The organism is Brevibacillus fortis, from assembly GCF_003013395.1.
Lineage (GTDB): Bacteria > Bacillota > Bacilli > Brevibacillales > Brevibacillaceae > Brevibacillus > Brevibacillus fortis.
On sequence record NZ_PXZM01000050.1, the window covers coordinates 1 to 57,671 of the forward strand.

A 57,671-nucleotide genomic window follows, 5' to 3' on the forward strand; every position below is an offset into this window, starting at 1 on the left:
TTCCCTTTTTCCACGGAGCCGTGCAGGAATGCCCCCCATGCAGGGGGCCCAAGAAGCTCGAGCGTTTTCTCCTTTTTCCGCTGCCACCGACAGCAACGGTCAAGGGTGTTTTATAAGCCCACGAATTGACAGGCAAAGAAATCCAACTTATCATCTAATTAGAATATTATCTAATCAGATCGATTCATCAAAGAAAGGAGTGCCTCATTTTGCAATTAGACCAGCTCGTCACCTTTTACAAAGCACTCGGAGACCCGACGCGCGTACGCATTCTCGCGATTTTGGCAAATGGTCCCCTGCATGGACAGGCGTTGGCAGGCAAGCTCGGCGTGACACCTCCGACCATTACCCACCATATGGCAAAGCTTCGAGAGGCAGGTGTCGTTTACGAACGTCGTGATAAAAATACCATTTACTTTTATGTGCACGAAGCTAATGTAATACGCCAGTCGCAAGCGATCGTGAACGTCATGGAAAAAGCAAAGGATTCGCCAGTTGAGGACATTTTTACGCAAGACAACTTACATGTTCAGAGGAGGCACCAGATGGCAGCGGAAAAAACGCAGGTCATTCGCAGTTTCATTACTCCAGATGGCAAGCTGAAACAAATCCCGTCCCAGCGTAAGAAAAAGCTGATCGTCTTTGAATACATGGTGCGAGGGTTAGAAAAAAGCCGCAAATACAAGGAACAAGAGATCAACGAATACATTCGCCAATTCCATGAGGATTATGCTACGATTCGCCGGGAATTCATCATGAATCATTATATGTATCGAGAAGAGGGCATCTATGAGCTGAACCCGGAGGAAATGTGGGCAAAAGCCGAAGACCTGCAATAGCAGGAAATCGTTTCCTTCTGAATGGAATAGAAAAAAGGACAACCTTCGGCACTGCCGCTCAGGTTGTCGAAGCAATAGAATGTCACACAAATTCATTATAGCGAGAGCCCTATAAGGTTTGCCATGATAAACAGCTGGGAATAGAGGAAAAGTATTTCCAGCCATCGTTCTTCAAAAATGAAGAAGGCATGTGGAACGTAAAGCTGTTCCCATGCCTTTTTTGCTTTTAGAGGCTTTTGAATACTTATACCCCTTTTTTCAGTTCTGCCTGCCAAGCTGTACGATAACGGAAATAATTGCGAGTTCCCAAAAATAAATTCATTGCCCCTACAATCAGCATGATCAATGCAACGACAATGCGGATCGTATCGAGAGAATCAAACGTAAACTGATTAATGCCGAATAAAGAAACGAGTATCCCCAATGACACATTCATTTTCCCCAGCAACATACGCGATTCAAGCGGATGGATGCCTCGTCTGCGCGCATGGATACTATAGTAGACGCTGGCTACCAGGGAAGCGAGAACACCGGTCATGTAAAAGGCAAACCACATAGATGGATTCATCCTTTCTAGCCATTCTGGTATTACCCATCCTACCAAAATCAGGGGAGAACGGTCAAATACGAGCAGGAACATTTGTTCTTAACGTCCGTATGCGCTATACTTCCGGTATAATGTAAGGGAGATAGTTTCAATCGTGAAAAGTGAGAGGGGTAATATCATGACCTCCTTTGTCCATTTGCATGTTCATACGGAGTACAGTCTGCTGGACGGAGCAGCACGTATCGATGCGCTAGTCAAACGAGCCTGCGAATTGGGCATGCATGCACTGGCCATGACAGACCATACCAATCTGTACGGGGCAATCCCGTTTTATAAAGCTTGTCTGGAAGCAGGCATCCAACCGATTATCGGGATGGAAATATACGTAATAGAGGGAAATCTTCAAGATCGCGTACGAAATGCACCGCCGCCTAGTCATCTGATCGTTCTTGCTGAAAGTGAAACGGGCTACCGGAATCTCCTGAAGCTAGCGACAATCGCGAATACAGACGGCAACTACATCCTTCCGCGTCTCAACAAAGAGGTCTTGGCAAAGCATACAGACGGTATCATTGCACTGAGTGGTTGCCAGCAAGGGGAAGTAGCCAAGCTGCTACTGGCTGGAGACGCAGATGCTGCAAAAGAAGCAGCCCGCAAGTATCAGCGAATGTTTGGTGAACAGCATTTTTATTTGGAACTGGCTGATCACGGACTGGAAGTGGAGCGCAGGTTGAATACTCGTCTCGTGAAACTGAGTCAGGAGACGGGGATTCCGCTGATTGCGACAAACAACGTTCACTACATCCACAGGGAGGATCACCAGCAGCATGATATATTGCTGGCGATCAAAGAAGGCAAGACGATTGGCGAAGAAAACCGTTTCCGTTACGAGACGGATCAGTACTATTTGAAAAGTGCCGAAGAGATGGCGACGCTCTTTGCTTTTGCTCCTCAGGCGATAGCCAATACGGTAGCCGTTGCAGACAGGTGCAAGCTGGACCTTACCTTTGGCGCGCATATTTTGCCGGAATTTCCTTTGGCAGAGGGACAAGATTCGACGCAGTATTTGCGTGAACTGTGTGAAAAGGGCTGCCGGGAGCGATACGGTGAGATTACACCAGAGGTGCAAGCGCGTCTGGATCGCGAGCTGGCGATTATTACAGGGACGGGCTTTACTGATTACTTCCTGATTGTATGGGATTTCATGCGGTACGCTCACGAAAACGGGATACCGACTGGACCTGGCCGGGGATCTGCGGCAGGTAGCCTGGTTGCGTATGTTTTGAAAATCACGAATGTCGATCCGCTCCGCTTTCAGTTGCTCTTTGAACGCTTTCTCAACCCGGAGCGGGTGACGATGCCCGATATTGATATCGATTTTTCCGTAGAGCGCCGTGACGAAGTGATTCACTATGTTGCGAGCAAGTACGGTCATGATCGTGTCGCCCAGATCATTACCTTTGGAACAATGGCGGCTCGTGCAGCAGTACGTGACGTTGGACGGGCGTTAGGCTTGTCTTTGGGCATCGTGGATTGCGTCGCCAAAATGATTCCGCAATCGCCAGGCATGACGATTGCACGGGCGATGCAGATCAACCCGGATATCGGCAAGCTGTGCGCGGAGAACAAACAGGCAGCGCAACTGATCGAAACGGCAATGGGAGTAGAAGGCTTGCCTCGCCACGCCTCCACGCATGCAGCGGGTGTCGTCATTTCGCGTGAACCGCTGACGAATTACGTACCATTACAGACGGGCAACGAAGGCTTGGCGCTCACGCAGTATCCGATGGAAATTCTCGAAGAAGTCGGTCTGTTGAAGATGGACTTCCTCGGCTTGCGCAATTTGACCATCATTCAGGAGACGCTGCGTCATTTGCAGGAGCAGGGGATATCGCTTGATCTGGATCAGCTGCCGACAGACGATGAGAAAACGTTTCGCATGCTCTCTCGTGGGGAGACAACGGGTATATTCCAACTGGAGTCTTCGGGGATGCGCAATGTGCTGCGAGATTTGAAGCCGAGCAGCCTCGATGACATCATTGCAGTTCTGGCACTGTATCGCCCGGGGCCGATGGAGATCATCCCGCAGTACATCGCCGCCAAGCACGGACAGAGTAAAGTACAGTACGCTCATCCTGTTCTGGAGCCAATTTTGCAGGAGACGCACGGTTTTATGATATATCAGGAGCAAATCATGCAGATTTCCTCGACGCTCGCAGGCTTCAGCCTTGGTGAGGCAGATATTTTGCGCCGAGCAGTCGGGAAAAAGAAACGGGAGCTATTGGCGGAGCAGCGGGAGAAGTTCGTGGCTGGTTGTGTACGACAAGGATATGGAGACGAGCTGGGCAATCAAGTCTACGATTTGATCGTGCGCTTTGCCGATTACGGTTTTAACAAAGCCCACTCGGTTGCTTACGCGGTCATCGCTTACCAGATGGCTTATTTGAAAGCAACTTATCCGCTTGCGTTTATGGCAGCACTGCTCTCCTTATCGATTGGCAGTCAGACTAGAATTGCCGAGTACACGGAAGAAGCGCGGCGGTTGCGGCTTACCGTGCTCGGCCCAGACGTGAATAAGAGCCTGGCCTACTTTACAGTGGAGCAGGATGCGATTCGCTTCGGTCTGGCCGCAGTGAAAAACGTTGGCTACGGTGCCATTGAATCAATCGTAAAAGAGCGCAAAGGTAGACCGTATCGCGACGTCTTTGATTTTTGTGCCCGCGTAGATGCGCGGTTAGTTAACCGAAGAGTGGTAGAGTCGCTCACCTTGTGCGGCGCACTGGATTCGTTGCCAGGACATCGCAGTCAGCTTTTGCTATTGCTGGATGAAGCGGTAGGGAAGGCAAATAGCAAGCGTATAGAACGAGACGCTAACCAGCTCAATTTATTTGCGGGTGAAGAGGACACGGCACCATTGCGTGAGCCGACAGAATATCCCGAGGTACCGCCGCTCTCACATACACAGCAACTAAAAGAAGAACGGGACTTGATCGGGGTATACATCTCCGGTCATCCACTTGATCAGTTTGCTCATGTCGCCAGTCGCCCGGAAGTAGCGGTCATCTCTTCATTGGGGGATGTGCCGCGCGACAAAACGGTTAAAGTGTTTGGAATGATAACGGAAGCCAGACGCATCCAGACGAAAAAAGGGGACCCAATGGCATTTATTACGCTAGAGGACAAAACGGCGCCAGTAGAGCTGGTCGTCTTCCCGCAGGTGTATACGAAGTATGCGTCACTGCTCGAGCGCGAACAAATCGTCGTGGCAGAAGCCCGAGTCGATCATCAGGACGACATGGTCAAGCTCTTAGCTTCCCGTTTCTGGGATGCACAAACGTTGCCACAGCCGAAGTCCGAGACCGTTTTATTTGTCAAAATTTCGGCAGAGCAAGAGCACGATTCGACGCTGCAAAGGCTTTCACGCTTGTTTGTCGAAAAAAAAGGAACGATTCCTGTAATCCTTTTCTACGAAGGAAAAAGACAGACAATTCGCCTCCCGGAAGCAAATTGGGTAGACGTAGATGAGTCATTTTTGGAGCAAGCGCGAGAAATTGTGGGTCCTGACAGCGTAATTCGGAAAGAAATGCCTATAAATTGGGGAGGATGAGGAATGTCCTCCCTTTTTCGCCGTTTTCGGCAGGTTTACAGGAGAACAGTTTTTTATTATATTGAGATCATAACTCAATAAGTGGTCAGACCACTTGGGATAACCCAGGCATTTTTACTGCCTACAAGCAATCATAGAAACTATTATCGTGAAATGGAGTGGGATCTCATGTCCAACCTGAGAGAGGAAGCACTGGAGCTTCACAGAAAACATCAAGGAAAATTGGAGGCAGTGACCAAGGTACCCGTTCGCAATGCTTACGATCTGAGTCTTGCTTATTCTCCTGGGGTTGCTGAACCTTGCAAAGATATTTTTGATGACAAGTCCAAAGTGTACGATTACACGATGAAAGGCAATCTGGTTGCAGTAGTCAGCGACGGTACTGCTGTACTGGGTCTCGGAAACATCGGACCAGAAGCAGCAATGCCGGTTATGGAAGGAAAAGCAGTTCTGTTCAAATCCTTCGCAGGCGTAGATGCATTCCCGATCTGCTTGAATACAACGGATGTAGATAAAATCGTAGAGACAGTAAAACTGCTCGAGCCTACTTTTGGTGGCGTTAACTTGGAAGATATCGCAGCTCCTGCATGCTTCGAAATCGAAGAGCGTCTGAAGCGCGAAACAAATATCCCGATTTTCCACGATGACCAGCACGGTACAGCAATTGTTACAGCAGCAGGTCTGATCAATGCTCTGCGCGTAGTTGATAAAAAGCTGGAAGATATCCGCGTAGTAGCGAACGGTGCAGGTGCAGCTGGTATCGCGATCATGAAGCTTTTGATTTCCATGGGCGTTAAAGAAGTGATCATGGTTGATACAAAAGGAATCGTGTACGAAGGCCGTCCATTCGGTATGAACCCAGTGAAGGAACAAATGGCGAAAATCACGAACCGCAGCATGCTGCAAGGTGACCTGTCTGATGCGATGAAGGGCGCTGACGTATTCATCGGTGTATCCGTAGCTGGCGCTGTTACACAGGACATGGTTCGTTCGATGAACCGCGATCCGATCATTTTCGCAATGGCAAACCCAGTACCAGAAATCATGCCGCAAGAAGCAAAAGAAGCAGGTGCGGCAGTAATCGGTACAGGTCGTTCCGACTTCCCAAACCAAGTAAACAACGTACTGGCATTCCCGGGAATTTTCCGTGGCGCGTTGGATGTACGTGCGACTGAAATCAACGAAGAAATGAAGCTGGCTGCTGTTTATGCCATCGCAGACCTGATTACAGCAGAAGAGTTGAATGCAGATAAAGTGATCCCTTCCGCTTTCGATCCACGTGTAGCACCAAACGTTGCTGCGGCAGTAGCAAAAGCAGCGATGGAGACTGGTGTTGCTCGCATCACAGTAGATCCAGAAGAAGTAAAACAAAAGACAACGAAATTGACAGCTATTTCTTATCAAGAAGCCTAAACGAAGTGCCGACACCCTCCGCGAAAAACCAGTAGGCTTTTTACAAACGTGGAGGGTGCTTCTTGTTACAGCTACGAGTAAGGAGGATAATCGTGCTCGACTCTTCCCAAGATCGAAAGGTTTACGAAGGAATTCTCCTGCAACTTCATGAAATCATACAGGAGCAAAACTTGCGGCCCGGCGACAAGCTGCCGTCTGAGCGAGAGCTGTCCGAACAACTGGGAGCAGGTCGTTCCTCTGTACGCGAGGCTCTTCGGGCTTTGGAGCTGCTCGGACTCATTGAGACGCGTCGCGGGGAAGGCACCTTCCTCAAGCATTACCGACACAATCGGCTGATCGATATTCTTGGCTTTTTTATCCTACGTGATACCAAAACCAAGAAGGACTTGATCGAAATGCGACGAATGCTTGAGCTGGATGCTGTCCGCTTAGCCTGTAGACGGGCGACTGACAAGCATTTTGATGAAATGGAACGCATTCTGGCCATCGCAGAGGAAAGAGTAGCAAGAGGCGAGGTTCCTGCGGAGGAAGACTATCAGTTTCATCGCGTCATATGTCGCTCCAGTCGCAACTCGATTTTGCACCGGATCTGGACGCCTTTGGTTGAGTACAGCAACGGTATCCGAGTTGAATCATTGTCACGCGAAGGCAGAGCGAGTGCAGCACTCGTAGAGCATCGACAAATTATGGAAGCCATTCGCGAAGGCGATGTGAACGTCGCATTAGAGAGAATGAAGCAGCATTTAGAGAACAGCAAGCTTTAGTTTTCCCCAATTTGCGAGGGGCGCTGGCGCTGTGATATGATGATGCAGACCTGTATTGGACGATTGAGGAGGAAGCCAGCATGTGGACGGTCATCTACATCGCTCCTAGCGCTAGAATTGCAGAACGGATACAGCAACGTTTGACAGATGAAGGGTTTTTGGTAAAGGTTCGCGAGGGTAAGGTCTCGAAGCAATACGAGATTCTCGTGCCTGAGAGCGAACTAAATGAAGTCCGGGATGTACTCGGCACGATCCTTCACTGATGAGAAAGGTGGGTGTACCTGTGCTTAAAGATCTTTTTGGGAAAAAGCGCAAATTCGCTACAGTTCCTTCAGAGACACTAGCACGTGTCCCTGCTTCCACCGACACTAGCAAGGAAGCGGGTACGAAAGAAAAGGAAGTCCCTGAGGGATTGATGAATAAATGCCCACATTGTGGGACGATTCACTACTCGAAGGATTTGGAGAAGAACTTGCGCGTCTGCAAAGGCTGCCAGTTCCACTACTCCATGTCCGCTCCAGAGCGTCTGCAAGCGCTTCTGGATGATGGGGTTCTGACCGAAGAATTTGATGCCAATTTGATTACAGCCAATCCACTCGGTTTTCCTGGTTATTTGGAAAAACTGGAAAAAGATATGGCCAACACCAATTTGAACGAGGCGATCATTACAGGGGAAGGTATCCTGGGTGGGAACCGCATCGTGATTGGGGTCATGGATTCTCGTTTCCGTATGGCGAGTATGGGATCGGTCGTCGGGGAAAAAATCACGCGCGCAATCGAGCAAGCGATCGAACGGCGTTTGCCTTTCATTCTGTTCAGTGCATCTGGTGGAGCACGCATGCAAGAAGGTGTATTGAGCCTGATGCAAATGGCGAAAACCAGCGCAGCGTTGTCTCGATTGGACCGCGAACGCTTGCTGTTCGTCTCGATCATGACGAATCCTACATATGGTGGCGTATCGGCCAGCTTTTCTTCGTTGGGAGATTATAATATTGCAGAACCAGGAGCTATGATCGGTTTTGCCGGGCGTCGAGTCATTGAGCAAACGATCCGTCAGGATTTGCCAAAAGACTTCCAAACAGCGGAATTCTTGTTAAAAAATGGGCAGCTCGACATGGTGGTACACCGTAAGGATATGCGAAATACGCTGTCCAAACTGGTAGAGATGCACACGTCTCGGGAAGGAGTAGAAACATGGCAGGCGAGCTCTCCTTTGAAAAGCCATTAGTAGAATTACAAGACAAGATTAAGGAATTGCGCCGTTTTACTGAGGAAAAGGGAATTGATTTCTCTGACGAAATACAGCGTCTCGAACAAAAATCAAAAGAGCTTGCTGCGCAAATTTATGGCAACTTGACTCCATGGCAGCGCGTACAGCTGGCTCGTCATCCGGAACGGCCAACGACTTTGGACTATATACAACTACTTTTTACTGATTTTATCGAGGTTCATGGAGACCGTTTGTTCGGAGATGACCATTCGATTGTGGGTGGAATTGCCAAGCTAGACGGACATCCGGTTACGGTCATCGGTCACCAAAAAGGGAAAGATACAAAGGACAACATCAAGCGCAATTTCGGAATGGCTCATCCAGAAGGCTACCGGAAGGCATTGCGCATTATGCAGCAGGCGGATAAGTTCGGTCGCCCGATTATTTGCTTTATCAATACATCTGGGGCATATCCTGGGAAAGCGGCAGAAGAGCGCGGTCAGAGTGAAGCGATTGCCCGCAATCTGCGTGAAATGGCAACGTTTCGCGTGCCAATTATTTGTATTGTCATCGGGGAAGGTGGAAGCGGTGGAGCCTTGGCGATCAGTGTAGGCAACCGCATCTATATGTTGGAGAATTCCTATTACTCCGTGATTGCACCAGAGAGTGCAGCCGCGATCCTCTGGAGAGACTCCAGCTTGGGTATGCGTGCAGCGGAGACGATGAAAATTACGGCTCCTGACTTGTTGGAATTAGGAGTCATTGACGGAATTATTGATGAACCATTCGGAGGAGCCCATCGTGATTTGATCGCGCAGGCAGGGATGGTCAAGGCGGTCATCACGGAACAACTAGAACAGTTGGGCCGTTTAACTCCAGATGAATTGATACAGGACCGTTACGATAAGTTTAAACAGATCGGAGAATTCGCCTCCCTGTAAGAATCAGGGGGCGTTTTTTTCTTGTTTTCCGTGAAGAAAATCTGCTACAATCGAAGTCGAATGAAAGAGTTATCAGAGCTTTCAAAAAGTATGGCACATATCTATCGACTGTATAACAGATATGTTGATTTGAGTGATACAGCATGTTTCATACAAAGTATGGTACATACTGTTTCCGTTAAATGACATGCTAAAGACGATATGATTGGAGAGGTGGATTCCATGCGAAAACTTGCAGTTCTCACCAGCGGTGGAGATTCTCCTGGAATGAATGCTGCAGTCCGGGCGGCTGTACGTCGTGCTCATTTTCACGAGGTACAAATGTTTGGGGTTTACCACGGATACGAAGGGCTGATGCGGGGAGATATCAAGGAGATGTCTCTGGGTTCTGTTGGGGATATTATCCAACGGGGAGGAACCATTCTCTACTCCGCCCGCAGTGAGGCATTCAAGACGGAAGCCGGACAGCAAAGAGCGGTGGAGCAATTACGTGATCATGGAATTGAAGGTCTGATTGTGATTGGGGGAGACGGTTCGTTTCGCGGTGCGCAGAAGCTGACCGAAAAAGGCTTCCCGACCATTGGCGTACCGGGCACGATTGATAATGATATTCCGTGCACCGATTTCACGATCGGGTTTGATACGGCATTGAATACCGTTGTGGAAGCGATCGATAAAATCCGCGATACGGCCACTTCGCATGAACGCACCTACATTATTGAAGTGATGGGGCGAGATGCTGGCGACCTGGCATTGTGGGCAGGGCTTGCAGCTGGTGCCGAGTCGATCATTATCCCGGAAGCGTCGCAGGAGTTGGACGACATTATTGAGCGTCTGCATGCTGGACAACGCCGTGGTAAAAAGCATTCCATCATCATTGTGGCGGAAGGGGTAGGAAGCGCAGCTTCGTATGCCGAAGCCATCACGAAAGAGACAGGCTGGGAGACTCGCGTGACGGTACTGGGTCACATTCAGCGTGGTGGTTCCCCTACTGCGATGGACCGAATGCTGGCGAGCCGAATGGGTGCCGCAGCCGTCGATTTATTACTGGAAGGCAAGCAGGATCGAATGGTTGGGATTCAGAACAACGAGATCGTTGATGTTGATTTTCAAGAAGCATTGGCGAAAAAGCATCAATTGGATTTATCCATTTATCAATTGGCGCGCACGCTATCTATATAATACTGACAGTTTTTACGAGTGTAGAGGAGGCTTACATCCTATGTTAAGGAAAGCAAAAATCGTGTGTACCATTGGACCGGCGAGTGAATCGGTTGAAACACTGAAAAAACTCATTGAAGCAGGAATGAACGTAGCGCGTTTGAATTTTTCGCACGGTTCCCATGAGGAGCATGCTGCTCGTATTGTGAACATTCGTCAGGCATCGAAAGAAACGGGGAAGCCTGTTGCGATCCTGTTGGATACAAAAGGTCCTGAAATCCGCACGGGTACGCTTGCAGTAGATGCAGTTGAGCTCGTAGAAGGAAATACGCTGATCCTCACCATTGAGGAAGTAGCGGGTACCGCTGAGCGTGTCTCCATTACGTATCCGGAATTGCCACGTGATGTAAAAATCGACGATACGATCTTGATCGACGACGGCCTGATCGGGTTGACAGTACAAGAAGTGCGTGACACCGAAATCGTCTGCTTGATCAAAAACGGTGGAACACTGAAGAGCAAGAAAGGCGTCAATGTTCCTGGTGTCAAAATCAACTTGCCAGGTATCACAGAAAAGGATGCGCAGGATATCGAATTTGGTGTTGAACAAGGTGTCGATTTCATTGCGGCTTCCTTCGTCCGAAAAGCATCGGATATCTTGGAGATTCGCAAAATCCTGGAGCGCAATAATGTGCGAATCGATATTATCGCCAAAATCGAAAACCAGGAAGGCGTCGATAACGTAGACGATATTCTGGTAGTAACAGATGGAATCATGGTTGCGCGCGGTGATTTGGGCGTAGAGATTCCGGCCGAAGAAGTACCACTTGTTCAGAAGAAGCTGATCAAGAAGTGTAACGAACTCGCGAAGCCAGTCATTACGGCGACACAAATGCTCGATTCTATGCAGCGCAACCCACGCCCGACACGTGCAGAAGCGAGTGACGTTGCGAACGCCATTTTCGATGGTACAGATGCCATCATGCTCTCCGGAGAGACGGCTGCGGGTAAATATCCGGTTGAATCTGTCGAAACCATGGTGCGAATCGCTGTACGTGCAGAGCAAGAGCTGAATTATCGCGAGATCTTGTATGCACAAGCACAGCTCAAACAAGTGACGATTACTGATGCCATCAGCCAAGCTGTATCCAATGCAGCACTGGATCTGGACGCAGCTGCAATCATTACAGCGACCGAAAGCGGACACACAGCTCGCATGGTATCGAAGTTCCGTCCAAAAGCACCAATCGTGGCTGTAACACCGCATGAAGCGATTATTCGCCGACTTGCACTCGTAAATGGCGTGTATCCGGTGAAGGGCGAAATGGCGAATACAACCGACGAAATGCTGGAGATGTCTGTTCAGGAGGCACTCGATGCAGGCTTCGTTCGTCATGGCGATCTCGTCGTGATCACAGCAGGCGTACCTGTGCGTGAAGTTGGGACAACGAACCTGATGAAAATCCACGTCATTGGCGATGTGGTAGCAAAAGGACAGGGAATCGGTCGAAAAGTTGTCACGAACAAGGTAGTAATTGCTAGATCCGCTGAAGAGGCGCTGGCAAAGGTAGAAGAAGGAGCGATCCTGGTAACCATCGGTACCGACTCCGATATGATTGAAGCGTTTGGCAAGGCTGGAGCGGTGATTTGCGAAGAGGGCGGACTTACCTCTCACGCAGCCATCGTAGGCCTGAATCTCGGCGTTCCAGTCATCGTAGGAGTGCAATTTGCTACGGATGTATTGAAGGAAGGGCAAATTGTAACGGTGGATTCTGAGCGTGGGCATATTTACTCAGGTCATGCGCGGATTTTGTAGGTAAAACTATTCATCTTTAACATAGAATGCCTCTGAAGGGTGACCAAGCGTCACCCTTTTTTGGCGTGCTGTAAAAAGGATTAGCCGACGAACTACCTGATAAGTTTTACCAGATAACGGCGATTATTAGGTGGTGCAAAGCGAGTGGGAATCTGTTAAAATCGGTCGGTGGCTTTGTATCGGGACGGGTAAAATCCATACGTTCGGAATTTCCAAACCATGACAGAATGTTCGTTTTGTCCCCATGGCGAAAACAAGGCTGAGGATAAAAGTCTCTGTTTTCTCGTCCAATGTTCGGGATTTTGTGTCAAGTGTTTTTTTGAGAAAAACACAACATCTAGTATTGTCGAAAATTATTTCGCACAATATATAGGTAAAACTATTGAGTTTTATAGATGAAGATAGGTAAACTAGAGAGGAAAGATTCGAAGGAGGAACGATATGCTGGCGACCGTAACCGTATCCCGAACCCAATTTTTGCGGGATGAATTCTTAGATCAATATCCTGATTTTCCGATCCATATGAGTCCTCTGGGACAATTTGTTTACTACCGTACTTATTCTCGCTTTGTACCGGAAAAAGGAAGACGGGAAACGTGGAAAGAAACGTGCCGCCGCTCGGTGGATTACAATATTAAGCTGGCTTATCAGCATTTGAACAAAATCGGAATGTACGCCGATTCACGCGCGATGGAAAAAGAGGCAGAAGGTCTGTTTGACAACATGTTTAACCTTCGCCAGTTTTTGTCTGGTCGTACCTTGTGGGTTGGCGGTGCGGACAACGGTGTAGCGGATTTGTATCCGTTGGCGAACTTCAACTGCTCCTTCCTGAATATCAAGTCTTGGGATGACTTGGGCGATCTGTTCTATCTTCTCTTGGTAGGAACGGGCGTAGGCTTCAAATGCACGAAGGAAATGGCTGCTGGACTGGGCCCGATTCGTACGAATGTTTCGCTGCTTTCTTCTGAATACAGACCGCTGCCAAAGCATCAACGCCTGGAGCGTTCTGAGCTGAATGTATTGGATAACGGTTTTGCCAAAATTTATGTGGGCGACAGTAAAGAAGGCTGGGTAGAATCCCTCCGTCTCTACCTGCAAATTTTGACAGATGCTACTTACGAACACATTCACACTGTGAAAATCTCTTATAACAGCGTGCGCCCGAAAGGCGAGCGACTGAAGCGTTTTGGTGGCACAGCTAGTGGTCATGAACCGCTTCGCGAAATGTTTGAAGGTATCGACAAAGTGTTGAAAAACCAAATCGACCAACATTTGGCACAAATCGAGAGTGATGAAAAAGGATACGGCAAAATCCGTCCGATACATATTCTCGACATTGGAAATCTCATCGGAGCAAACGTCGTTGTAGGTGGCGTGCGCCGTACAGCGGAAATTTTCCTGTTCGATCACGATGATTACGAGTGCATGCTGGCTAAATACGGTATCAACGGCTTCTGGACAGAGGATCAGCTGAACCATCACCGTCGTGTGGGCGAGCTGTTGGGAGAGCACAAGCCTGTATGGTTTGACAGCATCCAAAATGTCGGAGACGGACGCTTCGGTCTTGATCACCGCCGCATGTCCAACAACTCCATCGCATTTACCAAACAACCGACCAAGCCATTCTTGAACCTCGTGTTCACATTGATGCAATTGGAAGGCGAACCAGGCTTCATCAACCTGGAAGAAGCGAACCGTCGCCGTCCAAATGCAGAGGGCTTGAACCCTTGTGCAGAAATCCTGCTCGATTCTTATGGTGTCTGCAACCTGACGACAGTCAATTTGGTGGAATTCGTGAAGGATCGTGAGGATGGCTCCAAGTATCTGGATCTCGATGGCTTGCTGGAAGCACAGCGCAAATCTGCTCGTGCTGGTCTGCGCATGACGCTGGTTACGTTGGAGCTGCCGCATTGGGATACCGTTCAACAGCGTGACCGTCTGCTCGGAACCTCCCTTACTGGTGTGAAGGATGCGTTGGCATCCCTTGGCTATACAGAAGAGCAAGAGCTCGAACTGCTGCGCCAGCTGGGCGATGCTGCTCGTGATGAGGCGAATCGTTATGCGTATGAGCTGCGTGTGAACTCTCCACTCTTGGTAACGACCGTGAAGCCGGAAGGTACGCTGTCTCAGGTAGCTGGTGGTGTGTCCAGCGGTCTGCACTGGTCACATTCGCCGTACTACATCCGCCGCATCCGTATCAATGCCGAGGACCCATTGGCAAAAGCGGTACAAGCTCTTGGCTGGACAGTCAACCCAGAGGTAGGATCGCCAGGAGATACGTATGAAGAACGCATGGCAAACGCACGTACACTCGTGATCGATTTCCCTGTAGCATCAGGTGCAGAGGAAACGAAGAACGAAGTAAGTGCAAAACGCCAATTCGATACGTACTTCCGTTTCCAGAAAGAATATACGGAGCACAACTCTTCCAACACCATTACGGTACGCAAGGAAGAGTGGGTAGAAGTAGAAGAGATCGTTTACGACAACTGGGACAATTTCGTAGGTGTATCCTTCTTGCAATTGGATGGCGGAAACTACCAATTGGCTCCTTATGAAGAGTGCACCAAAGAACAGTACGAGGCATTGAAGCAGTCTATGAAGCCGTTTGATTCTGCGATTTTGCAGCAGTATGAAACCGGCGGAGAGGCTGATCTGTCCACGGCCGAATCTTGCGAAGGCGGAGCTTGCCCGATTCGTTAAGCGAACCGAATAATAAGAGATAGGGGGAGACTGCTAAAATCAGTCTGCCCCTGTTTTTTTATGTGGCTGTAGTGGAGAGAAGAATATTTCCAGTCTAGGCTCCAGGCTCCGTCCCGCTGGGGGCTAAAACTGCCCGCTCCGAAGGGATTCGCGGGGAAACGCAAAAGTGGTAGCCGCTCCGTCGTAGGGGCACGTTGCGTTTCTTTTGCCCGCAAATCCCTTCTCCGCTCGGTAGGACTCCACAAGTCGCTACGTCTGGAAATATTCTTCTCTGTCGCGACATATGCGATTCTTCAATCTTTTAAGGCATTTAAAACCCGTCTAACACGGAAAGCTCGTAGAGGAAACAGGAGAAAAAAGCGAAGATCTTTGGTACACCGACCGAGACGTAATGCAAAAAGCGAAACACGCTCTTAAGCGTCCACCTCTGAAATACACCCTGAGTGGACCACTTTGGACGCGGTTTCGTTTTTTGCATGGAGGCGGGCAGTGAATCCCTCAGCGGGTGGGACAAGAAGCTGAGCGTTTTCTCCTGTTTCCTCCCCACCACTACAGCCACGTAGGGGGACTATGGTACAATCATTCTATAGAGAAAGGAGCGATCCAAATGACTCCCATTATTCATTCCCATCGATTGCGCGTCCGCTATGGCGAAACCGATCAGATGGGTGTGGTCTACCATACGAATTATTTGAATTGGTTTGAAGTAGGAAGAACAGAATTGATTCGCCATGCGGGGATCACCTATCGAGAGCTGGAGGAAAAAGGCGTACTTTTGCCCGTCACAGATGCCAACATCTCTTACAAACAGCCCGCCCGCTATGACGATGAGGTAGAGATACGGACGAGAGTAAAAGAGTTCAGCCCTGTCCGTCTCACTTTTGCCTATGAGATTGTTAGATTGTCTGACCAACAGCTGTTGGTGTCAGGAGAGACGATGCACGTATTTACCAACACAGCTCTGAGACCGATTCGCTTGTCGAGAGCGGAGCCTGACATATATGATTGGTTGGACTCCCAGCATAAAGGAGGGGAATAGATATGTTCCGCTTTTTTGCCATTCTGTTTGTCGTTGCGTTTGGATTAGAGCTTTGGGGGCTTATTACCATTGGTTCGTGGATCGGTGGATGGAATACAGTCGTATTAGTCATTCTCACGGGGATCTTGGGAGCTTGGCTCGCGAGGCAGCAGGGGATGCAAGTATTCCGGATGGTCCAAAACCAGCTGGCGCGTGGGCAAATGCCTACGGATTCGCTCATCGATGGTGTTTTGATTTTGGTCGGTGGCATTTTGCTCTTACTGCCTGGTTTTGTCACGGATGTGATCGGACTGGTTTTCCTCATCCCGTACACACGGATGATTATCCGTCATCTGTTGAAGCGCTGGTTGTGGAACCTCATCTCGTCCGGTCGTGTTCAATTGTTTTTTCGCCGTTAATACAGATATTCCATATAAAAAAGAACCGCTTCGAGCTGTGTGACAAGCTGCTCGCAAGCGGTTCTTTTTACGTTGGGTCAGGTTTTCTTCCCACGGATATAGCCCCATACATCGCCGAAGACATTGGCTTTTACCAGAGCATTGATCATGACGAGGGAAACAGGTCCGATGATCAAGCCCAGGAATCCGAACAGCTGGAGGCCGACAAACAACGCAACCAGCGTGAGGAGCGGGTCGAGGCCGACGTTTTCCGCAACGACTTTTGGCTCGATAATTTGACGGAAAATCAAGACGATCCCGTACAAAATGGACAAGCCGATGACCATCGTGTAATTGCCTTTGAAAAACATGTAGATGATCCAAGGGACAAAGACGGTTCCTGTGCCAAGATAAGGCAAGAGATCGACCAAGCCCGTGATCAAGCCAATCGTAATCGCGTATTCGACACGCATGAACAACAGACCAATGATCACGATGGCAGCGGTTAAGGAGATGAGAGTCAGCTGCGCCTTGACAAAACCGAACAACGCATTGCGCAAATCGATAAAAATCTGATCGAGACGGCTGTTTACTCCTTTTGGCAAAAGTCGGCGAGCTCGTGCTTCCCAAAGAGCAAAATCTTTGGAGATAAAGAAGGCACCCATGATGGAGATGACGGAAACTGTCGCCATATTCGGGAGTGAGACAAGCAGGTTTTTCAATCCATCCAGGAATTTAACGATCAAGTCCTGTCCGACATTCGTGATGGTCGAGATCGCGCTGCCTACCGTACTGGCAAGCTTATCCTTATAACCTGGGTCAAGCTGATCGTAAAACCACTGAATCTGATTGTAGATGCCCATCAAGAAGTCTTGAGAAATCGTATTTTGCAAATAATGGGCCAGCTCCTGTGAAACGACTGGCAAGCGTTTGGCCAGCTCTCCGATTTCCACGACCGTTTCCGTGATGATCAGTGTGACCACTCCGCCAGCGAGCAACATCAAAACCAAGAGAGCGATGATGACGGAAAGCCAGCGTGGAATCCTGAACTTTCTAGTCATGAACGTAACGGGCTTGTTGATGATGAGCGCAATGACTAAAGCGATTATAAATGGGTACAGTAAGGGTGTTGCATGTTGGAATACCCAAATCCCTACATAGACAAGCAGGCAAACCCATATCAAGCGAATGATCTGAAAGAGGCGCTCTACCCAGTTTTCCTGATTCAAACGATTTCTCCTTTCCGCCGCGAAGGTGCGAACAAAATACTGATGTTTCTATTATGCAGCATGCTTGATAGGTGGAGCAAGAATCGTGAAAAAACAAAACTCCGTTTCACCCTTCGAAACATTTTTTCGCCAACCTTATTCACAAAATCGCAATAATCTTTTATAATTGGGTCGTCTTAGTGGATTCTTTTCTCTCGCCTCTCCCCTTACACGAGCGTCATTTTCAGGTATGACCTTGTGAGGATTTGCGTGGATACATTCCCTGTCAAGAGTGGTGGATGAAAGAAACCGCTGCTTACAATTTCATAGATAGGATGTTCAAAAAGTCGTCTTTTTGAACTTGATCAGGGCGTTTATCAGTCATGGCGAACAAGCGAAGACTTGATAAGCACTACTACTTGAGTGGAAAAGGAGAGGGAGTTCTATGACAACTACTCGTGGACTTGAAGGCGTTGTTGCCGCTCAATCATCCATCTGTTCGATCGTCGATGGGGTTCTTTGCTATGGCGGGATCAACATCGATGAGCTAGCAGAACATGCAACTTTTGAAGAGGTTGTATATTTGCTCTGGCATGGAGCGTTACCGAAGCGTGATCAGCTAGACGCTTTGAAAAAACAATTGGGTGAAAATGCAGCAGTGGCCCAAGAAGTGCTGGAAAGCATTCGCCACTATCCAAAAGGCGTGCACCCAATGGCGGCGTTGCGCACAGCTGTCTCTTCGCTAGCGCTCTACGACACAGAAGCGCAAGATATGTCTCCTGAAGCCAACTATCGGAAATCCATCCGTTTGATGGCGCAAACTCCTACCTTGATCGCAGCTTACGAGCGCATGCGCAAAGGTCTGGAGCCAGTAGCTCCACGTGCAGATTTCACGATTGCACAAAACTTCCTCTACATGCTCACAGGCCAAGAGCCAACAGAAACGGCAGTAAAAGCGTTTGACGTTGCTCTGATCCTGCATGCTGACCATGAGTTTAATGCATCTACATTCTCTGCTCGTGTATCTGTTGCGACCCTGACTGATATTTATTCCGGTATCGTGTCTGCAATCGGTACGCTCAAAGGCCCTCTGCATGGCGGCGCTAATGAAGCAGTAGCGAAAATGCTGAACGAAATCGGCGGCATGGCCAACGTAGAATCCTACATCCGCACCAAGCTGGATAACAAGGAAAAAATCATGGGCTTCGGACACCGTGTATACAAAGACGGTGACCCACGTGCGAAATGGCTGAAAGAAATGTCCAAAGCACTGACCGCGCAAATCGGTCGCCCTGAGCTGTATGAGATGTCTGTCAAAATCGATGAGATGATTTCCGGTGAAAAAGGATTGAAGCCAAACGTTGACTTCTACTCCGCATCTGTTTACATTTCACTCGGTCTTGAAACGGACCTGTTCACACCGATCTTTGCCATCAGCCGTATGTCCGGTTGGACGGCACACATCATGGAACAGTATGAAAATAATCGCCTGATCCGTCCTCGCGCGGATTACACCGGTCCGGTCAACCAACACTACGTTCCAATTGACCGCCGCTAAGAACTCGCTATTTTCGAGCGTGGAGGGCAGGTGGTCAGCCAGGCTGATCGCTCCTGAGCGCAAGCTTGAGAACTACCACGAGTGAGTGGTAGTTCTCCTACGTCTGGAAATATTCATAATCACCGAATATATATAACACTGGAGGGATTTTTGTGTTTAAAAACCTGACGCAACCAACTGCTGGCGAAAAAATTACTGTGGATAACGGTAAACTGGTAGTTCCAAACAATCCGATCATTCCTTTCATCGAGGGTGACGGTACTGGCCCTGATATCTGGAATGCTTCTGTTCGTGTTCTGGATGCAGCAGTAGAAAAAGCATACAACGGCGAGAAAAAAATCGCTTGGTTCGAAGTATTCGCAGGAGAAAAATCCTTCAACCAATACAGCGAGTGGCTGCCAGAAGATACATTGACTGCTGTTCGTGAATACCTGATCGCAATCAAAGGTCCTCTGACTACACCAGTAGGCGGCGGTATCCGTTCTATCAACGTAGCACTGCGCCAAGAGCTGGATCTGTACGCTTGCGTACGTCCTGTTCAATACTTCGATGGCGTTCCATCCCCAGTGAAACATCCTGAATTGACTGACATGGTAATCTTCCGTGAGAACACTGAAGACATCTACGCTGGCGTAGAGTGGGCTGAAGGTACTCCAGAAGTGAAAAAAGTAATCGACTTCCTGCAAAACGAAATGGGCGTGAAGAAAATCCGCTTCCCAGAAACTTCTGGTATCGGTATCAAGCCTGTTTCCAAAGATGGTACTGAGCGTCTGGTTCGTGCAGCGATCGACTATGCTATCGATAACAACCGCAAATCCGTTACCCTCGTACACAAGGGTAACATCATGAAGTTCACAGAAGGCGCGTTCAAAAGCTGGGGATATGCACTGGCTGAAGCAGAATACGGCGACAAAGTGTTCACATGGGCACAATACGATCGTATCAAAGCTGAAGGCGGCGACGCTGACAAAGCACAAAAAGAAGCAGAAGCAGCTGGCAAAATCATCGTAAAAGACGTGATTGCTGACGCGTTCCTGCAACAAATCCTGACTCGTCCAGCTGAGTATGATGTAGTAGCAACACTCAACCTGAACGGTGACTACGTATCCGACGCTCTGGCTGCACAAGTAGGCGGTATCGGTATCGCTCCAGGTGCAAACATCAACTACCTGACTGGTCATGCGATCTTCGAAGCAACTCATGGTACAGCTCCGAAATACGCTGGTCTGGACAAAGTAAACCCATCCTCCGTGATCCTGTCCGGAGAAATGATGCTGCGTCACCTGGGCTGGAACGAAGCAGCTGATCTGATCATCAACTCCATGGAAAAAACCATCTCTGCGAAAACAGTAACATACGATTTCGCACGTCTGATGGAAGGTGCACAAGAACTGAAATGCTCCGAGTTTGCTGACGCTCTGATTCAAAACATGTAAGATAGATTTGGGTACAAATTTTACACTTACATTTTGGAGGGGAATCGTTCATGGCATTCAACCGTAAAAAAATCGCTGTTATCGGTAGTGGCTTCACTGGTGCAACAACTGCATTCATTTTGGGGCAAAAAGAGCTGGGCGACGTAGTATTGGTTGACATTCCGCAACTGGAGAACCCAACAAAAGGTAAAGCGCTGGACATGATGGAATCCTCGCCAGTATTAGGCTTTGATGCGAACATCACAGGTACTGCGAACTACGAAGATATCAAAGATGCTGACCTGGTCATCATCACAGCAGGTATTGCCCGCAAGCCTGGCATGTCCCGCGATGACCTGGTTAACACCAATGCTGGCATTATGAAATCTGTTGCAGAGCAAGTAAAAACATATGCACCTAACTCTATCGTGCTCGTACTGTCCAACCCAGTTGACGCGATGACGTACACCTTCTTCAAAACGTCTGGCTTCCCGAAAGAGCGCGTAATCGGTCAATCCGGCGTTTTGGATACGGCTCGTTTCCGTACCTTCGTGGCTATGGAATTGAACGTTTCTGTAGAAGACGTAACGGGCTTCGTTTTGGGCGGTCACGGTGATGACATGGTTCCATTGGTTCGATACTCCTATGCTGGCGGTATCCCATTGGAAAAATTGATCCCGAAAGACCGTCTGGATGCGATCGTAGAGCGTACCCGCAAAGGCGGCGGTGAGATCGTAAACCTGTTGGGGAACGGTTCCGCATACTATGCACCTGCGGCTTCCTTGGTACAAATGGCTGAAGCCATCATCAAGGACAAAAAACGCATTCTGCCATCCATTGCTCTTCTGCAAGGAGAGTACGGCTACAACGATCTCTACCTGGGTGTACCGACTCTGCTCGGCGCAAACGGTATCGAGAAAATTATCGAATTGGATTTGACTGCCGAAGAGCAAGCAGCGCTCGACAAATCTGCTGACTCCGTACGCAGCGTCATGGCTGTTTTGAAATAAGCTCCATACATGTAAGACGCCTTTCTTTGGGAAGGCGTCTTTTTTTGAATTAGTTAAAGTTGCTGTGATGGGGGAAGAAGCGAATTTCCAGTCTACGCTTCGACCTCCGCCCCGCAAGGGGGGATTGACTGTCCGCTTCGGAATAAATGGCGGGAGCGCTTCAAACGTAGAAGTTTCGAAGAAGGATTCCATAAGTGAAGCTTAAATTCCCCGCCATTTATTCCGAAGCTGGGATGGGCTCCAGAAGCGCTTTGACTGGAAATTCGCTTCTTCTACGCAGCTTTTGGTTACTTTTAAAAAAATTCTCAAGGATTAAAGTACAGTGGTTACTACGTTTAATCTCTGGAAAACTTCGTTAGGCTAACTTGCCAAACCCTTTAAAACACAAATGCATCAACAGCTGGACGGAAGCACTGTCACATGTTTGGAAGGAGACCGCCCGAACGAAGAGAGGATATAGGCGACTGGAAAACATGTGGCAGGGCTTCTCCCGACCACTACAGCAAGAAGACAACAAGGATTTTTCAAGTAGATACCTTTACCTAAAAGAGGAATACTACTGCCAAGCAGGTAAGTTCTATGTGTCCATTCAGTATGTCTTTACAAAAAAATTACTTGTTTTCCGCAATGAGCATTGGCAGACTGAATATGTAGAGAGAAGCATTTTTCAGGGGACGTAGGTTAGAAAATCGAGCGCAAGCATTGCAACGCTAGGGGGAAACAGACAGATGATTAAAGTATTGGTAGTAGATGACGAACCTTCCATTGTTAAGCTATTGCAATTTAATCTTGAAAAATCAGGATTTCAAGTCGTAACTGCTTTTGACGGTAAACAGGCCTTGGAAATGGTTAAAAGCGAGCAGCCTGATTTTATCATTCTCGATTTGATGCTTCCCAAGATGGATGGAATGGACGTATGCAAAACCTTGCGACAAGAACGCAATAATACACCGATCTTGATGCTTACAGCTAAAGATGATGAGCTCGACAAGATTTTGGGGCTTGAGCTTGGTGCCGATGATTATTTGACAAAGCCGTTTAGCCCGAGAGAAGTCATTGCTCGCGTGAAAGCCATTCTTCGGCGATTTCAGAACACGCCAGAGGCGACTACAGCGCCTCAAGAGGTGTTGCTCCAATTTGGGGATATTCGTATTTACCCAGAGAAGTACGAGGTGTTCTGTAAAGACGTGAAGGTCGAGCTGACGCCAAAGGAATTCGAGCTGCTTAACTATTTAGCGAGCCACCAAGGGCGTGTACTGACACGCGATCAATTGTTGAATGCTGTTTGGAACTACGATTTCATCGGGGACTCTCGAATCGTGGACGTGCATGTCAGCCATTTGCGTGAAAAACTTGAAGATGACACGAAGAACCCTAAATACATCAAAACCGTTCGCGGATTAGGATACAAACTGGAAGGATAACGGAGGATTTACCTTGACTCGCTTTCGAATCAAACTCACTTTGACTATTTTGGGTTTAATCTCCCTCGTCTTGTTAGTGATGGGGATGTATTTTGCCAAAGTGCTGGAGAATTCCTACCTCCAATCACTGAATGAACTATTGTCTCGCGAGTCAAAGCTCATCGCTCAGGCGGTCCGTTTCCCGAACGTCTTTACGGATGAGGCGACGTTAGCCGAGCGGGTCAAACAAGTAGCGCCTACGGATGAAGTGCGGATTACCATTATCAACAAAGAGGGTCAGGTGATGTACGACAACTCCTCCCACCCGGAAGAGATGGAAAACCACCAAGACCGACCGGAGATGATGGCAGCGCTAAAAGGAGAAACAGGGATTTCCCGCCGTTTCAGTGAGACACTCGGCTATGACATGATGTACGTAGCAGTACCCGTTGAACTGAACAGCGAAATATTCGGTGTCGTTCGTTCAGCGATGTCGATGAAAGATATTACAGATACGATTCACAAAATGTGGTACAGCTTGCTCACCGGATTATTGGTTACTTTGGTAGTCGGATCGATTGTCGTTTCCCGCATTTCCTTTTCTATTATTCGTCCGATCGAGGAGATCACCCGGGTAGCCCGCAACATTACACAGCGCCAATATGAGAGCCGTGTGAGAATCAAAGCCAAGGATGAGATCGGTCAGCTTGCAGGCGCGATCAACTTCATGGCCTCGAGTCTGGAGCAGCAGATGTACGAAATCTCGGAGAATCAGCAGCGACTAGCAGGTGTGCTGACCAATATGACGAGTGGCGTGATCTTCATTTCAGAGCAACGCCGGATCATGCTGGTCAATCCAGCCGTTGAAAAGCTGTTGGGGACCGCTGGACATGAGATCGTAGGGAAGCTGCATATCGAGGCAGGCAAGAGCTTTGGGCTCAGCCAATACATCGACAGGTGCCTCGACAGAAGTGAGAAGTTCCGCCAAGAGGTACACATCTATTACCCGCAGGAACGCATTCTTGACGTGAATTTTGCTCCCTATATTAACTTCAAAGGGGAGTCAAGAGGCGTGGTCGTGGTGCTGCATGACATCACCGACATTCGCCGTCTGGAGAAGATGCGCAGTGACTTCGTAGCAAACGTATCGCATGAGCTACGCACGCCGATTACCTCGATCAAGGGCTTCACGGAGACCTTGCTTGAAGGGGCGATGCAGGACGAGGAAACATGTCGCAACTTCTTACAAATTATCTCGGATGAGAGTGAGCGACTCTACCGGATGATCCGCGATATTTTGGACCTGTCCAAAATCGAGCAGAAACGCATCCCGTTGCAGCTGAGTCAGGTTCATTTGCAGGATCTGGTCAGTTCGGCAGTTGCTATCATGCACGAGCAGGCACAGCGCAAGGAATTGACGATCGAGCTCCCTTCACCGAAGCCTGATATTTGGTTGATGACGGATAAGGATTGCTTGCAGCAAATCATCTTGAATCTGTTGACGAATGCGATCGTCTACACGCCAGAAGGTGGAAAAATCAACGTCAAGACACACGCAGACAGCGAAAACATCACCATTCAAGTCATGGATACAGGGATCGGCATTCCAGAAAAGGATCTCACACGTATCTTTGAGCGGTTTTATCGCGTAGACAAGGCACGTAGCCGCGATTCAGGTGGAACAGGTCTGGGCCTCGCCATTGTGAAACATCTTGTGGAAAATTTGCACGGACATATCAGTGTGGAGAGCACGGAAGGAAGAGGAACAACCTTCACAGTTACACTCCCCCTTACCTAAAAAACAACTGCTGAAACATTTACACAAACAAAATAGTAGCTTTACTTCTACGCTACAATCGCCTTGTACCATTTGACATGTCAGACAAAAGAAGGGGGAAGAGGGAAATGTCACGGCACGCTTTTGAAGAACAGCAGGATGTACTGCACCGTAAGCTCATGACGATGGGCACATTGGTGGAAGAAGCCATTCATAAATCGATTAAGAGTCTGGTTGAGCGGGATGCTGAACTGGCTGAACAGGTTATCGCAAGCGATCCTGTGATCAATGAGTTGGAGCAAGAAATACAGAGCGATTGCTTCCGTCTCATTGCACTGCAGCAGCCAGTCGGAGGTGACTTGCGACGCCTGGGAACAATGTTGAAGCTGGTGACGGATTTGGAGCGAATGGGTGATCATGCCGTTTCCATTGCCAAGACGACCCGACGCTTGATGGCGGATCCGTATGTGAAACCGCTCATCGATATTCCGATGATGGCTGATCACGTCAAGGCTATGGTGCGTGATTGCTTAAATGCGTATATTGCACGCAACAAAGACGCGGCAGAAGAGATTGCCGCACGCGACGACATTGTTGATAAGCTGTACTCCACGATTTTCCATGACCTGATTGAATTGATGACGAAAAACAGTCAGGCCATTTCACAAGGAACGCATTTGCTCTTGGTCGCGCAATATTTGGAACGGATTGCCGATCATGTCACGAACATTTGCGAGTGGATTATTTATATGTCTACTGGTAAAATGACGGATTTGAATAAATAATACCCGATTGACAAAAAGCCGCTGTGAGCTATGAATAATAGCTTGCAGCGGTTTTTCTATCCTTGTAGACAGACGCCTATTTCTCTGGTTGTGCATACAATACATCGTTCCAATTGCAGCGAGAAGATGTACAGGAGGGAAAGGCAATGACGAAAAAAGTGCGCCATATATATGCCGCAGGGAATACTGCGCGAGGATACAAAACGTTTTATGACTCCGTATTGGAAGGCTTGGAGCGCGTTTATATTTTGACAGGGACAGTGGAAGGAATTACATCACCATTGATCGAGTCGATTGGCAATCAAATGGCACGAAAAACAAACGAAGTGGAGTGGATTCATTCCCCTTTTGTGAACGGACAGTTTGATGGTGTCATATTTCCTCAATATAAAGTAGCAATCATGGATGGCAGCTATCCGCGCATGTGGAGGCCGGCTTCTCCTGGCGTAACTGAAATTCAGGTCAATTTGCAGGCGATGGTAGATGTTGATCAGCTCGTGGATTACAAAGACCGGATAGCTGCCTGGTACGAAGAGATTTTTAGCAAGAGCGAAGAGGCTTATCAAGCTTTTGGCGAAGCACTCCACATCCATGATGAGTGGGAAGCCCCTTATATTGAAAACCTGAACAGGGAAGAAGCCAATCGCGTCACCGAAGAAGTCGTCGCGTTATTCTTCGGGGAGGAGCAGTTAGAGAAGAAAGCAAAGGTTCGGCGCATGTACTTGGGGGCAGCCACTCCACAAGGACCTGTCGATCATATTATGAAGCTGACAGACCAATTGGAGAAGCGCTACTTCATCAAGGGCAGACCAGGCTCTGGCAAGTCGACTATGCTGAAAAAGCTGGTAAAGGAGGCCCAAACACGTGGTTTTGATGTGGAAGTGTACCACTGTGGGTTGGACCCGCACAGCCTCGATATGGTAATTGTACCCGAGAAGAGCCTCGCTATTTTTGACAGCACCGCTCCGCATGAGTATTTTCCTAGCAAAGACACAGATGAGGTCATTGATATGTACGCACGCGCGATTACCCCTGGAACCGATGAAGTATATGAAGAGGAATTAATGGATATCAAGGTAAGATATACCCAAAAAATAAAAGAGGCCACAGCCAATCTTGTCGCAGCCAAGGAGCTCCGTGATCAGTTAAACAACACGTATCAGGAAGCTGTTGACCAGCAGCGTTTAAAGGCTGTCTCGCAAGCACTTGTAAGCAGACTGACAAAGATGGGCTAATCGTATTCAGAACGTAGAATGAAACCCGTTCGACTGCTCATACTACAATAACGGAAGATGATCGTTGTTGGAGAATGGAGGTGAGCAGCCGGATGGGTTTTGCTATGACGTTAGCTCTGTTACTGTTAATCAATCCCCTCGACCCTACGAATTTTTTGCAGATAGAGATGGAGGACAGGACGGTAGCTATTCTCGATCGGGCTGATTATTCTCTTCCCTTTGATGGCGTTCCCATGGTTGATGACAGTAAGCTTGCGCGAGTGGTGGAGGAGTTAGCGAAAAAAGCATACATCGAGCCGATCAATGCGACGATTAATAACGCTGGGGCCATCCTTCCGGAAACCAAGGGAAGAAGGCTAGATGACCTGGCATTTCGTTCACGTTTTTACGATTATTTTTACGGTACGGGAGCCGCAAACATGAATGTCAGCTACAAAGAGGTATTCCCGAAGGTAGACAAGGCTCTCATGAGTCAGGTTCGGAAAAAAAGGATCGGACAATATGCGACCTATTTCAATGCAGGCAACCGGAATCGTGTGCACAATATCAAGCTCGCTTCGCAGGCGATAAACAATTACGTCGTATTGCCAGGAGAAATTTTTTCTTTTAATAAGGTAGTGGGCCAGCGTACGAAAGAAAAAGGGTATTTGCAGGCACCCATCATTGTCAGAGGAGAGCTGTCGGAAGGCATCGGGGGAGGAATCTGCCAAGTATCGTCTACCTTATTCAATGCGGTAGACAAGGCAGGTCTGCACATTTTGCAGCGCTATTCTCACAGCCGAAACGTAGCGTATGTACCCCCAGGCCGTGATGCAACAGTGAGCTGGTACGGTCCTGATTTTGTGTTTCAAAACAAATACGCCTATCCTGTCTTGATCCGCGCGATCGCGGGTAACGGAAGCATGTACGTGACCGTTCACTCTTTTCCTGAGATTGAGCATGAGCCACGAAATGTACCAAGTGTACGCCGCACGACCCCTGAGGAGGCACCGGATGCGCCATCTATTTTGAATGAAAATGAACCGACAATCCCTTAGAGATAAAAAAATGGGGATGTCGGTTTTTCGTTTTGGTACGAGGTTGCGGTGGGAGAAGAATTTTTCCAGTCTAGGCTCAGTGCTCCGTCCCTCAGGAAGTTTGGACTGCCCGCTTCGAAGGGATTAGCGGGGAACCGCAAAAGTGGTAGCCGCTTCGTAGCGCGGGCATGTTGCGTTTCTTTTGCCCGCTAATCCCTTCTCCGCTCGGTAGGACTCCACAAGTCGCTACGTCTGGAAATATTCTTCTCTAGCGTAACTGATTACGTTCTTCAATCTTTTAAGGCTTTAAAACCCGTATAACACTGACAGCTCGTAGAGGAAACAGGAGAAAACAGCGAAGATCTTAGGGACGCCGACCGAGACGGAATGCAAAAAGCGAAACACGCCCTTAAGCGTCCACCTCTGAAACACATCCTGAAGATACCACTTTGGACGCGGTTTCGCTTTTTGCATGGAGTCGGGCAGTCAATCCCACGGCGGGTGGCCCTAGAAGCTGGAGCGTTTTCTCCTGTTTCCGCCCCACCACTACAGCCCGCCCAACCCATGCTTTAAAAAGGTTGCCTAGTTAAAGTTTAACCTAAAGAAATAGTTGTCAAGGAAAGAAAAACATCGTATAGTTTTCATGTGCTAAAATTTCGTGTGCGAAATATTACTTAAGAAAGGAGTGCGCTATGAATAAACCATTACATATTCGGGACTTGTTGAAACGGCTGAACAAGACATTTGGTTCAATGGCCACAAAAGAACTGTCCCAATATGGTGTGACTGTCCCGCAGCTAATGGTCATTCGTGAAATACACCCTGATCCGAAGACGATTGGTCAAATAAGCAAGGCCGTAGATTTATCGTATAGTACCGTCTCTGGAATCATTGATCGTTTGGAAAGAGAGCAACTCGTAGAGCGTGTGCGTGATGAGAACGACCGCCGTGTTGTCTGGATTCGTAAAACAGAGAAGATTAAAGAGCTGTTCGAAAAGGTTGATTTTTTCTCAGAGAACTTTTACAAGCGTATTTTCCATGGACTTTCCGATGAGGATTTAGACATCATTATTCAATCAATGGAAACATTGATTGCGAAACTAGAAGACCGAGAAAGTTGAGGAGAAACCATGAAGCGAAAACTGGTTTTGTATGTCATTTTGCTCCTGTTCGTGGCAGGTGGTGGAGGAATCGGTTACTACTATTGGTATCAAGGTGCACATTATGTGACCACACAAGATGCTCGGATTGCGGGAGACATTTATCGGGTCATGCCCAAAATGACAGGCAAACTGACCGGATTCGCTGTCAAAGAAGGCGACACCGTTATAGCGGACCAAATCGTAGGGCAGCAAGATACAGCCAACGTAGCAACGACAATGCTGGAAAACAGTGTGTTACGTTCCCCCATTACAGGTACCGTGATTAAAACGCAAGCAAAAGAGGGAGAGATTGTTTCGACAGGGCAATCGGTAGCTCTCGTGATGGACGAAAGCAAATTGTACATCTCCGCCAATTTGGAAGAGACTGAGATCGAACGGTTGAAGCTCGGCCAAAAAGTCGATTTTACGTTGGACGCTTACCCAGGTAAGGAATTGGGGGGGCACTTGATGGAGATTGGAAAGGCGACGAATTCTACATTTTCCTTGATGCCTGCGACCAATACGAGCGGGAACTTCACCAAGATAACCCAGCGTATCCCGATCAAAATCGCTATAGATGACACAGCAGGTCTGGACCTCGTTGCCGGATTGAACGCCGAGATCAAAGTGCACGTGAAGGAGATGTAATCAAGCATGAAAAAGACAGCACAATGGAAAACAATCGCTGCAGTCATGGCGGCCGTTTCGCTGATTACGGCGGGCTGTAGTGAGACATCTTCTGCATCGCAAGCGAGCGAAAGCGTTCCTATCGTGAAGACGTGGAAGGTGACCGCTGCTTCTAGAGGTGTCATCGCCAATGGTAAGGTGGCAGCATCTGAGGAGATCCAAGTCGTCTCTAAAGTATCTGGAAAAGCAGCTAGCGTGAAGGTAAAAGAAGGCGCAATCGTCAAGCAAGGTGATGTTCTGGTCACGCTGGAGGCAGCTGATTATCAGCAGCAGATCAACCAGGCACAGGCAGCCATTGCAGGCGCCGAGGCAAAGCTGAGAGATACAAAAGCAGGTGCACGCAATGAGCAATTGACGCAGCTTGCAAGTATTGTCACTCAGGCAGAAGCCAGCCTGAAGGTGGTCGAGAGCAACTACAATCGGATGAAAGCATTGTTTGATGCAGGCGCATTGTCCCAAGCGGAGTTGGAGAAATCTTCGCTGGATTTGGAAAAGGCACGCACAGGTCTTGAACAGGCGCAAGCCCAATACGATCTGGCAAAAGCAGGTCCAACAGCTGACACGGTAGCAGCTCTGCAAGCAGAAGTAAGTCGTTTGGGTTCCAATCTGGAGCTGGCGAAAAGCAATTATGACAATACCATTATTCGTGCGCCAATCACAGGTATCGTCGCCAAGCGCTCAGTTGATCCGGGAGAAATGGCAGTAGCGGGGACACCTCTGATGGTGCTTGTGAATATGGCAGATGTCAAAGTAGAAGCAAGTGTGCCTGAAAACCAAATCAACCAAGTGAAGGTCGGCTCTACGGTTGATGTCAAGGTAGGCAGTCTGGGTGGGAAAGTGCTGAAAGGTACCGTTGAATTTGTCTCCCCGATTTCGGATGCCAACAGCAGTTCTTTCCCAGTTAAAGTGAAGGTAAATAATCAGGACGGCTTGCTACGCGCAGGGATGGTAGCAGAGGTCATGCTCCAAGGCCAGGCGACGCCAGGAACAAAATTGCCGACATCAGCCGTGCTGGAAAAAGACAGCAAGCATTACGTCTATACTGTAAACGAAAACGTTGTACACCAGGTGGAAGTTGCGGTGGAGAATGCAAGCGGCGACTGGACAACTGTCACGAATGGCGTCAAAGACAATGATCAAATTGTGCTGAACCCGACAGACAAACTGTCCGAGGGCAGTAAGGTGATCGCAAACTAACGGGGGTGATGACACATGGCGGAAGCGGTGGCACACCGAGAGGAGAAAAGCGGGAACGGCGGCATGTGGCTGTCTCTTCTCGCAATCCTCTCAGGAACCTTCGTTGCGATTCTGAACAATAGTTTGATTAACGTTGCCCTGCCAGCCATGGTCAATATTTTTGGTTCGACCACAGAGACCATGCAGTGGGTATTGACAGGATATATGCTGGCAAACGCCGTCATGATTCCGATGAGTGGCTCATTGTCCGCCAAATTCGGGGCGAAAAAAATATTTGTACTCTCCTTATCCGCGTTTACTTTTTCGTCCATCCTTTGTGCCATGGCGTGGAGTGACTCTTCGCTCATTGCCTTTCGCGTCGTGCAAGGTGTAAGTGGGGGGATGATCATGCCAATCGGGATGTCGATGATTTACATGATCGTTCCGCGTGAAAAGATCGGTATGGCATTGGGGATATTCGGGATTGCTTCCATGACAGCCCCTGCGCTTGGCCCGACATTGGGTGGGTATCTCATCGAATTTTTAAGCTGGCAATTTCTTTTTCTGGTCGGTGTACCCTTTGGTATTTTTGCGGTGATCATGAGTATCGTTCTGCTCAAGGAAACACCGAAAAAGCCAGAGTTGAAGTTCGACTTCTTGGGAGCATTTCTCGCCATCGTCGGTTTCGGGACGCTGCTGCTCGCCTTAAGTAAAGGGCAAGCAGAGGGCTGGACCTCCTTTTTCATTGTCAGTCTGCTTTTCATTGCAGTAATGAGCTTAATCCTGTTTGTTTGGGTGGAGCTGGGCAAGCAAAGTCCGCTGCTCGATTTGCGGCTTTTGAAGATTCCTACCTTCACTATTAGCATTTTGACTTCCGGCTTCGTTATGATGGGGATGATGGGCGGTATCTTCCTGATGCCGATTTTCCTCCAAAACATTCAGGGATTGACCGCCATGGAGTCAGGAATCTTGCTGATGCCGCAATCGATTGCCATGGCGATCATGATGCCAATCAGCGGAAAGCTGATGGATAAATACGGGATCGGGCCGATTGGGTTGATCGGCTTGACCATCATGAGCATCACGACGTATGAACTGCACAATTTATCTGCTGACAGTATGCACTCGTGGATCGATATGATTTTGACCATTCGTGGGATTGGAATCGGATTGTGCATGATGACACTATCTACAGTAGGGATGAACGCCGTTCCGCGTGCAAGTGTGGGGGATGCCTCTCCGCTGTCCAACGTTTTGCGTCAGGTCATGAGTTCGTTTGCCATTGCGATTTTGACCGTGATCATGCAGGCGCGTCAAAATTTCCACATGGCGTCGATCTCTGACAACTTGAATACGGATATGGCGATGCAGTTTATCAGTGGCATTTCAGGAATGTATGCCCAAGTAGGGGTAGATGCGGCGAGTGCGACAGGAGGAGCCAGCGCGATATTGTATGGAATGATGGCAAAAGAATCGTTGGTCCAAGGTATCGGGGATACTTTCCTCGTCTCGGTTATCCCGATTGTCCTCTCGATTCCACTTCTGTACTTCTTGCATAAAAAGCCGAAAAAAAATCAAGTGGTGCCAGCAACCGAGAAGGCAACAGCCTAATAGCAAGGGGCAATTCCGTAAGTCTTGTCAAAGACTTCTTGGGAATTGCCCCTTTTGCCTGTTAGGACATCACTTTAAATAACCAGTACAAAATTCGTCCTACGATGTAGCCGAGTAGAATTGTCCAGCCAATCTTCGCCCAAATACTCAGTCCCTTGACGAATTCACGCAAGCTTTTTCGGTTCTCCGGTTGCTTGTTCAATGGAGGACACTCCTTTAGCAGGTTGGTTAAAACGAATGAACACATAAATACCAGCGATAATGATCAAGCCGCCGATCCATTGAGGAGTCGTTACCACTTCGCCCAAGATGAAGTAAGCGAGAATCGCGGTCCCGATCGGTTCTCCCAAAATCCCCATAGATATTGTCGTCGTATTAAGCCATTTAATGATCCAGTTGAAAATAGAATGACCAAGCAAGGTCGGGAACAGGGCGAGACAGAAGAACCAGCCCCAATCGGCCGCAGGGTAACCGACGAGCGAATACCCGAGAGCAAGATCATAGGCGACTAGAATCATGCTGGTGGCCGTATAGACCACGAGTGTATAGGCAAAGGAGGACATATGCTGACGAACATATTGCCCGACCAGCCAGTAGCCTGTCACGGTGACAGCTCCCATCAATGCGAGGAAATCTCCCCACAGAGCCATGCCACCTACTTGAAAGTCTCCCCAGCCAATCACGAAGCTTCCCGCAATCGCCAGCAAGCCGCCGGATAGAGCCAGAAATCGAACTTTTTCACCAAAAAAGAAATAGCCGCCGATGAATGCAAATAATGGCTGTAACGTAACGAGCACAGTAGAACTGGCTACAGACGTGTAGTTTAGTGATTCAAACCACAAGAGAAAGTGGCTAGCCAAAAAGGCTCCGGATAAAATACAGAGTAGCCACACTTTTTTGGGCATTTTTCCAATCTCTGCGATGGCACCACGATTCCAGAATAAAAAAGGAAGCGTTAAGAGAACGGAGAAAATCAGGCGATACGTAGCGATAATCGGAGCCGGTGCATCCGATAGCTTCACAAAGATCGCAGAAGAGGAAATGGCGATCACCCCGATTAAGAGAGCCAAATACGGGGGGAATGACGGTTTCTCCAAAGATTGATTCATCAGTACACCTTCTTATGCGGGTAAGGTCATGTTTCATTATTGTAATTGTACAGTTGGATTAAAAAATTCACAATGTTATGTGTACCTCACGGCTTGAAAGGTTTCTTTTCAATCCGGTTATCCTACTGGCATGAGAAACTTACTGGCTATTTTCCGTATCGCTGCATTTATGCTTATCCTCATTTGTATCCCGACACGAAGCGAAGCATTGCCGTTCACCCCGTTTCACATTTTGATTGATGTTGGTCATGGAGGTGTAGATTCGGGCACTTCTTATGGAGATTTGCACGAGAAAGACATCAATCTGCAAATTGCCAAACGACTGTACCAACAATTGACAGCAGCGGGATACACCGTTGCTTTGAATCGGCACAAGGATGTTGCCCTAAGCGATGACAATCGTTGGTTGGACAATCGATCCCGGCATATACGTGACCTTGCACAGCGCAAAAATTTGGCAAAAGAAATCGGACCGCAGATGATGCTCAGCTTGCATGTAAACTGGTCGCCCAGTCCTCGGCGTAGGGGCGCGATTATTTTGCATCAAAACACAGAAGAAAGCTATCTATTGGCAGAGCTGCTGCAAAACTCGCTGAACAAGCTCACAGGAACAATCGAAAAGCCAGTCAAGGGCAAGACGTACTACATGCTCCGTCATAACTACTGTCCGTCTGTCATCGTGGAGATGGGCTTTATCAGCAACGCGCAGGACCGCGAAATGTTGACGAATCCCAAAGCACAAGAAAAAATCGCTCAGGCCATAACAGAAGCCGTGAGCGAATACGTACAGTTGTCGGGAAATAAGAAAACGGAGGCGAGCGTTGAGGAGAGCTGGTGGCGAAAATTAATGAGCAGTTTGCTGGATAAGCTTTGAAATGGTTACAAACTCGGCCTCCTTCTGAATTCGCGGGATGTACTGGCGCAGAACGGAGGCTGTTTTCTTGCCAGGAGGCCCAACGTGACCAATCGCGATACAGATCGGATGATTGTGGATTCGTTTGCAGACAAGCTCCATTTGCTTCGTGATATGCGGGACAGAGTATACGTCATCGAGAAAAATTTGATTCACGGCATGGGGCACACCCATTTCAGCTGCGACTTTCCCCGCCACGCTTTTATCAGTGGTCTTGCTATCCAGATAAATGAGCCCACGCTCCTTGACGACCTTCATGATGATGCGCATGATTCGCTCGTCAGCCGTTATTTTTGAGCCCATATGGTTGTTCATGCCAATCGCATGTGGCACATCGTCAATCGCTTTCTCAATGCGACTGCGAATCTCATCGTCGGACAGATCAGCAGTAATGGCTCCAGGACCGAGCCAGGAGCGTTTTCCTTTCATCGGCTCCATCGGCATGTGAACGAGTACATCATGTCCTTTTTGATGGGCGAGCTCGGCATCCTGCTTCGTGCTGGGCAGAAACGGCATGACGGCAACAGTTAGTGGGACTGGCATCGATAATATTTCTTCCGTTCCTTGCATGTTGTTTCCGAAATCGTCAATGACAAATGCCATCAGCTTTTTGACGGCGGGTGTGGGGACTGGATTGGGGTTTGCCGTCACTGGAATCGCCCCTAGGGAAAGAAATAGCGTAAGCAAGAGCGGAATCAATTTCCTCCAATACAAAGGATCACCTTCCTTGTCCATTTTTTTCATAGTCTGTTCAATCACCTTGTTCTTTACCCGCCATATCTACGGCTTGGCTTTGATGTTTGCCCTATGTTACGATTAAAGATAGTAGTTTTGTAACGAGAGGGGTCGAATTCCTTGAGTCATTTTGTGTTGATTGATGGAAACAGTGTTGCGAACCGGGCGTTTTATGCGCTCCCTTTGTTGTCCACATCGGCAGGGCTGCATACGAACGCAGTGCTGGGCTTTACGACTATGCTGTTAAAAGTGTTGGAGGAAATGAAGCCAACGCATATTATGGTTGCTTTTGACGCGGGAAAAGTCGTGTTTCGCCATAGCGAGTATGCAGAGTACAAAGGGGGACGCAGCAAAACTCCGCCGGAGCTATCTGAACAGTTTCCACTGATTCGGGAGCTGTTGGATGCCTTCTCAATCAAACGCTTCGAGCTGGAAGGCTACGAGGCGGATGACATTATCGGTACGTTGACGAAGCAGGCTGATGAGCAAGATTGGAAAACGACTGTCATTACCGGAGACAAAGATATGCTGCAGCTCGTGTCAGAGCATGTATCTGTCGCTTTGACGCGCAAGGGAGTCAGCGAAATCGAGATGTACACTCCGCAAGAAATTCACGAAAAGTACGGCCTTGAGCCGCTGCAAATAATTGATCTGAAAGGCTTGATGGGTGATTCGTCCGACAACATTCCAGGTGTCCCTGGTGTCGGCGAGAAAACAGCTCTGAAGCTGCTGCACGAATACGGCTCTGTCGAGCAAGTACTGGAAAACATCGATAAAGTCTCGGGCAAAAAGTTGCAAGAGAACCTGCGTGAGAATGTAGACAAGGCGAACATGAGTAAAGCTTTGGCAACCATTTTGCGTGAAGCGCCTGTGGAGCTGGATGTGCAAGAGACTGGCTATGAAGGCTATGATGGCGTGCCTCTCAGCGAGTTCTTTAAAAAGATGGAGTTCAAATCGCTCTTGTCCAAGATCAAAGTGGCTCAGCCAGCAGATGGAAGCGGACAAGCAGACGCCAAGCCGTTTTCGTTTGAGATGATTTCAGAGGAAAACAAAACGGCGTATGAATCAAAGCTGACGTCGCAAATGGCTCTCTACATCGAAATGGACGGGGATAACTATCATCATGCGCCATTCATAGGGGTTGGACTGGCAGCAGAAGATACGGTGATGTTCGTTCCGTGGGACGTAGCCAAGGAATGGAAGGCGCTCTGTGAGTGGCTGGCTGATCCGGCGAAGGAGAAGTGGGTATTTGACGGCAAGCGAGATACGGTTGGACTCGCCTGGCATGATTTGGCGATAAAAGGCATCAGCTTTGATGTGTACCTCGCTTCTTACCTGCTAAATGCAGCTGAGAGCAACCCGACCTTGGATAGCATTGCGGCACAGTACGCACAGACACGGGTATTGCCAGATGAAGAGGTGTACGGCAAGGGTGCCAAGCGTCTTGTTCCTGAAATGGACGTGTTGAGCGTACATGTGGCACATAAAGCGGCAGCAATCTGGCAGAGCGTGCCTGTCTTGCGCGAGCAGCTGGCGGAAAACGAAATGGAAAAGCTACTCGGTGAATTGGAAGCCCCGCTGAGTATGGTACTGGCTCTCATGGAGAAGCAAGGAATAAAGGTAAATAGTGAGCGCCTCGTGCAAATGGGAGAAGACTTGGATAAAAAGCTCGCGGGTCTGACAGATCAGATTTACGAGCTAGCAGGAGATTCATTCAACATCAACTCACCGAAGCAATTGGGTGAAATTTTGTTTGACCGCTTGTCTCTGCCTGTATTGAAAAAGACCAAAACAGGACCTTCTACCAGTGCGGATGTATTGGAGAAGCTCGCACCTTATCATCCGATCATCGATGCGATCCTGACCTTCCGTCAGCTTGGCAAGCTCCGCTCTACGTACATTGAGGGCTTGACCAAGGAAATCCATACGAAGACGAGCAAGGTGCACACGCTTTACAACCAGGCGACTACGGCGACAGGGCGCCTGTCCAGTACAGACCCGAATCTGCAAAATATCCCGATCCGCATGGAAGAAGGACGCAAGATTCGTGAGGCGTTCATCCCTTCAGAGGATGGCTGGTACATGCTGGCGGCCGACTATTCCCAGATTGAGCTACGGATTTTGGCGCACATTTCGCAAGACGAGAATTTGATTGATGCCTTCCAAAAAGGAATGGATATTCATACCCGTACCGCCATGGACGTATTCGGTGTGAGTGAGGAAGAAGTGACCTCGCTGATGCGCCGTCAGGCCAAAGCGGTCAACTTCGGGATCGTATATGGCATCAGCGACTACGGTCTGTCGCAAAACCTCAATATTACCCGCAAAGAAGCAGGGGACTTCATTGAGCGCTACTTCGATGTCTTCTCCGGTGTGAAGCGATGGATGGATGAGATCGTTCAGCAGGCGAAGGCGGATGGCTATGTGACGACCTTGTTGAACCGCCGTCGCTACCTGCCTGATATTCGCAGCAGCAACTTTAACCTGCGTTCGTTTGCCGAGCGTACCGCGATGAACACGCCGATCCAGGGTACTGCTGCCGATGTGATCAAGCTGGCGATGATTCGCATGCAGGAGGCAATCGAGGAGAAAGGTCTCGCTAGCCGCATGCTTTTGCAGGTGCACGATGAGCTTGTATTTGAAGTACCAGAAAATGAGCTTGAGGTCATGCGCAAGCTAGTACCAGAAGTGATGGAGAGTGCGTTGTCCCTCAATGTGCCACTCAAGGTGGACGTCAGTGACGGACGTACCTGGTATGATGCGAAGTAGGCATACCTAGACCATAAAGATGGATAGACAGCGAGAGGAGGAGGGCATATGCCAGAATTGCCGGAGGTAGAAACCGTCGTACGGACTCTGCGTGGCTTGGTCATGGGAAAAACGATTGAGAGAGTAAGTGTTCATTTGGCGCGTATTGTGCGTCAGCCAGATGACGTGGAAGCTTTCAAAGCTCTCTTGGTGGGACAAACCATCCATGATATCCAACGGCGGGCAAAATTCATTCAGTTTTTCTTAAACGAGGACGTGCTTGTGTCCCATCTGCGCATGGAAGGGCGCTATGGCGTGTATCAGGGGGATGATCCCATTGAGAAGCATACCCATGTCGTCTTCCATTTTACGGACGGAACGGAGCTGCGTTATCGGGATGTTCGCCAGTTCGGGACAATGGATCTATTCCCTAAGGGGAAGGAAACAACTGTCGGGCCTTTGGCAAAACTGGGAGTAGAACCGCTAGATAAGAGTTTTACTCCTGAAGTTTTGGGGAAATTGTTAAAAGGACGATCAACAAAAATTAAGCCGCTTCTCCTAAACCAGGAATGTATTGTTGGACTGGGGAATATTTATGTGGACGAGTCACTCTTTAAAGCAGGCATTCATCCGGAGAAACCGGCAGGAAAGCTGACAGATAAAGAAGTCATCCGACTGCACGAAAGTATCGTCTCTACCTTGCAAGAAGCGGTAGAACAAGGGGGCAGCTCCATCAAGTCGTATGTAAACGGACAGGGCGAGATGGGAATGTTCCAGCAATCTCTATTAGTTTATGGACGAAAAGATGAGGCGTGCACGAAGTGCGGGGCCGAAATCGTTCGGTTTGTAGTCGGCGGCAGAGGGACACATATTTGTCCTACCTGCCAAAAGAACCAGTAGTGAACGTTTCTTTTGGCGACCGCAAGCGTTCATCGTATTTTCATGAAAAACTTCGAGAAGTTTTTCACAAAGCAGATATAACATTTCGACCGAGGGAGGAGGATGGGCATGATACTAGGGTTAACAGGCGGAATTGCCACTGGGAAAAGCACGGTGACAGGTATGCTTCGAGAGCGCGGGATTCCTGTCATTGACGCTGACCAGATCGCCAGAGAGGTCGTAGAACCAGGTAAACTGGCCTATGAAGCGATCGTGCGCCATTTTGGACGAGAAATCCTATTGGAAGACGGTCAGATTGATCGGAAAAAACTAGGTGAGATCGTGTTTTCGGACGAGTCTGAGCGTCAAAAGCTGAACGCCATTGTCCATCCCGAGGTACGCCGCGTTATGCGGGAAGAGGCCGAAGCAGCGGAAGCGCATGGAGCCGAGATCGTCTTTATGGACATTCCTCTGCTGTATGAGAGCAAGCTTACACATATGGTAGAAAAAATCGTGGTCGTCTATGCGCCCTACGAGATGCAACTGGCGAGAATGCTGGAGCGCGACGAATTGGAAGAAGAACAAGCACGTAAAAGACTGCGGGCGCAGTTTCCTATTGATCAGAAGAAGCGGGAAGCAGACTTTCTGATCGATAATTCAGGTTCGCGTGAAGAAACCGAGCGTCAAGTGGAGGCGGTATTGGCCGCGATTCGATCGGAGCGTCAATCATGAGTTTTGGCAAGCGTGCAGCATTGATCCTGCTCGTTTTGGTGAGCATATTTCTGCTGCTAAACACGCCATTGGTGTGGAAATGGATGTACCCGATTAAATATGAGCAACAGATTGTGACAGCTGCACTAAAATATGAGGTGGACCCTCATTTGGTATTAGCCGTCATTCGTTCCGAGAGTGGGTTTGCGACAGATCGCGTTTCGAAAAAAGGTGCAGTAGGGCTCATGCAAATCATGCCGGAAACAGCGGAGTGGATCGTCAAGGAGGCAGGCTTCCGTCCTAAGGACAGCCAATACTTGTACGACCCTGTCATGAACATCGAGATTGGGACATGGTATCTCGATTTTTTGCTGTCCCGCTATGATGGGGATATCGTCAAAGTCATTGCAGCCTACAACGCAGGTCCTGGAAAAGTAAACGGATGGCTTGCGAGTGAGCAATGGAACGGACAACGAGAGATGATTGAGGACATTCCATACGGAGAGACCCGTCAATATGTCCAGCGTGTGCTCTATTATCATGATCGTTACAAAAATATTTACGACTTTCAATTGCGTTAAAAAAACATGAAAAGCCGCTTCTCTTGCTGACAAGAGGGCGGCTTTTTCCTCTTTTTTTGGGTAGGGTAAATCGTCCAAATATTTATTTTTCAGTAAAACACATTGATAATTGTGTCATACTTATTATAATAAAAGTATCAGATAAGCGTAACTCAATTCGAGAGGGGTTTCTATATATGACAATTAAAATCGGTATTAATGGTTTCGGACGTATTGGCCGCATGGTATTCCGCCGCGCTATTCAGGACCCCAACATTGAAATCGTTGCAATCAATGCCAGCTATCCAGCGGAGACGCTTGCACATTTGTTGAAATATGACACGATTCACGGACGCCTGCAAAATAAAGTAGAAGTCCAAGACAACAAGATTATCGTAGACGGAAAAGCAACGGTCGTATTGTCTGACCGTGATCCGCTGAAACTGCCTTGGGGCGACCTCGGAGTGGAGATCGTAGTAGAAGCTACAGGCAAGTTCAACAATCGTGAAGGCGCTGGCAAGCACCTGCAAAGCGGTGCGAAAAAGGTTGTCATTACAGCACCAGCAAAAGAAGAAGACGTAACGATTGTGATGGGTGTAAACGAAGGCATCTACGACCATGCTAACCACCACATTATCTCCAATGCTTCTTGCACGACCAACTGTCTCGCTCCAGTGGCGAAAGTTCTCAATGAAGCATTCGGAATCGAGCAAGGTCTTATGACTACGATTCACTCGTTTACTAACGATCAGGTGAATCTCGACAATCCGCATAAAGACCTTCGTCGTGCACGTGCAGCTAGCGAGTCCATCATTCCAACGACTACCGGAGCTGCTCGTGCAGTAGGTAAGGTTCTGCCAGAATTGAATGGCAAGCTGAATGGTTTTTCACTTCGCGTACCGACTCCAAACGTTTCCGTTGTGGATTTGGTGATCAACACGAAGAAGCCTGTTACATTGGACGAAGTAAACCGTGTCCTGCGTGAAGCGAGCGAAGGCAGCATGAAAGGTTACCTCGAGTTCTGCGACGAGCCGCTCGTATCCAGCGATTTCAATGGCAACGATCACTCCTCGATCATCGACGGTCTGTCTACGATGGTAATGGGAGACAATCAAGTGAAAGTGATTGCTTGGTACGATAACGAGTGGGGCTACTCCTGCCGTGTCGTAGACCTGGTTCGCCACGTATCTGAGCAGCACAATCAAGTTGTAACTAAAGAAGCAGCTGCTGTTGGTGTAAAATAAGCAGCATAAACAAAACCCCTTTGCCGAATTTCGAGCAAAGGGGTTTTTCGTTGCTTCGTATGTTACGATGAGGAAGAAGAATCTTCTAATGAGTTCACGTTAAACAGATCATCATCTTCAAAGCCGACAATAAACAGACGGATGTTCGTCTTGAGATCGAGGTCATAAGGGCTAGGGACGTCGTTTCCTCGGCCGTCTCTTATCACACGTACAGTAGGACGATGCGAATAGTCTGGATCAACCCGACTTACTACCCCGACTTCTCCGGTATTCAAAACAACGCTGCTTCCGAGCGGGAAGATGGCAATGTGCTTGATAAAGGCATTTACTAGATGATGCTCGAACAGCGTACCGCCAGCTCCAAACAGGTATTCCACAGCATCTTGTGGCATGTACCGCTTGCGCCATGGACGTGGGGAAGTCAAGGAGTCATAGATATCACAGAGGCCGACGATTTGTGCGAATTCGTGTATTTGCTTGCCAGATAACCCCTGTGGATAGCCACTTCCATTTAGCCGTTCATGGTGCTGTAGGCAGACGTGGGCGGACAAAAGCGAGATGTCATGCTGCTTTCGCAACAAATTGAAGCCAAGCATCGTATGCTCTTTGGCGATTTCCTTCTCTTCGTCCGTCCAACGCTCTGTTTTTAGCAACAGCTCTTCTGGCAGGTTTACCTTGCCGATATCGTGTAGCATGGCACCTACGCCTAAGTTTATGAGCTGTGTGCGATTGTAGCCCAGTGACATGCCCACAGCCGTCGCCAGCACAGCCACATTCACAGAATGATGGTACAAGGATGGCGAATGAGTGGAGATCGTTGTCAAATGCCCAACCATTTGCTTGTTTTGCATCAGGTCGTCCAAAATCGAACTAAAGGCACGCTGAAAATGAAGGCCCATTTCTTTTAAGGAGATTTTCCGGGCCAGCTTGTTTGAGTTTGTAATTTGTTTGATCGTCTTTTCGATAGCTTCCACAGCTACTTGCCTGGTTTGTGGGCGAATCACTTCTTCCACAACGATGTCATTGGTACGGGGATCATCGATATATACCGAATCAACACCAGCTCGCTCTAATCCGGAAATGAGTCGTTCCGTTAATTGCATACCGGTTCCAAGCAGCACCTTTCCATCTTCTGTGAAGACCGTACGTCCCAATTTCATTCCAGGCTGTATGTGCCTTAAAGATACTAAACGCATGACTATCCCTCCAACAGTACCATAATTGTACTCCATTCGACTTATGCTTTAAATAGGTACAAGGATTGACTTGACTTATGACGGGAAGATGAGGGACACTGTAGACAAGTATTGTCAGTATTGGAGTTGATTCTGATATGCGTTGTCCATTTTGCGAATATAATGGGACTAGAGTCCTGGATTCACGTCCTTTCAATCATAATAAATCCATTCGTCGTCGCCGTGAATGCGAAGCCTGCGAGCGCCGTTTTACTACCTTTGAAATGGTAGAAGAAACCCCTTTGTTAATTGTGAAAAAGGAAGGAACGCGCGAAGAATTCAGTCGAGACAAGATATTGCGCGGGCTGGTTCGTGCTTGCGAAAAGCGTCCCGTACCATTGGAAGTGCTTGAAAATGTAGTGAACGACATTGAAAAAGAATTGCGCAGCTGCGGGCAAGCAGAGATCCCGAGCAATGACGTTGGGGAGAAGGTCATGGAGCGTTTATACCATGTCGATGAGGTAGCCTATGTACGTTTCGCCTCTGTATACCGCCAATTCAAAGATATCAATGTATTTATGAAAGAGCTGGAGGAGCTTTTGGCTCAAGCACGCAATAGCTCGTTTCCAAAAGAATAGATAAGCTTTTTGATGCTAGACTCGCAACTTCTCTCCCACGCTCTTGCGGCCGATCCGCCAGGGCTTCTTTGGCTTTCCAGCTGATTTTTCCGCGAATGAATGGGTAGTCGTGCTATAATAAAAGAATCGAATTTTGTCAGGAAGGAAAGATCTGATGCGTCGTTTAGTTTGGAACGAGTTGTTGCCGAAGGATCGTTATCTGGTGCGGATGGCAAGACCGATTGGCTTCGCCGAAATGGGCTTTGTTACGCAGCTTTATTTGCCGATCATCGGTGTCGAATCGTACGCTCTCTACCAACTGCTCGTCCATGGCGTGCAGGAGGTGAGCGGAGCCTCCTCAGAGGGGACCCATCGCAGTTTGATGCTGACGACTTCGCTTTCTCTGGATCGGCTATTGGATGCGCGTGAACGCCTGGAGGCAATCGGCCTAGTCGAGGTGCGCCGCAGGGAAAATCAGCAGCGTGACTATTTTTACGAGTACTTGATCAAACCGCCGCTCAGTCCGGCAGAGTTTTTTGCAGACTATGTATTGTCGTTGATGTTGTTAAACAAAATCGAAAACGTTCGCTATTCGCAACTGCGCCAGCATTATGCAGATACGCTTGGCAGTCAGTTGGATCAAGAATACTCCATTGTGGAAAACGTTACGAAAGACTTCCATGATGTTTTCCAGTCGTTGAAACCATCGGAGCTGGAAGTGAAAAAAGGATCGGAGCGGGATCAGTTTTTAACCGAGATGGACACCAATTTCCCGCAAGCGCAAATGAAATCTGGCTACGAGGCACAAGTCAACCATTCGCTGAGTGTATCATCCTTGCGCCTGTACTTGCCGGATAATGCCGACTCGGCCAAAGTTTTGGAAGGCAAGAGCATGGAGCTGTTGTTCTCGCTTTGCCATTTCTATCAGCTAGACAGCTGGGGGATGGGGCAGGAGCTGCGTGATTGGACGCTGTACAAGTCGGATCGGAGTCTGGACGGAGAAGTTTTACGCAAGCGTTTGGTACAACGCTATACGGAAGACAAGCTGTACCGAACGGCGCCCGCAACTGACACGGCAGAGGATGGCTGGGGACCTGGTCGCTTGCCTGAGCCTGGCAGTGAAGCCTTTATCCGTGCTTGTCGCCAGCTATCTCCGGTGACCTTGTTGGAAAAGGTCGTTGGTGGCAGAATCAGCAAGGTGTTTTTGGAACGGGCAGAAACGCTTGTATTTGCAGATGGGATGCAGCCAGATGTCGTCAATGCGCTGCTGCTTCATACGCTAGCGAGCATGCAAATGGAGCTGCCAAAAGCGTACATGGAGACGATTCGTGACAGCTGGAAAGCCAAGCGGATCGCAACAGTCGACGAGGCAGTCAAGCAGATCCTCGAACGTGCGGATCAACGGGCACAAACAGCCGAGAAGGCAAAAACGAGCAAGAAGGAATCTGCCCCTGTCAGACGGAATGGTCGAGCCATCTTGCAGGACAAGCTGCCGGCATCTGTCGAGTGGCAGCTGTCACAGGAGAAAACCGCATCGGACGCTGAAAAGAAACAGTCCATTCAGGATTTTCCAGACTTGCAGAAAAGACTGGAAACCTTGCGAAAACGGAAATAAGGAGTGTGAGGGAACGTGGAATCTATCAGTGAGTTCATGCAAGAGCTCGCCAAACGAACACCGCGTCAGTTGCTGACACCGGATCAGCAGTTAGATAAAATGTTCCGTTCGTCCGCGTATTTAAAAGCATTTCAACAAGAGCATCCCGAATTGAGCAGGGACGATTACCTTCGCTCGCTCTCCAACATCTATACGGCAGTCAAGGAGCAGTATTGGTGTGAGCGTTGTCCGGGTCTTGGCGAATGCCCGAATTTGGTCAAGGGGCATAGCACTCATTTGGAGCTGGCTCATCATCATATTATCAGCTCGATTACGCCCTGTTCCAAGCAACTGTCGCACGAGGAAGAGATTCGCCGCCGCCGACTGATGCGCAGCTACTACGTTTCCGAAGAGACCTTGAACGCGAGCTTCGAAGGCTTGGTCATTGATTCCGGGAATCTGGCTACCGTAGATGCCGCGATTCAGTTCTGTGAAAAAGTCGGAACAGGCGAGCGGGTAAAAGGGCTTTATCTGCACGGTCCGTTTGGCGTTGGAAAAAGCTATATCATGGGTGCAATTGGTCGCGAGCTCTCTGAGCGTAACGTCGCTTCCTTGCTGGTTTATGTGCCGGACTTTATCCGGGAGATGAAGGATTCCATCTCGGATCAATCTTACGCGGGGAAGCTGGAGCTGCTGAAAGAAGTACCTGTACTGATCCTCGATGATATCGGTGCGGAGAACCTGACGCCATGGGTGCGGGACGAGATTTTGGGGGTTATATTGAATCAGCGGGCAAACAACCATTTGCCAACGCTGTTTACTTCCAACTACGCATTGACTGAACTGCAAGAGCATTTGTCTATCTCCAATGGAAATCGGATCGAACAAACAAAAGCGGCTCGCATCATGGAGCGAATCCGCCATTTTGTCGATGTGTATGAAATTTTACGCGAGAACCACCGTACCTAGCACTTGATTCCAGAGGCGAGAGAGCTCCCAATGCGTGAGGGCGAGTACTTCTCTCGCCTTATGGTACGGTCCAAACAGGACGTGTGACGTCGTCCCTACAGGAGAGGCGACAATTCCCAGTGAATCGGCCATGACCATTGCCCGGGCCAAATGATAGTCGTGGCTGATGATCAGGGCGTCTTGTATATCATGTTCCTCCAAGACCTGCTGGCCGTACAGCAGGTTTTCGTATGTGCTGGTAGACTTGCTCTCCAGCAAAATGTCCTCTTCGGGAATTCCTTTGGCAACCAAGTAATTTCTGCTCACAGCAGCTTCCGTGATCGTTTTACCTTCACCGAGGCCGCCTGTGACCAACAGCTTTGATACATAGCCTTCTTCATACAAGGTCACTGCCTGCTCGAGACGTTCACGCAGACCAGGACTAGGTCCCTCACCCCAGACAGCTGCACCGAGGACAATGCCGACAGTTGCGTGCCGGGCGTTGGCCCCCGCAATCATCTGTTCAATGCGATACCAGTTGTAGCCTGACCATATCAGACCGAGCAGCACGATAATCTCCAATCCTATCAAAATACCACGCCAGGAAGGACGCTGTACGCTTTTTGTTTGATTTTTCATTCTTTGAAATCTCCCTCATAGTCGCTCTCTTAACTTTAGACGTTTGAAATGGAGTCTAGTTACAAAGTTTGACACATGCCTGACACGAAAAACTAGTAAATTGTTTCTTGCTCTTTGCCGATATAGTAATGGTGGAATGGTTTCGAAGAACAGCAAATTTCATACTTGCGAGGGAGGCTAGTTGATGTTCTGGAAAAAAACGATGCTCTTGTTTCTGGCCGTCCTGCTATTAGTGGGGACTGGAAACGCAGGGGTAGGATTGGCTGCCGATGAAATCAGCCGACTCGTTCTGTCCAAGAACGAGGTAACATTGGAAAATGGAGATTCTACTAAACTGACGGCTACCGCTATTTATGTGAGCGGAAAAACGGAAGACGTCACCGTCAAGACAGAATGGACGACACAGGATGCGAATATCGCATCTGTTTATGCCGGACAGATCACAGCCAAATCGGTAGGGAAATCTACCATTACAGCTACTTACATGGGTAAGCCTGTCGTAGTGGGTGTGACTGTAACCAAAAAGGTAAAGGCACTGACGACAGAAGATCAAACGTTGAACGTACGGATCGGCAACACAGAAAACGTTAAGCTGACAGCTGTATACAGCGATGGGACAACCGAAGACGTAACGACTCAAGCAGACTGGTCCATCGATAATCCTGCGATTGCGACAGTAGTAAACGGGGCAATCAAAGGTCTGAATTCAGGATCAGGTACCGTGACAGCGAAGTTTGGGAGCCAGACGACGACGATCTCTGTCAATGTAGAGATTGCACACAGACTGGAGCCTAGCAAAAACCAAGTGTCACTTTTGCTGAACGGCGAAGAAAAAATCAAGCTCAAGGCCATCTTCCCGGATGGAAGTGTAACGGAAGACGTTGCTGACAAGGCAGAATGGTCTTCAGACAATACAGCTGTAGCCGATGCGCTCAAAGGAAACATCAAGGCTTATGGAGCAGGTACAGCGACGATTACTGCGAAGTACGGAACAAAAACAGCGACGATCAAGGTCGATGTAGATACAACGCAAAAATTGGAGCTCAACAAGCAAAACATTTTCATGAATGTGGGTAAGGAAGAAGACATCGAGCTGAAAGCAACCTATGCCAACGGTGGCGGTTCCACAGTGGTGAACGATAAGGCAGAATGGTCCTCCGATCGCGAGGACGTTGCGTACTACAGCAACGGGAAAATCCATGCGGTGAAGTCCGGTGAAGCGGTTATTACTGCGAAATACGGAAACAAATCCGTTCAGGTACGCGTAGATGTAGAAGTACCTCGTTCCTTGTATATCGTTCCAGCTTTTCTGACGATGAAAAGCGGGGATAAGAAAGACGTAACTGTAAACGCGTCCTTCGCAAACGGTAAAAGTGAAGATGTCACTTCAAAAGTAGAGTGGTCTTCGGACAATGCAGATGTCGTATTTGCAAGTGGCAAGACCGTATCCGCCTACAAGGCTGGAACGGCGAATGTAACTGCTAAGTACGGCGGAAAAACAGCGACACTGGTTGTCGATGTAGATGTACCGCAAAACTTGACCGCAGATATCACGACAGTAGCGATCCCAGTGGGTGGCGCAAAGCAAGTGACGGTAAAGGCTTCGTATCCAGATGGAGGCTCTGCTGAAGATGTCACACAAAAAGTCGTTTGGTCATCCAGTGCACCTAACGTAGCAAGCGTGCGTCAAGGCTTGATCACGGGTGTATCAACAGGTGCAGCAACCGTAACAGCTACATACGGAACACGCACAGTGAATATTTCCGTATCGGTTGGTGTCATGCAGACATTGACGGTAGACAAGAAAAAGATCGTGCTTGGCAATGGCAAGTCCGAAACCGTTAAGCTGACAGCAGCTTACGCAGATGGAACGAACAAGGATGTAACAGATACAGCGACATGGAGCACGGCTTCTGCTGCTGTTGCAGAAGTAATGAACGGAAAGATCACTGCGACAGGAGCAGGGAAAACGACCGTAACGGGTACCTTCGACGGCAAGTCGGTTACGATTGCAGTAGAAGTAGACCAAGCGACCAACCTCTCCGTTGATCCTCGCATGCTGATCTTGAACGTCAATGAATCAAAAGAGATCAAGCTGAACGCAACAGACTCCGCTGGCAGTTCGGACAATGTGACCAACGATGCAGAATGGTCCTCGTCCTCGATTAAGGTAGCGGATGTGGTAAACGGCCGCGTAACAGGTCTCTCAAACGGACGTGCGACGATCACCGCGAAATACGGCGGCAAATCGATCAGCATCCCGGTAGAAGTCGGAATCGTGAGCAAGCTGGAAGCAAACAAGCGCTTTGTATCTACGAAGTCGAACAGCAACGTACAAGTAACCTTGACAGCTACTTTCTCCGATGGCCGCACCATGGATGTGACCAATCTGGCTGATTGGAAGACAAGCAACTACAAGGTAGCTGACGTAACCAAAGGCCTCGTTTCAGGACGTGCCTACGGAAAAACGACGGTTACAGCCAGATACAACGATAAGAGCGTATCTATCCCCGTCGATGTCGATACGCTGAAATACTTGAAGACAGATGTCGTACAGCTCGTGATGAGCAAAGGCGAAGTGAAGAAAGTAAGTGCCATCGCTACGTATGCAGATGGCTCTGAGCAAGATGTCTCCATGCCAGCTCTCTGGACCACTTCTCGTCTGTTGGTAGCCGATGTGAAAGACGGTGTGATCAAGGCGACAGGATCGGGTAAAGCGACGATTTATGTGCAATATGGTGGGAAGAAGACACCGATTGTGGTGACGGTAAGATAGTAGATTGATAGGGAATAAGAGGGAAGCCAACCGGTTGGGATCGGTTGGCTTTTTCTTTGGTTTTTTCAGCAGGGACGGGGATTTATCAGGTTTTTTCGCTTGCAGTGTACGGCGGGCGTATGCTATACTGATTTTACTGAGGCGGTAAACGCTGGAAGTACATACATATGGGGCATTAGCTCAGCTGGGAGAGCGCTACACTGGCAGTGTAGAGGTCAGCGGTTCGATCCCGCTATGCTCCACCATACTTAAAGCATTGATACGACTAGGTCTATCGAACTTTGAGAGGTCACCTGAAAAGGTGGCCTTTTTAATTTTGTGTACCAAAGCAGAGAAAGAACTAAAGGAACGGTGCCCAATATACATGAGTCAGATCGCTCGGTTGGGAGCTGGTCTTGGCTACCGGCAAATATTAGCTACCCAGTACCCACAACTGGCGATGTTATTCCAGGTCAAGTAAACAAAATAGCAATGCGAAGCTTTGTTTTTGAGTTCAAAATAGTACCGCTTCACGAGTCGTACTCGATGAAAAAGGAGCAGAGGAGCTTCCAGAAATAAGGGGGAGGGCAATTAACCAGCCAGCAGATAAAAGGCAAATTGTTCAAACTCCGATGATTGAAGCCAAAAGGATCCAAACGGCGAAAAGTCCTCATCTTATTATCAAATTAAGAAAGGAGAAGATCGATGATAGCCAAGGTCAACAGGATAGAAAGACAAGAAAAAATCCTCCACAGCCTGGAAAGATTCAGTTTCTTGAGTAGATCGCATATTAAGCGACTTCATTGCCTTGGTTGCGACAGGAACGCACAAAGAGTCTTATAGAAGATGAAGGGAAATTTAAACAGCTTTCGAGATGAGCGCTATGACACAGTTAATTATTTGGGCAAATCGGGGAGGGAGATGATCGGCTCCAAAAAAACAAGTTAAAGGAAAGCTGCAGACAACACATACGCTCATGCGTAATGATTTCTTCTTTCACATCGCGTTCCCCTTACTACTGGAAGAATGAGATGAAGGTAACCATTGACGAAAAAGTTATGGTTGCGTCGGATGCGATTTTTATGAAGGACAAAAAGTACCATTTCCTTGAAGTAGATAACACGCAAACGTTGTCTGAGAACAAGTTGAAGATTGAACGTTATAAAGAGTTCATGAAGACGGATCAATTCCAAAGTAGTTTATGTACTTCCCTACACTCCACAGTCGCTGTCAACAAAATCAGAATGAAGCGATTTACAGAAATGTGCGATGGTCTGCCTGTGCAAGACTATTTGATTGATGACAGCAAGTGAAGGAGTTGTTTTAAATGCCGAAAGTTCAAACCATAAAGTTTCGGGATTTTATGGATGGGACGTGGAATAGTCCAACGAAGAAAAAGCATGAGGGAAAAAGCTTACTGATGTTCATGTGAGAGCTGGTTACATGATCCTTTTGGCTTTGGCCCCTGCTTCATTTGCCAGTGCAGCTGGTAACGCTACAGTAGTAGCCTCAAAAATCGTTGTTGGTACAACGTTGAATGTTCTCGCCTAGGCTTTCGAGCCTATTGTACAAATCTTGGTGGCTGTATCCCTACCAGTCAATTCAATCGTTATAATTGGTGAATGTCTCTTCTTTATTTTTGGTAACTCAGACAAAGCTTGGAGCATGATTCAAAATGCGGGTCTGGGGTATATTCTGATTTAGCTATCACCACTATTTATTAAGGTGCTTGAACAAGTTGGCAGAGGCTTGTGAATGAGGTGGTTACTTTGGAAATATTCTTATTCGTTAGGAATTATTTGCAAGTGCCCAGCAACAGCTTAGCAAGTAAGCGATATTTGGAATTTCGTAACAGTAGAGCCCAAAAAACGTTTTTTGTCGTATAATATTACTTAGTTGCAATCTAATTAAACGCCTAGAATGGCAAATATAGCTTGATTGGAGTATTACAAATGCCAAGTGAAAGTCCAATACAAATTATCCGTAATGATAACGGACAAATATGGAGCCATGTGCGTAAAATATGGTTATTTGAAACCCCGGAGGAAAGAGTTCGTCAAGAGTATTTATGTATTTTAGTAAATGAATATGGATACAAAATTGACCAAATCGCAGAAGAAGAGAATCTTACAGGTCGTGGAAGTGCACAGGCCAGAGCCGACCATGTTGTCTGGCGTAGTAAAGAAGATAAACATGCTAAGAATACGCCGTTAATGGTTGTGGAGTATAAATCTGACAATATCAACATATCTGTAATGGATTATATTCAAGGCGAATTATATGCTCGTCTGTGTGAAGCACCTTTCTTCGTAACTCACAATCATCGTGAAACTCGTTATTGGAGGGTGCGAAAGGATAAGGTGCCTGGTTACTTAGAAGAAATTGAGTCCATACCTCATGCAAATGCAAGTGAAAAAGATATTGCGGCTATACTCGAACGCTTAAAAGTATTTCGTGAGGATGAATTTGCGGATCTCCTTCACAGATGTCATAACATTATACGGAATCGCGAGAAAAAAGATCCTGCTGCTGCATTTGATGAAATTGCAAAAATTTTGTTTATTAAGACAGGTGTTGAAAGACGACTAAAACAAGGTAAGCAACGAAAGAACTTATTTACAACTGAGCTTTTAGAAGAGCAAAGAACACTTCACGATGACCCGATTAATGTGTTGTTCCAACAAACAAAGTCAGAATATCGTGCTGATAAGATATTTCAAATAGATGAAAAGGTGAATCTTAAACATGATACCGCGTCGGCGATTGTGAAGGAACTCGAGCGTTATAATCTTTCAGATACATCTGAAGATATTAAAGGGATAGCATTTGAACGTTTCCTTGGACGTACCTTCCGAGGTGAAATAGGTCAATTCTTTACACCAAGACCGGTTGTGGAGTTCATTGTTAAAATGTTAGAACCAAGGGAAGGTCAAGTCGTTTGTGATCCGGCTTCTGGATCTGGCGGATTTCTTATACGATTCTTTGAAATAGTGCGCCAACAAATTTATGCAGATATTGACCGTCAGTATGAAGAATTTAAAAATACTACAGATTCGCGTATTGATTTGGATGATGCAACAAAAGCATCCTTGCTTCGTGATAAATATGAAGAACTACAACGTGAATTGGATCAAAATTTAGAAGGCTCTCGCATGTGGAAATTAGCTAATCGGAGTATTTACGGTACTGATGCAAACGATCGAATGGCTCGGACTAGCAAGATGAACATGATAATGCACGGGGATGGTCACGGGGGTGTCCATCATCACGATGGATTTTTAAATATAAATGGAATTTTTGAGGGTCGCTTCGACGTTATTTTCACTAATCCGCCTTTTGGCTCTAACGTAGAGCCGACCGATCGAATTAGAGAAGAAGATGTCGATATCCCATGGGATATTGAGCGCTTATATGAGCAACGTTACGGCGAAGATTATAAACAATCTCGAGCGAAACTAAAGGCAAGTATTGGGAAACCGATTGCAGACTTGTTCGAGTTGTCAAAAAAGGATAAAGGAAAATTAAGTAAAGTTAAAACCGAAATCCTCTTCATTGAACGGTGCTTGGATTTATTGAAGCCAGGTGGACAATTGGGTATCGTATTACCAGAAGGCATATTTAATAATCCTTCACTTGCCTATGTTAGGGAGTTCGTTGAAGATCGGGCTAAATTATTAGCAGTGATCAGTCTACCAGCGGAAACATTCTTGTCCAGTGGTGCAAGTGTGAAGTGCTCATTACTCTTTTTGCAAAAATTCACTTCTGAAGAAAATGAAAAGTTTAACAAGATATTGAGCCAGGCGAAAGAAGAAATAAAAGTTAAATATCAACTAGTTTTGGAAGAAAAGAAAAAACGAGTATATGATGAAATCGCCACGGCCAAAGCTAATAAGGATTCTGAAAGACAGAAAAGCTTAAAACGTGAATTTCTTGCTTATGAAAAACGCATTAATGTACTAAAATCACAGGAAACCCGTCAATTGCTTAAGCAACGCTTTGATTATCCAGTATTCTTATATGATGCTGAAAAAGTTGGCCTAACAGCTACAGGCGAAATCGATGATAATGAACTGTATCCAAATGAACATGTCCCAACCGATGTGGAAAAGACGGCTTTGGAATTATACGAGCAATTCCGAATCGATCCAAAGCCTTTTTTCGTCTAAGCCCCTACTCTGTATCAATTGGTAGTGGGGGCACTGCGGCCTGGTTTAGTAATTTGGCACGCTGGGATCATAAAACTGCAATTGCCGCATCCTTTCGTGAGCAGCATCCGGACTTCGTTCCATTTGGTGAATTTGTGGAAGAGTGTACGGAGATAGTTCGACCATTTGAGGAACCTGAAAAAGAATGGCCGGTTTATGGTGTAAACAACCAGAGTGGGGTTTTCTTTAGTCATTGGCAGCGAGGAGAACAATTTAACTCGTCATATAAACGTATTAAAAAAGACTGGTTTTTCCATAACCCAACCAGGGTTAACGTTGGTTCAATTGGGCGCGTTCCAGAAGTGGAATCTGAAGCTTTGACAAGTCCCGAGTATCAAGTTTGGCGTCTAAAGGATAATGAATGGTTCCCCGAGTTTGTTGAAATTCTAATTAAAATGCCATTTTTCAATGAATTAGTGCAAGTACATCGAGTAGGAGCAGTAAAGCAACGATTATATGCACAGAATATGATGGACATACCAGTACCACCTTGTACTCGTTCTCAACAAGAAAAGATTGTTGCCCGCTGGCAGTCATTAAATGCTGAAGCTGATTTAGCTCAATATGAAGCGGAGACAATAGAGAATAATGCACTACGCTGGTTTTTGAAAGAATCAGGGATCGTTATTGCTGATCTTAATTCAAGGCCACGCACTTTTGCGATGTCTTTTAATGATTTAGGTAGATGGGGAGTTGCTTTTAACCGTCAGAAATGGTCGTTAAGTACATTGTTAACAAGTTCTCTTTTTCCAATTCGCCCACTTTCAGAGGTTGCGGAAGTTAATCCTGGATTATCATTATCTTCACTCAGTAATGATGCGGAGGTCACTTTTGTACCAATGGAAGCTGTCTCGGATTATTCAGGAGAAATTGTGACTCCTAGTGTTAAGACGTATGGGGAAGTTTCTCAAGGTTACACTAAGTTTCAAAATGAGGATATCTTGTGGGCTAAAATTACACCATGTATGCAAAATGGGAAAAGTGCAGTAGCGAGCTCACTCATTAATGGGGTAGGTTTTGGTTCTACAGAATTTCATGTAGTTCGAATAAAAGCTACATTTGAATTGTTACCAGAATATGTGTGGTTGATACTAAGATTGCCAGAAGTCCGTAAAGCTGCAACACGATATTTTATTGGTTCCGCTGGGCAACAACGAGTACCAGCAGATTTCCTGGAGGAATTACCAATACCCATCTTACCAAAAGAGATACAAGTCAAACTTCTTTCAAAAATTGCTAGCGCCCGTGAGACAGCAGCTAGGAAACGTCAAATTGCTAAAGAGCTACGTGAAACTGCTAAGGATGAAATAAACGCAACTTTATTAGGTATTTCATCTACCAGTACAAAGGAAGAATAACAAGTAGTACAAAGGGACTTCGAATGAGGTCTCTTTGTTTTTCTTCTTTTTAAATCTGATTAGTGTCGAAAGCACTGTTGCACCTTGACAGGGGGGAGGTCATCAGTTCGCAGATTTGTTTAGTTTAATATGATGCAATGGTTAGAAAAGTATTTTCTCCAACTTCTCTGTAGCCTTGTGTTGCATTATGTGGTAACACATGGGTATAAGGGTCAAGGGTAAGTGTTACACTGACGAGCCCTTTCAGCCACAATCTCAAGATTTTCTCCTGCCGCCAAAAAAAGAGTTTCACAAGAGTATCGCAAATCGTAAAGTCGGAAACTTTCGGGTAATCCAGCTTTCTTTAGGAGCGGCTTAAAGTATCGGTTAACAATGTTTCGCTCATTAAGAGGTTGACCGTTATTAGCTGCGAAGATGAAACCTAAATTATTATAATCTGCTTCCTTGAGTTGCTTTTTCGTTTGCTCAATTTTATGTGTTGGAGGATGTGAAGAGCAGTCTTAGGAATTGGTAAAACTCTCGACTTCTGGAAGTTTTGGGTTCCTCCAGCGACCATCCCTTTCCATTTCTAACGAGAGTTCGTTGAATTTGTAAATTAAATCAACGAGGTAAGTCCACTTCAGACCTAATGCCTCACCAGGGCGAAGTCCAGTGGTTAGCAAAAGTATGAATAGACAATTCCATTTATCAAAAACTGCAGCGTCTAAGAATTGTTTTGCTTCTTCAGCAGTAAACGCTCTATTCTTAGGTACTCTGATGAAAATCTTCTTGGTATCATTTTCCATCCTGATCTTGCCTAAGAGCGGATAAGAGCACAGCATAAACTCGTTTGATGGTCCTGGCAAAAAATCCGTTTTTTTGTAGCACTGAGTAAAGCGTTTGTATATCAAGAGGAGATAACTTACTAATACCTTTCTGACCAAGGTGTGGTTGAACGTATAGCCTCAATGTTTCAACGTAACTTGAATATGTTCTTTCCCGTAACTTTTCCTTCGCCGAAACCTCTAGCCAATAACTTAAGTATTGGTTAACCGTCATCTTGCTTGGCTCAACCAAAGACCTAAGGTCCTTTTCTCGAAAAAACACTATTGAGATAATTTTGCGGATCTTTCTTTGTCCCATGAATGATTTTGTTGTAATACTTACGTTTGCTAGATTCATCTCTTCCTAAGAATAATTGCACTAACCAAGTGTTGGTACCCCGTTAATAGTTTTTTCATGAGCTTCATTCCTTTCATCTAACGTTCGTATAACTTCTGATAACATTGTACAACGGAAAAAAATCCGCAATAGGACAATAGAAATTCACTGATTGCAGAAAAAAACCATAAAGCAAAATTGCGCTTTAAGGTAATTGGTTAATGCCCCTAATTTCTATTCAAGACGCTTTTTATGTGGTCTACCACGCTTTCCTTTAATTGTGGAGAATTTAGAGTGTTCCTTAGTTCTTGGCCTTCCAGCGTTCTTCTTTGGAAGTCAATTATTCTTGCCAGGGTTGTTTGCTTCGCGCCGGATAATGCGGTCAGCATCATCTAAGTTAATATAGTATTGCTCTGCTATTATTTGTTGTTGCGTCACTTGGTCTTTAATACCCTAGTTCAAGATATAGTAATGTTTTTGCATGAAGTCAGTATCTTCTTTTTGAAAACGGATGAAAACCGCCTTCTTGGTATACCAGTTCTTGGAAGGCATCAGAAATTCTTTTGTCTTTTGAAATCAGGGTGAGGAACTATAGATGTCCGCGGTTATGTAACTTGAATTGTATATCCACAATTATATTGGCAATTTTCCTTATACTTAATTCCCTATCTCCAACATACACAAGGATCTGGTCTTCGGGGACAAGGTCATCTCGATGCCAGAGATAAAAGAATGCAGACAGTATCTAAAATCCAATCGACAAACAAATTATACTTTTTTGACCACTCTTTTAATTCGTTTGCTAAATTTTAAAATATCAAAGGCTACATTGCTGATAAACGATCCACATATATGAATGGCATGGGATTAATATCCTTATCACGGTGTTGGTAAGCAGCAACGAAATTATATAGACCGAAAATTATGGACTTAATATTTGATTCAGGAAGAAAAAACTTCTTCCAGTGAAAACGATCTCACTTGGATGACATAGTTTACTAGGTATACCTTTAGGACGGTTCCGGAAGCTAAATGGTAATGTCACATTTTTTCGGCCTGGCACATCTTGCATCGTATCTCTCCATTTGCTAGTCATCATCTTACTTTAATTAAAACTGATAAGCCACAAGTAAAACAAGACGGCATGACTGAATTGCAGATTTAAGTTTTGCTGTTAATAAGTTACACTTATATTAATTGGAATTTAGTTGCAGGATAAAACTTCATTATATCATTAACAGTTGTAATGCAATCTTTAGCCATTAGGTAGCCAAAGGTGGATAATATGGACAGGATAAACACAGCAAAAACCATTCAAATTTTTCTTCCAGACGGATCTCCACGTAGTATTCGAATTGCAGAATTTACCAGTAGGGTGATGAAGATTATTTCCTTTCCGAGGAATAAAATGGATGTAGTTGGTAATAGACCAGAAGTGAATGATGTGGGTGTGTATTTTCTCTTTGGAGAATCTGAAGTTTCTGGACGCCCCTTGGTTTATGTAGGTGAGGCAGAAGACTGTTATCATAGGATAAAGCAACATAACAAAGCAAAAGACTTTTGGAATACTTGTGCAATAGTTACTTCCAAGACCAACTCCTTGACGAAATCACACATTAAATTCCTTGAATGGTTTTGCTACACCCAGGCAAAAGAGATTGGACGGTATGAGCTAGAAAATTCGACGATTCCAACAAAATCATATATTACGGAATCAATGGAAGCGGACTTATTAGATGATTTTGAGTCAATCAAAATACTGTTGGCTACACTTGGTTTTCCAGTCTTTGAAGACATTACTCGGGTTAAACAGAAAGAGCTATTGTTCTGTAAAGGAAAAGACGCATTAGCTACTGGAGAATATACCGATGAAGGGTTTGTGGTATTCAAAGGTTCAACCG

Annotated in this window: 46 protein-coding genes and 1 tRNA gene (1 of these 47 running past the window's edge); 39 read left to right on the plus strand and 8 right to left on the minus strand. The window is 47.3% G+C overall.

The genetic code is table 11. The annotated features are described in order from the left end of the window. The first annotated feature begins 209 nt into the window (after positions 1-209). Positions 210-839 (plus strand): DUF2087 domain-containing protein, encoded by a 630-nt coding sequence (locus C7R93_RS27070; RefSeq protein WP_106841696.1) that lies wholly within the window; start codon positions 210-212, stop codon positions 837-839. 244 nt (positions 840-1,083) lie between these two features. On the opposite strand, the gene C7R93_RS27075 is transcribed toward C7R93_RS27070, so the two are convergent. Continuing rightward, positions 1,084-1,395 carry a YtpI family protein gene (locus C7R93_RS27075; RefSeq protein WP_106841697.1) on the minus strand — a complete coding sequence of 104 codons (312 nt, stop codon included), beginning with the start codon at positions 1,393-1,395 and terminating at the stop codon, positions 1,084-1,086. 169 nt (positions 1,396-1,564) lie between these two features. On the opposite strand from C7R93_RS27075, the gene C7R93_RS27080 reads away from it, so the two are divergent. From C7R93_RS27080 to C7R93_RS27135, 11 genes are all read left to right on the plus strand, one after another. Further along, positions 1,565-4,993 (plus strand): DNA polymerase III subunit alpha, encoded by a 3,429-nt coding sequence (locus C7R93_RS27080; RefSeq protein ID WP_106841698.1) that lies wholly within the window; start codon positions 1,565-1,567, stop codon positions 4,991-4,993. Positions 4,994-5,161: 168 nt separating this feature from the next. Next, positions 5,162-6,406, plus strand: a complete 1,245-nt coding sequence (gene ystJ, locus C7R93_RS27085) for an NADP-dependent malic enzyme (protein ID WP_106841699.1) — start codon at positions 5,162-5,164, stop codon at positions 6,404-6,406. Between the two features lie 92 nt (positions 6,407-6,498). Next, positions 6,499-7,170 (plus strand): FadR/GntR family transcriptional regulator, encoded by a 672-nt coding sequence (locus tag C7R93_RS27090; RefSeq protein WP_106841700.1) that lies wholly within the window; start codon positions 6,499-6,501, stop codon positions 7,168-7,170. Positions 7,171-7,250: 80 nt separating this feature from the next. Next, positions 7,251-7,433 carry a hypothetical protein gene (locus C7R93_RS27095; protein ID WP_007725347.1) on the plus strand — a complete coding sequence of 61 codons (183 nt, stop codon included), beginning with the start codon at positions 7,251-7,253 and terminating at the stop codon, positions 7,431-7,433. Positions 7,434-7,453: 20 nt separating this feature from the next. Then, the gene (gene accD, locus C7R93_RS27100; protein ID WP_106841701.1) at positions 7,454-8,398 is read left to right on the plus strand and encodes an acetyl-CoA carboxylase, carboxyltransferase subunit beta; all 945 of its coding nucleotides are present in this window, start codon (positions 7,454-7,456) and stop codon (positions 8,396-8,398) included. Beyond that, positions 8,365-9,321, plus strand: a complete 957-nt coding sequence (gene accA, locus C7R93_RS27105) for an acetyl-CoA carboxylase carboxyl transferase subunit alpha (RefSeq protein ID WP_106841702.1) — start codon at positions 8,365-8,367, stop codon at positions 9,319-9,321. Before accD ends, accA begins: the two co-directional genes overlap by 34 nt. Before the next feature lie 222 nt (positions 9,322-9,543). Further along, entirely contained in the window at positions 9,544-10,503 is a 960-nt protein-coding gene (gene pfkA / locus C7R93_RS27110) for a 6-phosphofructokinase (RefSeq protein WP_106841703.1), read from the plus strand. A 40-nt stretch (positions 10,504-10,543) separates the two neighbouring features. Beyond that, complete coding sequence (pyk, locus tag C7R93_RS27115) at positions 10,544-12,298, plus strand: pyruvate kinase (protein ID WP_106841704.1); 1,755 nt, start codon at positions 10,544-10,546, stop codon at positions 12,296-12,298. A 441-nt stretch (positions 12,299-12,739) separates the two neighbouring features. Next, on the plus strand, positions 12,740-15,001 hold the full coding sequence (nrdJ, locus tag C7R93_RS27120; RefSeq protein WP_106841705.1) for a ribonucleoside-triphosphate reductase, adenosylcobalamin-dependent: 2,262 nt from the start codon (positions 12,740-12,742) through the stop codon (positions 14,999-15,001). A gap of 607 nt (positions 15,002-15,608) precedes the next feature. Further along, the gene (locus tag C7R93_RS27130; protein WP_106841753.1) at positions 15,609-16,040 is read left to right on the plus strand and encodes an acyl-CoA thioesterase; all 432 of its coding nucleotides are present in this window, start codon (positions 15,609-15,611) and stop codon (positions 16,038-16,040) included. A gap of 2 nt (positions 16,041-16,042) precedes the next feature. After that, a complete protein-coding gene (locus C7R93_RS27135; protein ID WP_106841706.1) occupies positions 16,043-16,438 on the plus strand; it encodes an FxsA family protein in 396 nt (131 codons plus the stop codon). A 77-nt stretch (positions 16,439-16,515) separates the two neighbouring features. Here C7R93_RS27135 and ytvI read toward each other — a convergent pair whose 3' ends face one another. After that, positions 16,516-17,646, minus strand: coding sequence for a sporulation integral membrane protein YtvI (gene ytvI, locus C7R93_RS27140; protein WP_106841707.1), 1,131 nt, complete (start codon positions 17,644-17,646; stop codon positions 16,516-16,518). 424 nt (positions 17,647-18,070) lie between these two features. Here ytvI and citZ point away from each other — a divergent pair, with 424 nt between their 5' ends. The 12 genes from citZ (at position 18,071) to C7R93_RS27210 (ending at position 32,440) form a co-directional block, all read left to right on the plus strand. Continuing rightward, a complete protein-coding gene (gene citZ / locus C7R93_RS27145) occupies positions 18,071-19,183 on the plus strand; it encodes a citrate synthase (protein WP_106841708.1) in 1,113 nt (370 codons plus the stop codon). A gap of 152 nt (positions 19,184-19,335) precedes the next feature. Beyond that, the gene (gene icd, locus C7R93_RS27150; protein ID WP_106841709.1) at positions 19,336-20,619 is read left to right on the plus strand and encodes an NADP-dependent isocitrate dehydrogenase; all 1,284 of its coding nucleotides are present in this window, start codon (positions 19,336-19,338) and stop codon (positions 20,617-20,619) included. Positions 20,620-20,669: 50 nt separating this feature from the next. Then, positions 20,670-21,608 (plus strand): malate dehydrogenase, encoded by a 939-nt coding sequence (gene mdh, locus C7R93_RS27155; RefSeq protein ID WP_106841710.1) that lies wholly within the window; start codon positions 20,670-20,672, stop codon positions 21,606-21,608. 728 nt (positions 21,609-22,336) lie between these two features. After that, a complete protein-coding gene (locus C7R93_RS27165; RefSeq protein WP_106841712.1) occupies positions 22,337-23,032 on the plus strand; it encodes a response regulator transcription factor in 696 nt (231 codons plus the stop codon). Between the two features lie 13 nt (positions 23,033-23,045). Then, positions 23,046-24,809 (plus strand): two-component system histidine kinase PnpS, encoded by a 1,764-nt coding sequence (gene pnpS / locus C7R93_RS27170; RefSeq protein ID WP_106841713.1) that lies wholly within the window; start codon positions 23,046-23,048, stop codon positions 24,807-24,809. Positions 24,810-24,916: 107 nt separating this feature from the next. After that, the gene (gene phoU / locus C7R93_RS27175) at positions 24,917-25,573 is read left to right on the plus strand and encodes a phosphate signaling complex protein PhoU (protein WP_106841714.1); all 657 of its coding nucleotides are present in this window, start codon (positions 24,917-24,919) and stop codon (positions 25,571-25,573) included. Positions 25,574-25,719: 146 nt separating this feature from the next. Next, positions 25,720-26,808: a PRK06851 family protein gene (locus tag C7R93_RS27180; protein ID WP_106841715.1), complete on the plus strand. Its 1,089-nt coding sequence runs from the start codon at positions 25,720-25,722 to the stop codon at positions 26,806-26,808. A 92-nt stretch (positions 26,809-26,900) separates the two neighbouring features. Then, positions 26,901-27,845 (plus strand): VanW family protein, encoded by a 945-nt coding sequence (locus C7R93_RS27185; RefSeq protein ID WP_106841716.1) that lies wholly within the window; start codon positions 26,901-26,903, stop codon positions 27,843-27,845. Between the two features lie 671 nt (positions 27,846-28,516). After that, positions 28,517-28,945 carry a MarR family winged helix-turn-helix transcriptional regulator gene (locus C7R93_RS27195; RefSeq protein ID WP_106841717.1) on the plus strand — a complete coding sequence of 143 codons (429 nt, stop codon included), beginning with the start codon at positions 28,517-28,519 and terminating at the stop codon, positions 28,943-28,945. A 9-nt stretch (positions 28,946-28,954) separates the two neighbouring features. Then, positions 28,955-29,614 (plus strand): HlyD family secretion protein, encoded by a 660-nt coding sequence (locus C7R93_RS27200; RefSeq protein WP_106841718.1) that lies wholly within the window; start codon positions 28,955-28,957, stop codon positions 29,612-29,614. 6 nt (positions 29,615-29,620) lie between these two features. Beyond that, positions 29,621-30,850 carry an efflux RND transporter periplasmic adaptor subunit gene (locus C7R93_RS27205; RefSeq protein WP_106841719.1) on the plus strand — a complete coding sequence of 410 codons (1,230 nt, stop codon included), beginning with the start codon at positions 29,621-29,623 and terminating at the stop codon, positions 30,848-30,850. A gap of 15 nt (positions 30,851-30,865) precedes the next feature. Continuing rightward, the gene (locus C7R93_RS27210) at positions 30,866-32,440 is read left to right on the plus strand and encodes a DHA2 family efflux MFS transporter permease subunit (protein ID WP_106841720.1); all 1,575 of its coding nucleotides are present in this window, start codon (positions 30,866-30,868) and stop codon (positions 32,438-32,440) included. A gap of 61 nt (positions 32,441-32,501) precedes the next feature. Here the strand turns inward: C7R93_RS27210 and C7R93_RS30105 are convergent, their stop codons facing one another. Together C7R93_RS30105 and C7R93_RS27215 are read right to left on the minus strand one after the other, a co-directional pair. Next, a complete protein-coding gene (locus C7R93_RS30105; RefSeq protein ID WP_158264053.1) occupies positions 32,502-32,642 on the minus strand; it encodes a hypothetical protein in 141 nt (46 codons plus the stop codon). Further along, the gene (locus tag C7R93_RS27215; protein WP_106841721.1) at positions 32,605-33,549 is read right to left on the minus strand and encodes a DMT family transporter; all 945 of its coding nucleotides are present in this window, start codon (positions 33,547-33,549) and stop codon (positions 32,605-32,607) included. The genes C7R93_RS30105 and C7R93_RS27215 overlap by 38 nt, the downstream gene beginning before the upstream one ends. Before the next feature lie 130 nt (positions 33,550-33,679). Here C7R93_RS27215 and C7R93_RS27220 point away from each other — a divergent pair, with 130 nt between their 5' ends. After that, positions 33,680-34,423: an N-acetylmuramoyl-L-alanine amidase family protein gene (locus tag C7R93_RS27220; protein WP_106841722.1), complete on the plus strand. Its 744-nt coding sequence runs from the start codon at positions 33,680-33,682 to the stop codon at positions 34,421-34,423. Here C7R93_RS27220 and C7R93_RS27225 read toward each other — a convergent pair. Continuing rightward, the gene (locus C7R93_RS27225; protein ID WP_106841723.1) at positions 34,394-35,206 is read right to left on the minus strand and encodes a divergent polysaccharide deacetylase family protein; all 813 of its coding nucleotides are present in this window, start codon (positions 35,204-35,206) and stop codon (positions 34,394-34,396) included. The two genes, C7R93_RS27220 and C7R93_RS27225, sit on opposite strands and share 30 nt — an antisense overlap. Positions 35,207-35,317: 111 nt before the next feature. Here C7R93_RS27225 and polA point away from each other — a divergent pair, with 111 nt between their 5' ends. From polA to C7R93_RS27250, 5 genes are all read left to right on the plus strand, one after another. After that, positions 35,318-37,966: a DNA polymerase I gene (polA, locus tag C7R93_RS27230; RefSeq protein WP_106841724.1), complete on the plus strand. Its 2,649-nt coding sequence runs from the start codon at positions 35,318-35,320 to the stop codon at positions 37,964-37,966. 48 nt (positions 37,967-38,014) lie between these two features. Next, positions 38,015-38,845 carry a DNA-formamidopyrimidine glycosylase gene (gene mutM / locus C7R93_RS27235; protein ID WP_106841725.1) on the plus strand — a complete coding sequence of 277 codons (831 nt, stop codon included), beginning with the start codon at positions 38,015-38,017 and terminating at the stop codon, positions 38,843-38,845. A gap of 102 nt (positions 38,846-38,947) precedes the next feature. Next, a complete protein-coding gene (gene coaE / locus C7R93_RS27240) occupies positions 38,948-39,556 on the plus strand; it encodes a dephospho-CoA kinase (RefSeq protein WP_106841726.1) in 609 nt (202 codons plus the stop codon). Further along, on the plus strand, positions 39,553-40,116 hold the full coding sequence (locus C7R93_RS27245) for a lytic transglycosylase domain-containing protein (RefSeq protein WP_106841727.1): 564 nt from the start codon (positions 39,553-39,555) through the stop codon (positions 40,114-40,116). The genes coaE and C7R93_RS27245 overlap by 4 nt, the downstream gene beginning before the upstream one ends. A gap of 176 nt (positions 40,117-40,292) precedes the next feature. Beyond that, positions 40,293-41,339, plus strand: coding sequence for a glyceraldehyde-3-phosphate dehydrogenase (locus C7R93_RS27250; RefSeq protein WP_106841728.1), 1,047 nt, complete (start codon positions 40,293-40,295; stop codon positions 41,337-41,339). Between the two features lie 62 nt (positions 41,340-41,401). On the opposite strand, the gene C7R93_RS27255 is transcribed toward C7R93_RS27250, so the two are convergent. After that, positions 41,402-42,535: an HD-GYP domain-containing protein gene (locus C7R93_RS27255; RefSeq protein WP_106841729.1), complete on the minus strand. Its 1,134-nt coding sequence runs from the start codon at positions 42,533-42,535 to the stop codon at positions 41,402-41,404. Between the two features lie 137 nt (positions 42,536-42,672). Here C7R93_RS27255 and nrdR point away from each other — a divergent pair, with 137 nt between their 5' ends. The 3 genes from nrdR to dnaI all read left to right on the plus strand — a co-directional run bounded on the left by nrdR (position 42,673) and on the right by dnaI (position 45,694). Then, positions 42,673-43,152, plus strand: coding sequence for a transcriptional regulator NrdR (gene nrdR, locus C7R93_RS27260; protein ID WP_106841730.1), 480 nt, complete (start codon positions 42,673-42,675; stop codon positions 43,150-43,152). 154 nt (positions 43,153-43,306) lie between these two features. Then, entirely contained in the window at positions 43,307-44,746 is a 1,440-nt protein-coding gene (locus C7R93_RS27265) for a replication initiation and membrane attachment family protein (RefSeq protein WP_106841731.1), read from the plus strand. Positions 44,747-44,761: 15 nt separating this feature from the next. After that, a complete protein-coding gene (dnaI, locus tag C7R93_RS27270; protein WP_106841732.1) occupies positions 44,762-45,694 on the plus strand; it encodes a primosomal protein DnaI in 933 nt (310 codons plus the stop codon). On the opposite strand, the gene C7R93_RS27275 is transcribed toward dnaI, so the two are convergent. Continuing rightward, complete coding sequence (locus tag C7R93_RS27275; RefSeq protein WP_106841733.1) at positions 45,671-46,312, minus strand: YdcF family protein; 642 nt, start codon at positions 46,310-46,312, stop codon at positions 45,671-45,673. The genes dnaI and C7R93_RS27275 overlap by 24 nt on opposite strands. Positions 46,313-46,496: 184 nt before the next feature. Between C7R93_RS27275 and C7R93_RS27280 the strand changes: the two genes are divergently transcribed. The 5 genes from C7R93_RS27280 (at position 46,497) to C7R93_RS27300 (ending at position 54,630) form a co-directional block, all read left to right on the plus strand. Next, entirely contained in the window at positions 46,497-49,088 is a 2,592-nt protein-coding gene (locus C7R93_RS27280; protein ID WP_106841734.1) for an Ig-like domain-containing protein, read from the plus strand. A 169-nt stretch (positions 49,089-49,257) separates the two neighbouring features. Beyond that, a tRNA-Ala gene (locus C7R93_RS27285) sits at positions 49,258-49,333 on the plus strand. Positions 49,334-50,098: 765 nt separating this feature from the next. Next, complete coding sequence (locus C7R93_RS27290) at positions 50,099-50,380, plus strand: hypothetical protein (RefSeq protein ID WP_106841735.1); 282 nt, start codon at positions 50,099-50,101, stop codon at positions 50,378-50,380. Positions 50,381-51,019: 639 nt separating this feature from the next. Then, on the plus strand, positions 51,020-53,233 hold the full coding sequence (locus C7R93_RS27295; protein ID WP_106841736.1) for a type I restriction-modification system subunit M: 2,214 nt from the start codon (positions 51,020-51,022) through the stop codon (positions 53,231-53,233). Between the two features lie 53 nt (positions 53,234-53,286). Next, positions 53,287-54,630: a restriction endonuclease subunit S gene (locus C7R93_RS27300; protein ID WP_106841737.1), complete on the plus strand. Its 1,344-nt coding sequence runs from the start codon at positions 53,287-53,289 to the stop codon at positions 54,628-54,630. Positions 54,631-55,404: 774 nt separating this feature from the next. On the opposite strand, the gene C7R93_RS31185 is transcribed toward C7R93_RS27300, so the two are convergent. Further along, on the minus strand, positions 55,405-55,791 hold the full coding sequence (locus tag C7R93_RS31185; protein WP_106841739.1) for a tyrosine-type recombinase/integrase: 387 nt from the start codon (positions 55,789-55,791) through the stop codon (positions 55,405-55,407). Positions 55,792-57,055: 1,264 nt separating this feature from the next. On the opposite strand from C7R93_RS31185, the gene C7R93_RS27315 reads away from it, so the two are divergent. Beyond that, on the plus strand, positions 57,056-57,671 hold the 5' portion of the coding sequence (locus C7R93_RS27315; protein WP_106841740.1) for a GIY-YIG nuclease family protein. It continues 230 nt past the right edge of the window; only the first 616 of its 846 coding nucleotides appear in the window; the start codon lies at positions 57,056-57,058; the stop codon falls past the right edge of the window.

Coding starts and splice junctions, on each gene's coding strand:
- C7R93_RS27075 (WP_106841697.1), bottom strand. CDS start 1,395: ATGTGGTTTGCCTTTTACATGACCGGTGTTCTCGCTTCCCTGGTAGCC.
- C7R93_RS27080 (WP_106841698.1), top strand. CDS start 1,565: ATGACCTCCTTTGTCCATTTGCATGTTCATACGGAGTACAGTCTGCTG.
- ystJ (WP_106841699.1), top strand. CDS start 5,162: ATGTCCAACCTGAGAGAGGAAGCACTGGAGCTTCACAGAAAACATCAA.
- C7R93_RS27095 (WP_007725347.1), top strand. CDS start 7,251: ATGTGGACGGTCATCTACATCGCTCCTAGCGCTAGAATTGCAGAACGG.
- accA (WP_106841702.1), top strand. CDS start 8,365: ATGGCAGGCGAGCTCTCCTTTGAAAAGCCATTAGTAGAATTACAAGAC.
- pfkA (WP_106841703.1), top strand. CDS start 9,544: ATGCGAAAACTTGCAGTTCTCACCAGCGGTGGAGATTCTCCTGGAATG.
- pyk (WP_106841704.1), top strand. CDS start 10,544: ATGTTAAGGAAAGCAAAAATCGTGTGTACCATTGGACCGGCGAGTGAA.
- nrdJ (WP_106841705.1), top strand. CDS start 12,740: ATGCTGGCGACCGTAACCGTATCCCGAACCCAATTTTTGCGGGATGAA.
- C7R93_RS27130 (WP_106841753.1), top strand. CDS start 15,609: ATGACTCCCATTATTCATTCCCATCGATTGCGCGTCCGCTATGGCGAA.
- C7R93_RS27135 (WP_106841706.1), top strand. CDS start 16,043: ATGTTCCGCTTTTTTGCCATTCTGTTTGTCGTTGCGTTTGGATTAGAG.
- citZ (WP_106841708.1), top strand. CDS start 18,071: ATGACAACTACTCGTGGACTTGAAGGCGTTGTTGCCGCTCAATCATCC.
- mdh (WP_106841710.1), top strand. CDS start 20,670: ATGGCATTCAACCGTAAAAAAATCGCTGTTATCGGTAGTGGCTTCACT.
- C7R93_RS27165 (WP_106841712.1), top strand. CDS start 22,337: ATGATTAAAGTATTGGTAGTAGATGACGAACCTTCCATTGTTAAGCTA.
- phoU (WP_106841714.1), top strand. CDS start 24,917: ATGTCACGGCACGCTTTTGAAGAACAGCAGGATGTACTGCACCGTAAG.
- C7R93_RS27180 (WP_106841715.1), top strand. CDS start 25,720: ATGACGAAAAAAGTGCGCCATATATATGCCGCAGGGAATACTGCGCGA.
- C7R93_RS27185 (WP_106841716.1), top strand. CDS start 26,901: ATGGGTTTTGCTATGACGTTAGCTCTGTTACTGTTAATCAATCCCCTC.
- C7R93_RS27195 (WP_106841717.1), top strand. CDS start 28,517: ATGAATAAACCATTACATATTCGGGACTTGTTGAAACGGCTGAACAAG.
- C7R93_RS27200 (WP_106841718.1), top strand. CDS start 28,955: ATGAAGCGAAAACTGGTTTTGTATGTCATTTTGCTCCTGTTCGTGGCA.
- C7R93_RS27205 (WP_106841719.1), top strand. CDS start 29,621: ATGAAAAAGACAGCACAATGGAAAACAATCGCTGCAGTCATGGCGGCC.
- C7R93_RS27210 (WP_106841720.1), top strand. CDS start 30,866: ATGGCGGAAGCGGTGGCACACCGAGAGGAGAAAAGCGGGAACGGCGGC.
- C7R93_RS27215 (WP_106841721.1), bottom strand. CDS start 33,549: ATGAATCAATCTTTGGAGAAACCGTCATTCCCCCCGTATTTGGCTCTC.
- C7R93_RS27220 (WP_106841722.1), top strand. CDS start 33,680: ATGAGAAACTTACTGGCTATTTTCCGTATCGCTGCATTTATGCTTATC.
- C7R93_RS27225 (WP_106841723.1), bottom strand. CDS start 35,206: ATGAAAAAAATGGACAAGGAAGGTGATCCTTTGTATTGGAGGAAATTG.
- mutM (WP_106841725.1), top strand. CDS start 38,015: ATGCCAGAATTGCCGGAGGTAGAAACCGTCGTACGGACTCTGCGTGGC.
- coaE (WP_106841726.1), top strand. CDS start 38,948: ATGGGCATGATACTAGGGTTAACAGGCGGAATTGCCACTGGGAAAAGC.
- C7R93_RS27245 (WP_106841727.1), top strand. CDS start 39,553: ATGAGTTTTGGCAAGCGTGCAGCATTGATCCTGCTCGTTTTGGTGAGC.
- C7R93_RS27250 (WP_106841728.1), top strand. CDS start 40,293: ATGACAATTAAAATCGGTATTAATGGTTTCGGACGTATTGGCCGCATG.
- C7R93_RS27255 (WP_106841729.1), bottom strand. CDS start 42,535: ATGCGTTTAGTATCTTTAAGGCACATACAGCCTGGAATGAAATTGGGA.
- nrdR (WP_106841730.1), top strand. CDS start 42,673: ATGCGTTGTCCATTTTGCGAATATAATGGGACTAGAGTCCTGGATTCA.
- C7R93_RS27265 (WP_106841731.1), top strand. CDS start 43,307: ATGCGTCGTTTAGTTTGGAACGAGTTGTTGCCGAAGGATCGTTATCTG.
- C7R93_RS27275 (WP_106841733.1), bottom strand. CDS start 46,312: ATGAAAAATCAAACAAAAAGCGTACAGCGTCCTTCCTGGCGTGGTATT.
- C7R93_RS27280 (WP_106841734.1), top strand. CDS start 46,497: ATGTTCTGGAAAAAAACGATGCTCTTGTTTCTGGCCGTCCTGCTATTA.
- C7R93_RS27290 (WP_106841735.1), top strand. CDS start 50,099: ATGAAGGTAACCATTGACGAAAAAGTTATGGTTGCGTCGGATGCGATT.
- C7R93_RS27295 (WP_106841736.1), top strand. CDS start 51,020: ATGCCAAGTGAAAGTCCAATACAAATTATCCGTAATGATAACGGACAA.
- C7R93_RS31185 (WP_106841739.1), bottom strand. CDS start 55,791: ATGAATCTAGCAAACGTAAGTATTACAACAAAATCATTCATGGGACAA.